The organism is Pseudomaricurvus alkylphenolicus, from assembly GCF_011683955.1.
GTDB classification, from domain to species: domain Bacteria; phylum Pseudomonadota; class Gammaproteobacteria; order Pseudomonadales; family Cellvibrionaceae; genus Pseudomaricurvus; species Pseudomaricurvus alkylphenolicus.
Genome location: NZ_JAAQPI010000028.1, coordinates 1 through 56,327 on the forward strand (window position 1 = coordinate 1; position 56,327 = coordinate 56,327).

The 56,327-nt window shown below is 51.8% G+C and carries 67 protein-coding genes and 1 tRNA gene (1 of these 68 running past the window's edge); 23 read left to right on the top strand and 45 right to left on the bottom strand.

Going from position 1 to position 56,327, the window contains the following annotated elements; translation table 11 throughout:
- Positions 1-689 precede the first annotated feature (689 nt).
- From HBA55_RS34770 to HBA55_RS34795, 6 genes are all read right to left on the bottom strand, one after another.
- Positions 690-1,157 carry a hypothetical protein gene (locus HBA55_RS34770; protein ID WP_167000350.1) on the bottom strand — a complete coding sequence of 156 codons (468 nt, stop codon included), beginning with the start codon at positions 1,155-1,157 and terminating at the stop codon, positions 690-692.
- 95 nt (positions 1,158-1,252) lie between these two features.
- On the bottom strand, positions 1,253-1,588 hold the full coding sequence (locus HBA55_RS34775) for a hypothetical protein (protein WP_167000351.1): 336 nt from the start codon (positions 1,586-1,588) through the stop codon (positions 1,253-1,255).
- A gap of 87 nt (positions 1,589-1,675) precedes the next feature.
- A complete protein-coding gene (locus tag HBA55_RS34780; RefSeq protein ID WP_167000352.1) occupies positions 1,676-2,215 on the bottom strand; it encodes a DUF2695 domain-containing protein in 540 nt (179 codons plus the stop codon).
- Positions 2,216-2,344: 129 nt separating this feature from the next.
- Positions 2,345-2,698 (bottom strand): hypothetical protein, encoded by a 354-nt coding sequence (locus HBA55_RS34785; RefSeq protein WP_167000353.1) that lies wholly within the window; start codon positions 2,696-2,698, stop codon positions 2,345-2,347.
- A gap of 57 nt (positions 2,699-2,755) precedes the next feature.
- Entirely contained in the window at positions 2,756-3,109 is a 354-nt protein-coding gene (locus HBA55_RS34790) for a hypothetical protein (RefSeq protein WP_167000354.1), read from the bottom strand.
- A gap of 216 nt (positions 3,110-3,325) precedes the next feature.
- Complete coding sequence (locus HBA55_RS34795) at positions 3,326-3,877, bottom strand: imm11 family protein (protein ID WP_167000355.1); 552 nt, start codon at positions 3,875-3,877, stop codon at positions 3,326-3,328.
- A gap of 914 nt (positions 3,878-4,791) precedes the next feature.
- On the opposite strand from HBA55_RS34795, the gene HBA55_RS34800 reads away from it, so the two are divergent.
- Positions 4,792-5,028 (top strand): helix-turn-helix transcriptional regulator, encoded by a 237-nt coding sequence (locus HBA55_RS34800; protein ID WP_167000356.1) that lies wholly within the window; start codon positions 4,792-4,794, stop codon positions 5,026-5,028.
- A 354-nt stretch (positions 5,029-5,382) separates the two neighbouring features.
- On the top strand, positions 5,383-6,951 hold the full coding sequence (locus tag HBA55_RS34805) for a replication endonuclease (protein WP_167000357.1): 1,569 nt from the start codon (positions 5,383-5,385) through the stop codon (positions 6,949-6,951).
- Between the two features lie 13 nt (positions 6,952-6,964).
- On the opposite strand, the gene HBA55_RS34810 is transcribed toward HBA55_RS34805, so the two are convergent.
- The 31 genes from HBA55_RS34810 to HBA55_RS34960 all read right to left on the bottom strand — a co-directional run bounded on the left by HBA55_RS34810 (position 6,965) and on the right by HBA55_RS34960 (position 38,808).
- Positions 6,965-9,793 (bottom strand): NACHT domain-containing protein, encoded by a 2,829-nt coding sequence (locus HBA55_RS34810; RefSeq protein ID WP_167000358.1) that lies wholly within the window; start codon positions 9,791-9,793, stop codon positions 6,965-6,967.
- A 538-nt stretch (positions 9,794-10,331) separates the two neighbouring features.
- Positions 10,332-10,484, bottom strand: coding sequence for a hypothetical protein (locus HBA55_RS34815; protein WP_167000359.1), 153 nt, complete (start codon positions 10,482-10,484; stop codon positions 10,332-10,334).
- Between the two features lie 565 nt (positions 10,485-11,049).
- The gene (locus HBA55_RS34820) at positions 11,050-11,322 is read right to left on the bottom strand and encodes a hypothetical protein (RefSeq protein WP_167000360.1); all 273 of its coding nucleotides are present in this window, start codon (positions 11,320-11,322) and stop codon (positions 11,050-11,052) included.
- Between the two features lie 622 nt (positions 11,323-11,944).
- Positions 11,945-12,598, bottom strand: coding sequence for a hypothetical protein (locus HBA55_RS34825; RefSeq protein ID WP_167000361.1), 654 nt, complete (start codon positions 12,596-12,598; stop codon positions 11,945-11,947).
- Positions 12,595-14,439 carry a hypothetical protein gene (locus tag HBA55_RS34830; RefSeq protein ID WP_167000362.1) on the bottom strand — a complete coding sequence of 615 codons (1,845 nt, stop codon included), beginning with the start codon at positions 14,437-14,439 and terminating at the stop codon, positions 12,595-12,597. Before HBA55_RS34830 ends, HBA55_RS34825 begins: the two co-directional genes overlap by 4 nt.
- Positions 14,439-15,341 (bottom strand): hypothetical protein, encoded by a 903-nt coding sequence (locus tag HBA55_RS34835; RefSeq protein WP_167000363.1) that lies wholly within the window; start codon positions 15,339-15,341, stop codon positions 14,439-14,441. Before HBA55_RS34835 ends, HBA55_RS34830 begins: the two co-directional genes overlap by 1 nt.
- Positions 15,338-21,493 carry a DUF4214 domain-containing protein gene (locus tag HBA55_RS34840; protein ID WP_167000364.1) on the bottom strand — a complete coding sequence of 2,052 codons (6,156 nt, stop codon included), beginning with the start codon at positions 21,491-21,493 and terminating at the stop codon, positions 15,338-15,340. The genes HBA55_RS34835 and HBA55_RS34840 overlap by 4 nt, the downstream gene beginning before the upstream one ends.
- 62 nt (positions 21,494-21,555) lie before the next feature.
- On the bottom strand, positions 21,556-22,476 hold the full coding sequence (locus tag HBA55_RS34845) for a phage tail tube protein (RefSeq protein ID WP_167000365.1): 921 nt from the start codon (positions 22,474-22,476) through the stop codon (positions 21,556-21,558).
- Positions 22,463-22,627: a hypothetical protein gene (locus HBA55_RS34850; protein WP_167000366.1), complete on the bottom strand. Its 165-nt coding sequence runs from the start codon at positions 22,625-22,627 to the stop codon at positions 22,463-22,465. Before HBA55_RS34850 ends, HBA55_RS34845 begins: the two co-directional genes overlap by 14 nt.
- Before the next feature lie 34 nt (positions 22,628-22,661).
- The gene (locus tag HBA55_RS34855) at positions 22,662-22,925 is read right to left on the bottom strand and encodes a DUF1799 domain-containing protein (RefSeq protein WP_167000367.1); all 264 of its coding nucleotides are present in this window, start codon (positions 22,923-22,925) and stop codon (positions 22,662-22,664) included.
- A gap of 86 nt (positions 22,926-23,011) precedes the next feature.
- Positions 23,012-23,392: a hypothetical protein gene (locus HBA55_RS34860; protein WP_167000368.1), complete on the bottom strand. Its 381-nt coding sequence runs from the start codon at positions 23,390-23,392 to the stop codon at positions 23,012-23,014.
- Positions 23,393-23,481: 89 nt separating this feature from the next.
- Positions 23,482-23,859 (bottom strand): phage tail terminator protein, encoded by a 378-nt coding sequence (locus tag HBA55_RS34865; protein WP_167000369.1) that lies wholly within the window; start codon positions 23,857-23,859, stop codon positions 23,482-23,484.
- Positions 23,856-24,470 carry a hypothetical protein gene (locus tag HBA55_RS34870; protein WP_167000370.1) on the bottom strand — a complete coding sequence of 205 codons (615 nt, stop codon included), beginning with the start codon at positions 24,468-24,470 and terminating at the stop codon, positions 23,856-23,858. Before HBA55_RS34870 ends, HBA55_RS34865 begins: the two co-directional genes overlap by 4 nt.
- Positions 24,467-24,754 (bottom strand): hypothetical protein, encoded by a 288-nt coding sequence (locus HBA55_RS34875; RefSeq protein ID WP_167000371.1) that lies wholly within the window; start codon positions 24,752-24,754, stop codon positions 24,467-24,469. Before HBA55_RS34875 ends, HBA55_RS34870 begins: the two co-directional genes overlap by 4 nt.
- The gene (locus tag HBA55_RS34880; RefSeq protein ID WP_167000372.1) at positions 24,754-25,086 is read right to left on the bottom strand and encodes a DUF2190 family protein; all 333 of its coding nucleotides are present in this window, start codon (positions 25,084-25,086) and stop codon (positions 24,754-24,756) included. Before HBA55_RS34880 ends, HBA55_RS34875 begins: the two co-directional genes overlap by 1 nt.
- A gap of 76 nt (positions 25,087-25,162) precedes the next feature.
- Positions 25,163-27,391 (bottom strand): ClpP-like prohead protease/major capsid protein fusion protein, encoded by a 2,229-nt coding sequence (locus HBA55_RS34885; RefSeq protein WP_167000373.1) that lies wholly within the window; start codon positions 27,389-27,391, stop codon positions 25,163-25,165.
- On the bottom strand, positions 27,378-28,892 hold the full coding sequence (locus HBA55_RS34890; RefSeq protein ID WP_167000374.1) for a phage portal protein: 1,515 nt from the start codon (positions 28,890-28,892) through the stop codon (positions 27,378-27,380). The genes HBA55_RS34885 and HBA55_RS34890 overlap by 14 nt, the downstream gene beginning before the upstream one ends.
- On the bottom strand, positions 28,889-29,098 hold the full coding sequence (locus tag HBA55_RS34895) for a phage head-tail joining protein (protein ID WP_167000375.1): 210 nt from the start codon (positions 29,096-29,098) through the stop codon (positions 28,889-28,891). Before HBA55_RS34895 ends, HBA55_RS34890 begins: the two co-directional genes overlap by 4 nt.
- Before the next feature lie 12 nt (positions 29,099-29,110).
- Positions 29,111-31,144 (bottom strand): phage terminase large subunit family protein, encoded by a 2,034-nt coding sequence (locus HBA55_RS34900; protein ID WP_167000376.1) that lies wholly within the window; start codon positions 31,142-31,144, stop codon positions 29,111-29,113.
- Entirely contained in the window at positions 31,059-31,592 is a 534-nt protein-coding gene (locus HBA55_RS34905) for a hypothetical protein (RefSeq protein ID WP_167000377.1), read from the bottom strand. Before HBA55_RS34905 ends, HBA55_RS34900 begins: the two co-directional genes overlap by 86 nt.
- Positions 31,593-31,686: 94 nt before the next feature.
- The gene (locus HBA55_RS34910; protein WP_167000378.1) at positions 31,687-32,055 is read right to left on the bottom strand and encodes a hypothetical protein; all 369 of its coding nucleotides are present in this window, start codon (positions 32,053-32,055) and stop codon (positions 31,687-31,689) included.
- A gap of 2 nt (positions 32,056-32,057) precedes the next feature.
- The gene (locus HBA55_RS34915; RefSeq protein WP_167000379.1) at positions 32,058-32,648 is read right to left on the bottom strand and encodes a phage tail fiber protein; all 591 of its coding nucleotides are present in this window, start codon (positions 32,646-32,648) and stop codon (positions 32,058-32,060) included.
- Positions 32,649-32,658: 10 nt separating this feature from the next.
- Entirely contained in the window at positions 32,659-33,585 is a 927-nt protein-coding gene (locus HBA55_RS34920) for a hypothetical protein (RefSeq protein ID WP_167000380.1), read from the bottom strand.
- Positions 33,585-34,970: a hypothetical protein gene (locus tag HBA55_RS34925; protein ID WP_167000381.1), complete on the bottom strand. Its 1,386-nt coding sequence runs from the start codon at positions 34,968-34,970 to the stop codon at positions 33,585-33,587. The genes HBA55_RS34920 and HBA55_RS34925 overlap by 1 nt, the downstream gene beginning before the upstream one ends.
- Positions 34,970-35,407, bottom strand: a complete 438-nt coding sequence (locus tag HBA55_RS34930; RefSeq protein ID WP_167000382.1) for a hypothetical protein — start codon at positions 35,405-35,407, stop codon at positions 34,970-34,972. The genes HBA55_RS34925 and HBA55_RS34930 overlap by 1 nt, the downstream gene beginning before the upstream one ends.
- 51 nt (positions 35,408-35,458) lie before the next feature.
- Complete coding sequence (locus HBA55_RS34935) at positions 35,459-36,085, bottom strand: lipase family protein (RefSeq protein WP_167000383.1); 627 nt, start codon at positions 36,083-36,085, stop codon at positions 35,459-35,461.
- On the bottom strand, positions 36,060-36,278 hold the full coding sequence (locus HBA55_RS34940; RefSeq protein ID WP_167000384.1) for a hypothetical protein: 219 nt from the start codon (positions 36,276-36,278) through the stop codon (positions 36,060-36,062). Before HBA55_RS34940 ends, HBA55_RS34935 begins: the two co-directional genes overlap by 26 nt.
- A 1-nt stretch (position 36,279) precedes the next feature.
- Positions 36,280-36,570, bottom strand: coding sequence for a hypothetical protein (locus HBA55_RS34945; RefSeq protein WP_167000385.1), 291 nt, complete (start codon positions 36,568-36,570; stop codon positions 36,280-36,282).
- 8 nt (positions 36,571-36,578) lie between these two features.
- A complete protein-coding gene (locus HBA55_RS34950; RefSeq protein WP_167000386.1) occupies positions 36,579-37,034 on the bottom strand; it encodes a DUF5675 family protein in 456 nt (151 codons plus the stop codon).
- 150 nt (positions 37,035-37,184) lie between these two features.
- On the bottom strand, positions 37,185-38,000 hold the full coding sequence (locus HBA55_RS34955) for a hypothetical protein (RefSeq protein WP_167000387.1): 816 nt from the start codon (positions 37,998-38,000) through the stop codon (positions 37,185-37,187).
- Positions 38,001-38,025: 25 nt separating this feature from the next.
- A complete protein-coding gene (locus HBA55_RS34960) occupies positions 38,026-38,808 on the bottom strand; it encodes a DnaT-like ssDNA-binding domain-containing protein (protein WP_167000388.1) in 783 nt (260 codons plus the stop codon).
- Positions 38,809-38,933: 125 nt separating this feature from the next.
- Here HBA55_RS34960 and HBA55_RS34965 point away from each other — a divergent pair, with 125 nt between their 5' ends.
- A complete protein-coding gene (locus HBA55_RS34965; RefSeq protein ID WP_167000389.1) occupies positions 38,934-39,161 on the top strand; it encodes a hypothetical protein in 228 nt (75 codons plus the stop codon).
- 316 nt (positions 39,162-39,477) lie between these two features.
- Here HBA55_RS34965 and HBA55_RS34970 read toward each other — a convergent pair whose 3' ends face one another.
- The gene (locus HBA55_RS34970) at positions 39,478-39,696 is read right to left on the bottom strand and encodes a hypothetical protein (RefSeq protein WP_167000390.1); all 219 of its coding nucleotides are present in this window, start codon (positions 39,694-39,696) and stop codon (positions 39,478-39,480) included.
- Positions 39,697-39,859: 163 nt separating this feature from the next.
- On the bottom strand, positions 39,860-40,141 hold the full coding sequence (locus HBA55_RS34975) for a YdaS family helix-turn-helix protein (RefSeq protein WP_167000391.1): 282 nt from the start codon (positions 40,139-40,141) through the stop codon (positions 39,860-39,862).
- 175 nt (positions 40,142-40,316) lie between these two features.
- Between HBA55_RS34975 and HBA55_RS34980 the strand changes: the two genes are divergently transcribed.
- Entirely contained in the window at positions 40,317-40,952 is a 636-nt protein-coding gene (locus tag HBA55_RS34980; protein WP_167000392.1) for a LexA family protein, read from the top strand.
- A 23-nt stretch (positions 40,953-40,975) separates the two neighbouring features.
- Here the strand turns inward: HBA55_RS34980 and HBA55_RS34985 are convergent, their stop codons facing one another.
- The gene (locus HBA55_RS34985; protein ID WP_167000393.1) at positions 40,976-41,902 is read right to left on the bottom strand and encodes a hypothetical protein; all 927 of its coding nucleotides are present in this window, start codon (positions 41,900-41,902) and stop codon (positions 40,976-40,978) included.
- 144 nt (positions 41,903-42,046) lie between these two features.
- Here HBA55_RS34985 and HBA55_RS34990 point away from each other — a divergent pair, with 144 nt between their 5' ends.
- From HBA55_RS34990 to HBA55_RS35080, 19 genes are all read left to right on the top strand, one after another.
- Positions 42,047-42,322 carry a hypothetical protein gene (locus HBA55_RS34990; RefSeq protein ID WP_167000394.1) on the top strand — a complete coding sequence of 92 codons (276 nt, stop codon included), beginning with the start codon at positions 42,047-42,049 and terminating at the stop codon, positions 42,320-42,322.
- Positions 42,323-42,332: 10 nt separating this feature from the next.
- Entirely contained in the window at positions 42,333-42,890 is a 558-nt protein-coding gene (locus HBA55_RS34995; protein WP_167000395.1) for a helix-turn-helix transcriptional regulator, read from the top strand.
- Complete coding sequence (locus HBA55_RS35000) at positions 42,887-43,456, top strand: nucleoside/nucleotide kinase family protein (protein WP_167000396.1); 570 nt, start codon at positions 42,887-42,889, stop codon at positions 43,454-43,456. Before HBA55_RS34995 ends, HBA55_RS35000 begins: the two co-directional genes overlap by 4 nt.
- A gap of 20 nt (positions 43,457-43,476) precedes the next feature.
- Positions 43,477-43,956, top strand: a complete 480-nt coding sequence (locus HBA55_RS35005) for a hypothetical protein (RefSeq protein WP_167000397.1) — start codon at positions 43,477-43,479, stop codon at positions 43,954-43,956.
- 9 nt (positions 43,957-43,965) lie between these two features.
- Positions 43,966-45,858, top strand: coding sequence for a ParB/RepB/Spo0J family partition protein (locus HBA55_RS35010; RefSeq protein ID WP_167000398.1), 1,893 nt, complete (start codon positions 43,966-43,968; stop codon positions 45,856-45,858).
- 76 nt (positions 45,859-45,934) lie between these two features.
- On the top strand, positions 45,935-46,090 hold the full coding sequence (locus HBA55_RS35015; protein ID WP_167000399.1) for a hypothetical protein: 156 nt from the start codon (positions 45,935-45,937) through the stop codon (positions 46,088-46,090).
- 34 nt (positions 46,091-46,124) lie between these two features.
- Positions 46,125-46,616: a hypothetical protein gene (locus HBA55_RS35020; RefSeq protein ID WP_167000400.1), complete on the top strand. Its 492-nt coding sequence runs from the start codon at positions 46,125-46,127 to the stop codon at positions 46,614-46,616.
- Between the two features lie 298 nt (positions 46,617-46,914).
- A complete protein-coding gene (locus tag HBA55_RS35025; protein ID WP_167000401.1) occupies positions 46,915-47,136 on the top strand; it encodes a hypothetical protein in 222 nt (73 codons plus the stop codon).
- A gap of 24 nt (positions 47,137-47,160) precedes the next feature.
- Positions 47,161-47,373, top strand: coding sequence for a hypothetical protein (locus HBA55_RS35030; RefSeq protein ID WP_167000402.1), 213 nt, complete (start codon positions 47,161-47,163; stop codon positions 47,371-47,373).
- A gap of 24 nt (positions 47,374-47,397) precedes the next feature.
- Positions 47,398-47,610 carry a hypothetical protein gene (locus HBA55_RS35035; protein ID WP_167000403.1) on the top strand — a complete coding sequence of 71 codons (213 nt, stop codon included), beginning with the start codon at positions 47,398-47,400 and terminating at the stop codon, positions 47,608-47,610.
- 22 nt (positions 47,611-47,632) lie between these two features.
- A complete protein-coding gene (locus tag HBA55_RS35040; RefSeq protein WP_167000404.1) occupies positions 47,633-48,262 on the top strand; it encodes a hypothetical protein in 630 nt (209 codons plus the stop codon).
- A 136-nt stretch (positions 48,263-48,398) separates the two neighbouring features.
- Positions 48,399-48,818, top strand: a complete 420-nt coding sequence (locus HBA55_RS35045; RefSeq protein ID WP_167000405.1) for a hypothetical protein — start codon at positions 48,399-48,401, stop codon at positions 48,816-48,818.
- Positions 48,819-48,843: 25 nt separating this feature from the next.
- The gene (locus HBA55_RS35050) at positions 48,844-49,002 is read left to right on the top strand and encodes a hypothetical protein (RefSeq protein WP_167000406.1); all 159 of its coding nucleotides are present in this window, start codon (positions 48,844-48,846) and stop codon (positions 49,000-49,002) included.
- 28 nt (positions 49,003-49,030) lie between these two features.
- On the top strand, positions 49,031-49,414 hold the full coding sequence (locus HBA55_RS35055) for an ASCH domain-containing protein (protein WP_167000407.1): 384 nt from the start codon (positions 49,031-49,033) through the stop codon (positions 49,412-49,414).
- A gap of 25 nt (positions 49,415-49,439) precedes the next feature.
- Positions 49,440-49,673, top strand: a complete 234-nt coding sequence (locus HBA55_RS35060; RefSeq protein WP_167000408.1) for a hypothetical protein — start codon at positions 49,440-49,442, stop codon at positions 49,671-49,673.
- A 76-nt stretch (positions 49,674-49,749) separates the two neighbouring features.
- A complete protein-coding gene (locus tag HBA55_RS35065) occupies positions 49,750-50,361 on the top strand; it encodes a hypothetical protein (RefSeq protein WP_167000409.1) in 612 nt (203 codons plus the stop codon).
- A complete protein-coding gene (locus HBA55_RS35070; protein ID WP_206020114.1) occupies positions 50,315-50,695 on the top strand; it encodes a thermonuclease family protein in 381 nt (126 codons plus the stop codon). The genes HBA55_RS35065 and HBA55_RS35070 overlap by 47 nt, the downstream gene beginning before the upstream one ends.
- Before the next feature lie 33 nt (positions 50,696-50,728).
- A complete protein-coding gene (locus tag HBA55_RS35075; protein WP_167000412.1) occupies positions 50,729-50,998 on the top strand; it encodes a hypothetical protein in 270 nt (89 codons plus the stop codon).
- 62 nt (positions 50,999-51,060) lie between these two features.
- Complete coding sequence (locus HBA55_RS35080; RefSeq protein ID WP_167000414.1) at positions 51,061-52,284, top strand: site-specific integrase; 1,224 nt, start codon at positions 51,061-51,063, stop codon at positions 52,282-52,284.
- Positions 52,285-52,371: 87 nt separating this feature from the next.
- On the opposite strand, the gene HBA55_RS35085 is transcribed toward HBA55_RS35080, so the two are convergent.
- The 5 genes from HBA55_RS35085 to pheS form a co-directional block, all read right to left on the bottom strand.
- Positions 52,372-52,448 (bottom strand) — tRNA-Pro (locus HBA55_RS35085).
- A gap of 179 nt (positions 52,449-52,627) precedes the next feature.
- Complete coding sequence (locus tag HBA55_RS35090; protein WP_167000416.1) at positions 52,628-52,987, bottom strand: MerR family transcriptional regulator; 360 nt, start codon at positions 52,985-52,987, stop codon at positions 52,628-52,630.
- Positions 52,968-53,270: an integration host factor subunit alpha gene (ihfA, locus tag HBA55_RS35095; protein WP_167000418.1), complete on the bottom strand. Its 303-nt coding sequence runs from the start codon at positions 53,268-53,270 to the stop codon at positions 52,968-52,970. The genes HBA55_RS35090 and ihfA overlap by 20 nt, the downstream gene beginning before the upstream one ends.
- Positions 53,271-53,294: 24 nt before the next feature.
- On the bottom strand, positions 53,295-55,694 hold the full coding sequence (pheT, locus tag HBA55_RS35100; protein WP_167000433.1) for a phenylalanine--tRNA ligase subunit beta: 2,400 nt from the start codon (positions 55,692-55,694) through the stop codon (positions 53,295-53,297).
- Between the two features lie 79 nt (positions 55,695-55,773).
- On the bottom strand, positions 55,774-56,327 hold the 3' portion of the coding sequence (pheS, locus tag HBA55_RS35105; protein ID WP_167000443.1) for a phenylalanine--tRNA ligase subunit alpha. 460 nt of this gene lie beyond the right edge of the window; the window shows 554 of its 1,014 coding nt (coding positions 461-1,014); the start codon falls outside the window, past its right edge; it ends in the stop codon at positions 55,774-55,776.

Sequence of the window (56,327 nt, forward strand, 5' to 3'; positions counted from 1 at the left end):
TGGTGGCAACAGCTTCTTAAGTACCGCTTCTTTCCTTTCTGGTGAATAGTGTTTCACTCATTCCTCATCAGCCCCCTGTTCAAGTTTTCAACAATTTAGGGGGTGACATCTATCCTGACACAGGGGGCGTGCCATAAGCAACCATCGGCTTTTGCTAAGCTTCATTCTTGAAGCACTCCGCTACCGATGACCCGAAGGAAAGTGCGATCACAGCGCCCGAACACAAGATGGAAAGTTGATACAGCAAGATACTTGGACCGGAATATATAATAAGCCCGGTTACCGAGTACATTATATACGCTAATAGCAATCCTGCGGAATAGGCATACCTCCCCCACCGTTTGAACAAAAATAACCCCAAAATTCCGGCGATATGGATTAATGCGAACACAGCGAGAACTAAGTTCTTTACTATCTGTTCCCTTTCTCCTACCGGGGAGTATGAATAATACATGGCCACTGCTTCCTCAAGACCTACGGAGGGAAATGCAGATTCCACAAGTCTGGCTACCAAAGCCAGCGCAACGCTTGTAATAAGTAAAATTCTAAATTGGGTTTTTGTCATATCAAGTCGTTAGTAAGCATTGGGCAGATTGAACATAGAATTTGAGTTGTACTTACCACAACGTGCCAAAAGCGGACTCCCGTTGAGCCTTTCGCGACGACACCAGCGCCGTTTGAATTTGCTGCTATTCAATATCCAATAATCTGCGATACCAACTATCTTCTACGAAGATTCCGCCCTCTTCAGCTATCGACAGAGTGTAATCCCCTTTTTCTAGCCCTGCTATCTGATATTCGACATCAAAGGCACAAACACAAGCTGCAAGAGAAGGCATAATTGGCTTATATATTAACGATATGTGATTGCCATCCAAGTGGTAGTCACCGAATAACCAAGTTGTTCCGCAGTTAGGAACAGCATATCCTTCCACTATCAAGGTATTGCCGTTCCAGTATTTCCTTGATATCGAATCCTTCCAAGCATCCTCTTGATCGTCACATCTCTCAAAGGAGAAACGAAGATTGTCATTTAATTCTCCGCCAAAATAAACGCCAAGTATCGTTGGGCCCGCCATAACATTAAAGACAAAGACAGCCAGCGCTGTAGCCAGGGTAAGAATGAGCCCAAGTACGATCTTATTTGTTCTTAGCATAATGTCTGTGGCTACTTAACGCCCCTTTGTGCCAGGAGCGGACTGATACAATTGACTCTCGTAGCACGTCGCACGGCTTCCAAAGTCTATGTTTATTACTTGAATCCAAGGTTTCGCTCCCGCAGCCAAACCTGCGCACCGAAGGCCTCAGGGCCATCACCTTCAGCAATTGCCCTGATTTTTGCAATACATCTCTGCTGTAGCTCTTGGTTCTCTCCGGAGATATCGACCAGGAGAAACGCCCCCCATTGGCCAGCAACTTCATGATCAAGAATGCTTTGGGCTTCATCCATACAATTGTCGGTAATGAGTTGTTTTGCAATATCTGCCATTGTCTCTGCGGCTAAATTTGCTTTTGAGACGCTCTTGGGGTCGCCGTAATTCATATCCGCGTGGATTTGTGCGCATTCAATAAATTTTTCGATGCTCATAATTCAGTTACATTTAAATACTTAACAGGCGAAAATGTGCCAAAAGCGGCCAGATTTCATGCGGCTGCAACCTTTTTTCAAAGCCACTTACGGGTAAATATTTTCTGGCTCAACATTGAGGACAATCTCACAATCACAACCGCCTCCTTTTGCCATTAGAGCCATCAAAGTCGTCGCTGTATCTGCAGAGTTATTAGAAAGCCATTCCTTCGATAAAGTGTAATCGTGGTTGCATCCCCTTTCCTGCACGGCTTCATCTAACCAATCCAAAAGATCTTCTAACTCGGTTTGATCAAGAGGCATCCATGAAAGGCGATCTTCACTTTCACCCATAAGGTCGAAGGGGTCACAACCCACGGCCAGGTCCCAGTCATCATTGATACGTTCACTTGCTAAGAAGTCGGTCAGCTTTTCAAGATCAACCGAGTTTCTCCGAGCCCATTGCGCAGAAAACTGAAAGTTGTTCTCGTGCCCGTTTTCAATTATGTTTTTCCCTACATACTCAACAAGAGAAAGAAGTTGATTTCTGTCTAAGGGAGAGAGATTAGCTCTTGTACTCTGTCGCTTTGCTATTTCCGCACGAATAGCCTCTTGCCTCAACTGCTTTTTGCTCTTATTGGTCATCATTCTATCTTCATGTATGCCTAATTGCGTGTTAAATGGACTCTGTGACCTACATGGTAATGATTACTTATGGTCCCAGTAGTGCCAAGAGCGGACAGTTTAACGCCCAGCGCACACATTGAGCGAGCCAGACTACGATTGTCGTGCATCTACGTATCCCACTACTGCATAGGTTACATTACCCGTAACCTTGTTGGTTCGTCTAATTACCTTTGCCACTTTTCCCTTTAAGATTGGTAATTGATTGCTCCATTGAACACTTATTTCAGAGCCACCTGATGTTTTGGCCAAAACCAAGATCATTCCTGAATCTCTTACCCCTGGACTTGTACCTTTTAGACAGCATATTGTTGCCTGTATTTCTTCGTCTTTAAACATGCTTACGGCACCAAGCAGAATAGAACCGTAGACAACAAAAACAACAGCAGCAGCCTTCCAGAAACCTTTTCTGGCGTTCTTGAATATTTGCTCTCTATCGGTGGTCATTTGCATTACGCTGAGTGAACGAGTAAACGGGGCTCAGTAGTGCCAAAAGCAGACTGTTCACTGCCCCCACTTCTCCAGAATCTGATCTAGCGTTTTTAACACCTTTTGGCGTTTAGTGCCTCCATTGATACCTTTTGGTAACTTGCAGTACCAAGGGTGCCAGTAGTGCTCATGCGGCGGATGAATGTCGCGAGTAGAAGGATGAACTTTCTTCTCAAAATAAGCCTTGCATTCCTTTACCTGTTCAATGCTCGCGAACTGGAAAGTAAATCCACATACCTCTGCTAAATAAACCCATTTCTCAATGAGGTTATCTCTGCTTTTTTTAACAGGAATCCCTCCTTCATTGTACGTACTCATGAAATCTGAGTGTTTTTTGGGATCAGCAATTTCTCTCCATACTCTACTCATGCAAGATTTCCCTTAACAGCTTCTCCATAGTGCCAAAAGCTGACTGATTGAGTATTTATGCTTTGGCCCATTGTTCAGTATCATCGGCAGGCGTTGTAAATTCTCGATCATCCATAATGTCAAATAACAAAATAATTTAGTGGTACTCAGAGGACTGCCAGATCCGATAAAATCTATCTCGTCGGGAATTACAGTGTAAGTCAAGGTTTATACATCCTAGTGTATATGCGGCCAAACTTTTTGAAATTGGAACCCAGTAAGCCCTGAGTTTTGAACTTCCTGATAAAATTCCTCGTTCACAAATATCGCGACACGGTGGTAACCGTATAACTTGAATATTGGTGCTCCTCCAAGCTCATTTTCCGAGAACCAGTACCTTTCTACATTCATAATTTCACCTGAAGAAAACCTTTCTATGATGGACCTATTCTCGTCTAATGCCTGAATTACACGAGTGACATTTATTATGTAATACTCATAATTGAGAACGGGCAGCAATTCAACGTCCTTTGAAAGAAAATTGGCTAGTCGTTTGACTCCTCTTTTACTTATTGTAGGGAGGCACCAAAATTCCGGAAAATCACTTAACAGCTTATGCTGATCTTCTTTATTTTCGACTATTGCCTCAACTTGGACCGGCGTCCATTTTCCTTTCAAAGAACGCGCCTCACGAATTTCTTCGAGGCATTCTGACTTATTTTCGTCTGTGAGCGTGAGCCACAGATACTTATCGGGCTCTGCCTGTAAGCGGTATATGTTACTAGACATTGGCACAGGTTTTATGCTGAAAAGCTACAGTAAGTGCATCTTTTTCATTCGACCTACCTGCGATAACTAGATAATAACTGGTACGACTACAATGTATTTGAAAACGCATTAACTAGCTCCTTGTCTCGATCAGTTTTGCATGCCTGCTTTAACACGCGAGGAAGATAATACTTGACCAAGTCTCGCTTTGATGGATTCATGGGGATGTATCGGGATACTACTTCAATGAAACAAGTAACAGACATTATTGAAGAAAAGGCTTCATACCCTTTAGCACTAGCGAAAGGAATTTTGCTAAGGTAGTGTTGCGCCAAGAGAATTTGGTCTTTCCTTTTCCATGTTCGGTGCGGAATAAGCGAAATAGCTTCTCCCCAGTTATCGCTCGATACAGGATATGTAGTTAAGAGCCATGTAGAAGCTTCGTTCGAATCCATTGCCCTTAGCTGGCGGCACAACTTTCTAAGCCTTTCGTCCATAAACCCTTCAAATTCTCAGTTCTTTCTATACATATACACTATATTCGAAGTCCTCGTGGCATGATTTACCATGTCAGACTGACGTATATACTCAGAAGGGAGATTAGGACGGACAGCTAAATCCCTTTGAGATCAATGACAACCTTAATTCCTTATAAGTCTGGAGTGTTATATCACGTCGCGGCGATCTGTTTCTACAACTCTGGGGCTTTAGGCTGCATTTTGTCTAAATTATGGGCATCCAAAAAGCTTTATATTAGAACTAGCTAACAGTCCGCATTGGGTTAACACCAGCCCCTTACACCCCCAATTCCTAACGCTAATGACATCAGTATTTAGCGCTAGCGTTAGCGCTAAGAGAAATTTTTACTGCTAACGTCGATGACCTGCGCCGGTATGAAACAGTGCTCCCACATCAATCATCAAGGGAGTACCCAAATGAATACCATCACCAATGTAGCCACACCCAGGGCCTTTACCGAAAAGGAAGCCGCCAACTATATCTGCATGAGCCGGTCATATCTTGCTCAATCCAGAATGGACGGCAACCGCGATAACCGCACCCCTGCCCCACCCTTTATCAAGATCGGGCGATCCGTCCGCTACCTGAAAGAGGATCTGGATCTCTGGCTCAACAGCTTTAGCAAGCTGGAACACCTGGGGCAAGCGGTATGAGAGCCCGGGAAAGACGCCCTTACCGGCCCAGACCTAAAGCTCTGTTTGCGGCCGAATCTCCCCGGAAATCCCCTATAGGGGATTCCGGACCATATTCCAGACGCCACTCCCTTATAAGGGAGCCGGAGATGGCTGCCGCTACCCCAATCCCTTATAAGGGATCAAACCCGGGTCTAATCCCGGGATTCCCTTATAAGGGTTTGATCGCCCCCCTTCGGCCTATAGGTCAAATCTGAGCTATAGGTCATGACAGAGACCACCAATCGGTTCCGACCCTACGATCGCCTAGAACCTATAGGTACTCGCCAGTGCTCTGACTGGCGGGAATCGATCTTTAGGCGCCACCCCTCCTTTATGCATCCTCTCGTAGATCAATACGAGAAGCGAGGTCTAGAGTCCGGTCATGTAGCCGCCAATGCGTGGCTTCGCCAGACCAGTAACCGAATGAAGCTGGGGCAGACCGGGCTTTTGCTGGACTCCCCCGAAGAAGCACTGACCCAATACGCCAAGGTAAAGGCCAGAAGAACCGAGAGAGACCTGTTCGATGCCCTAAAGCGCATGGACAGCCCAGTAGCGGTTGACCTTATCCGGAAGCTGGTGGAGCGCACCGGCATTTCCTTCCCCACATTGCCCGACGATCCCACCAAAGATGAAACCGCCGCCGCGTTGATGCGGACCTTTGATGAAAGCTGGTGGCGTCGCCAACTCAGAACGTGGCAGTGGTCGGACATGGAATCCCTGTGCCGGGAACTGGGGCTTGTGAGCAAGCGCAAGGGAATCTATATCAGTGATTTCTCTTTCAAGCGCTGCCAGGGCCAAAAGGTCAAGAACCGTCGCTTGCTGGAGGCCATGGAGGCGGAAAACGAGTGTGGGCAGGTCTATAGCCTTGCGGAATTGAGTGACGTTTCAGTCTCAAACCCGGAGAACCGTCGCAATGAATTAATGGTACGCATGAGGGGATTTGAGGAGACCGCCAAGAATTCCGATGAACAATGGTGCGGTATGTTCTATACCCTCACCTGCCCGAGTAAGTATCACGCTACACATCAGACCGGAGAGCCCAATAGCAAATTCAACGGCTCTTCCCCCAAAGAGGCCAATGCGTATCTGAATAAGGTCTGGCAACGGGTGCGGTCGGCTTGGCACCGGCGGGACTATCACTGCTTCGGCTTTCGGGTGGTTGAACCTCACCACGACGGCACACCCCACTGGCATTTGATGCTGTTCTTTCCCCAGGCAGTGGCCCAGCAAGCAACCGACATTTTCCAGCGCTACGCCTTGCAGGAGGACGGCGACGAACCCGGAGCCGACCAGTATCGGTTTAAGGCGGTATCCATCGATCCAGCCAAGGGGAGCGCCACAGGCTATATCGCCAAATACATCTCCAAGAATATTGATGGGCATGGTATCGAGGCGGATCTATATGGACAGGACGCCAGTTCCAGCGCTGCTCGAATAGCCGCCTGGGCCTCCTTATGGGGAATTCGGCAGTTTCAGCAGATCGGCGGCCCCAGTGTCACCGTATGGCGAGAGCTGCGCCGCCTGGAATCCAAGAATATATCCAAGGAACTCCTCAAGCAGATTACTGAAGCTGCGGACGCCAGTGACTGGGAGACTTATACCCGATTGATGGGCGGGGCTATCTGCCCCCGCAAAGAGCGCCCTATTCGGGCATGGCTCGTTCGGAAGGCGGAAAAGAATCAGTATGGGGAATTCGTCAAGAAGCTCAAGGGAATTGTTTTTGGCCCCCTGGAGCTGACAACTCGGCTCCATGAATGGACCGTCAGGGTCGCGCAGAGTAATTCCGGCTCGGATTCAGAGGACGCTGAAACCACTGCCAATTTAAACGCGAGTGCCGCCAGTATGGCGGCAGACTTCCGCGCACCGCCGCAGGCGTGCGCCACCTTGGAGTTCTGTCAATAACTGTACGCTCACTTTATGCATATGCTATTAGAAATTCTTTTACCTCCTGCACTTTATCTGATACCAGAGGCGACAAAACGAAATATTCAGATTTCTCGACTGTGTTTAAAGTACTTATTGGATCTAAGCTGTTGTTTGACATGAATTTAACAAACAGCCTAGTAGTTGGCGTTAGCTTATGAGTAGCCGTCCCCTCAGACATGGCCGCTTGGTATTTTTGAACTACAGTGTGGAGCACTTCACTATCTTGCAGACCGGCTTCTTTGGCCGCCAATGAATATATCACTGCCTTGAGCTTCACACCCAGTGGAGCTGAGAGAACTTTGGAAACTTTTGCGAAATCCACATCAGTGACACTTTCAATCGTTTCGCCAGACACCTCAACGTTTTCACATTTCAAGTCAACTTCCTCCCACCAGCTTGGCGGGACATTACTCGTTTCCAATAATGTCAACTCATCATCAAAGTAATACCTAACTTGATGACTCGCCAAACTTCGAATAATCACTTCTATTTTTTCAAGGCTCTTTACATGAATCGCATCCTTGGCTATTGGAACACTATAGTCTTCATATGCTTTAATCAACGCATCCTTAACTTCATGGTCATCCGTTTTTAAATATTCTTTGAGAACTTGATATGCCTCATCAGTTCCAACTTTCTTAAGGACTTCAATGCACAATAAGTGCTGAATGCGCTCTCTAGGATTATATCTAAGGTAGGGAACCAAATAGTTACCTGCAGCAGACAACGAATGGGCAGCAGGCATATTCGCAGGAGGAATGAGCTTTTCTAACCCTGCCTGAATCCTTCCGGGAACTTCACTCCCTTCAGGAAGAGCTAAAACGGACTCCAGCGTCGCAGCTGCTATGATTAAAGCAGTCGGATCATCCTCACCTTTTTGAAAAATTCCATCGACAAGCTTTTCGGCATGACTCTGACCTAAGAGCGATCCAGATAAAACCACGATTTCTCTCCAGCGATCATCTTGAGCGCGACTAATCAACTCACCAATGCCACCCTCAAGGGTAATCGCCAGCGCTGAAAAGTATTCTAAGAATGTCTTGTGCGGAAAATCGACCGTATCGGCCTGGGGAATTCTCAGAATTCCACTACGTTCAACTAGGTATCTCAACATCAACTTCGATGTTGGTCTATCTTCTAAATTGAGCCTTCCAATTGAAACGTCCAGACGCGTCAAGGCCTCTTCTAACGAACATTGTGCGAGTCCGTTCCTGAGCATCCATAATGCCAGATCAGAGACAACCGAAATTAACTGCGGCTCGTCAAGATCTATTTTCAATGGATTGATAGCTCTCTCCATTTCTCTTCGAAAGAAAAGAGAAATACACTCCCTATAAATGTCTACTTTTCGTCTAGGGAGCTTTCCGGACCTCCCTCGATTTAAAACACAGAGAAGTGCACAGAGAAGGGGAGACCTTGACAACCGAAACAGAACCCTCTGGTATACTACGACCTCCAACAAATTTTCTTTACAAGCCCGTAATGTTGCTATTTCAGAATTCGTTGTACACGACCTCTCCACGGAATTGTGCCAATGCTCGATAAATTCTTTAATCCGCTTTAGGTCTAAATCCAAAATAGATGTTTCCGTAAAAGACAGATTTTTTAGCCATCCAGGAGGGAGAGCGTACGGCCGCATCGTTACGATATATATGTTGTTCGGATAGAGGCTGATGAGTTCGTCAATCCACTTCCTGAATTGATCTCTCCTTGCAGTGCTAATCTCATCGAGCCCATCAATCATAATGACGGACTTGCCTTCTTTCAGCTTCTTTGCCACCCAATTGTCAGGCATTCCTTCTGCAAGCAGTTCAGACGCCTCGGATACCATATCAATTAATTTCGGCAAAGGCCCCGATGGGTACTTTCGAACCTTTATAAAGAATGGGAGATAGGAGTTGTAATTATTCATGTCTGCACCAAAAGACATGTTTGCCATATTGACACTCAACCACTGTAGGAGCGTAGTTTTCCCTGATCCTGCTGCACCACGAATGACAATTCTATCCGAAAGCTGCAAAGCTCTCTCGATTGTTACACCACCATCAACTTGACCCTGCTTTTGATCAAGATTCATTTCAAGTGCTACAAAAGCAACGTTTAAATCGTATCTCCGGGAAGTTTCGCTACCATTAATCCCAAAGAGTTGAATTGAACTGTTATTCCGAATGACTGAGCGGCGATAATTCGATTCAAATGTCCTATCATCATCACTACCGCGATCAGAAACAGCTCTTATTTTTTTAACTTCGTCTAGAATGGCATTACAGATTTTTTCTATATCATCAGCCTTTCTTAGATTCTCTGAAGCAATTACCTCATTGAAACCAGGAATATTTTGAGCCAAATCTATAATTATTTGTGAACTTTCTGAAACCAGCTGCACATACAACCGCTTCTCTTGCTCGCTAAAATTATCTCCAGTATTACCGAAGTCCCTGCCCCGCCTTGATATTAATTCCTTTGCCAGATTTTCGGGGTTCATTGCGGATTTCATAACCAAGCTAAAATCAGTAAACCCATACTCAATAAGGTCCGTGACGCTGTTTGCTACAACGATCTTTCTGGACTCATTAATATACTCGAAATCATTCTCGATGATTTCAAAAATAGTATCGGCAGTTGACTCAGCTATAACCTCAAATTCTCTCCTCAACTTTCTTCTGGCTAGGACATTCGACGTGACACTGGCTATTAGATCAGAAATCGATGAAGCACCACTTTCAAGAGCAGGTGCATCTCCAAGCCATGCTTTAAATACGCCTTTTGAAATTGCAGTTCCTAATCCAATAATTAGGGTACTGAGTAAACCTGGCATCCAAATCCCTCCTTGGTCTTTATATGAAAGTTTGAGCTAGATATCTGCGTCATGAGCCGAGCGGACAAGACGTTCGCTTCCCCGCAATACTCCGTCACCAACCCAAATCAACATAAGGTCTTCGTGAGGCAGCGCAGAATGAAAATATAGCGAAGAGAAACCACTCAATCACTCGTTCGCCTTATAGCTAACGATTATCAATATAGTTATTTTAAAGTAAAGTGGCTATTTCGCAGAGCCTTTAAAAATCAATGTGTGCTGTCCAAAGAGAAGGCGGCTTGTAGAACCAAATCGCTGACTGGACTTAATATGGACTTAAATCCCAAAAACAAAAAAGCCGCTCAAGATTCAAAATCTCTAAGCGGCTGATTTATAAGGAAAAATATGGTCGGAGTGGCCGGATTTGAACCGACGACCACCACACCCCCAGCAAGGCATGTGCAAATTCATAAGCTCATGATTTGAAAGGAGTATTCCGGATTTGAAAGCCGGTGTCAATTTTAGGATTTTCCCCGATCAACACCAGATTTCATCCAACCTAGAGAACCCCTACCAGCAGCCCTGATCTCCCCTGCTGCGGGTTATGCTGAACGTTCAACGGCGGAGCCAATACCCCAATCAGAGATCGCTCGTAGTAGTCCCTATCTGCCTGGCTACTCATGCCAACCGCGTGCACATGTGTAGCACCCATTCGCCGAGCCTCTTCCCACCTTGGATGATCAGCAAAGCGATCGCGGAAGTTCTGGGTTTGTCCCACATACAGCGAAAACCAAGGCGCCTGGCTGCCCGGCCTACAGAACATATAAAGACCCCCAAGCGGCTTCCAATCGCCACTCGGATTGTAGATGTCGAACGTTAAACTACCATCAGCCGAATACGGCCATTTGTATTGTCCTAACATGCTTCAGACCCCCATCGGTCAAAAATCACACAGACATTCTACGCCGCCACCTCTCACTGTACAACCATACACCACTGTATTTTTGTATAGCCTTTATGAGATAAGGATTTTTGTGACATTTCCCGCCCCCTGAGTCATAATCGCCTCGCCTTGAGTAGCGTGACAACTGCACCAGGTCGGCCTGCAGATGGCCGCGATCGCGGAGCCGTGATGGCTCACGGAAAAAAGCCGCCCAGCTCGATGCCGGGCGGCCACGTGGAATACAAAACCGAAAGGGAATACCGTGGGGACGCTCCGCTCTGCGGCGTCTTGTCAACCGCCCCGGCACCAACTTTGGTGCCGCACTTCCCTATACCTATATAGGAAGATCGTTTTCACAATCCTCCAGCAGGGCACTGTACGCCTCTGTCAGATTGTCGGACCCTACCCTACCAGTCAGCACGCTGACAGCCCCCTCTAGCCAACCAGCTCGATACGAGACCCCTGAACCGTACCTGAGGGCACCTCTCCCCCTGGCACTCAAACGCCGCATTTCTCCGGTCAGCTGATGCTTAACCACCAAGTAGACACCGTTGTCACGCAGCACCAACTCAAAGGCCAGCACATTCCATTGCTCTGCTATATCCATACCTCATTCCCTCTGTATAGTCTTAAGAGGCAGTACCCCTTGAGACTTGATCCTTACAACCCCACTTTAGTGACACCCTAATTTTCTTGACATTAATAATTAGGCCGGGGATATAAACAGATTTTGACGCCAAAGAAAAGGAGTAACCCATTGAAATATATGCAAATTTTCTGTATTAGAAATATCTGAAAGGTAATATTTCGAATATAGAAACATCACCAGGGGACGAGACGAGCAGGACGCACCCAAGAACGCGGAGAAGCGACCTCACCAGCGACTGAAAGAAGCTCGCCAGGCGCGCTCGTGCACTCTCATTGAACTGAGCCAGAAGCTCAAAAGGGAATGGCTGGCCGGCAGACTACAGCTCAAACAAGCACCACTGCCGGCAGCATTATCGAAGATGGAGAATGGACACCAGGAAATACCATCCAGCCTGATGGCCTGCTGGGCCCCACTGGTGGGATTATCGTATAACGAGGTGTTTGGCTCACCGGAAGATAAAATTCCCTCCAGGCTCTCCAGAGCCTACAGAGACCTGCCACCAAGCTTTCGGGACGCCATTCTTCAGCACGTGGAGAAACTCCACCAGGTATGGAAAAACCTTAAAGACTGAGACGAGGAATCAAGAAGCAGCAGGCCACCCGGCATTAACGTCAACGCCGTCAACCTCCTCTAGCGTGACCGCATTATCGAGAGCGACAAGCAACACTTTCTCATTCTTCTCAATCTGAGCGGCCACCGCCAGCCAAGCACCGGCCGTATTGAGCACAGACTGACCCACGCCTGCCAGATCGCTGGCCGTGATCCCCACCTCTGCAGCCAACAAGGGATAATCTGCCGCAGAGGGCGCCGCATCGGAAGCAAGTCGTTTGGCCTCCTCATGCTTGGCCGTGTAAACCATCGCCTTGCCATATCCCGGCGTGATGTATTTGAGACGCTCTTGCTCAGCCCTTTGAACTATCGTCTGCCGGATAGACAGGCGGCGATTGACAAGTTTTGCCGCATTAGCCTCTGCCTGACTCTGCTGTTCTTGCATCTGGTGAGCCAACTCCACGTCCAGCAGCTCCTGGTCGACGACAGTCCAGCCACTGTCATAAGCCAGTGCCCTACCCGCCCACTGAGCCGGCGCCGGGCCAACGGCTATCTCATAATCGTCTGAGCTAATGTCACTGGCGCTAACGCCAGGCCCCCTCAGCAACTCACCAAGCTCGACGACGTCATTATCCTCAAAGAGGTAGACCGCCACCTTGGTCTGCTTGTTGCGAACTATCTTCATGCCGCGTTGGCCTCCGTAATCAGCAGATGGGTCGCCGAGAACGCCTTACCCACCTTTTCGCCGGTATTGGTCTGCGTCAGGTCACCATTGTCATCCACGTAGTAAGTCGCACCGACAACAAGACCGGTTTGATCAGGCGAAAATTCTCCAATGGTAGCCACCAGACACTCCTCGGTATCATTGGCCGCCTCCAAGGCAATGCCAAACCAGGTCGACTTATTCGAAGCCCCGGTCGAGTAGCGAACCGTCTCTCCGCCAGAGTTAGACGATATCCCAGTATTGACAATCATGTCTCCGGTGGAAGGATCATACGACACCGCGCGCGCTGAGATCGACGCACTGCGGAACGTATCGCTATTGTCATTATTGATGGTCGTGCCGGCAGAGAGACTCAGCAGCACCGCCGTCCCATAACCGGAATTGTTCTGATCACGATAAACCACCAGAAACTTATCCGCGATCGGATCATAGTCAATTGCCGCCGAATTGCCCCCACCAGAGTCAACCACAATGGCAGCCCCCGCATTCACAGAGGTACCATTGATTGTCATGGCGATGGCTTTCAAATCTGACGAGGTATTTTCTTTGTAAGTAATGACGTGCACATTATCGACGGTCGAGAAGGCACTGGAGAAAAACTGATTAATGCCATTAGCAAAGGTGTACTCTGAACCATAACTGGCGGAGGTACCGGAAATGGTGCCTACCATTGATCGCCCCTCATCGGTCTCAGCTTCATCCCGGTAAGCAACCAGAAACTTGCCAACAAAGGAATTGAAACTGAGGCAGATATCTTTCGTCGAACCAGTGCCGTTAAAGGTCTGAAGCGCCCCAAAACTCACACTGGTACCGGATATAGTCGCCACCTTGGAATCACCGGTCGTGGCATTCTCGTTCCAAGCCACCAGATGTGCCTTATTCACCGAATCGTATTCGCAGGCGATATCGCTCGCAACCCCAGTGGTAAACGTGGTTGCCGAACCAAAGGAAATAGAATCGTCACCCGTGTCGACCGTGCCCACAATGCCTTTGCCATTATCGGTGTCACTGGTATCACGATACACCACCAAAACCTTACCAAGCTCTTCATCATAGGAGATGTCACTGGCATTATCCGTCGTCAGCCCGGACAAGATTAGGACCGGAGTGCCATAGACCGGCGTACCCCCACTGTTATTCAACACCACCGCATAGAGCCCGGTACTGACCAAGACCTGCTGATACAGGATCACCGTTCGATCATTACCAGAGTCGTAAACCTGACGAACCGACTGAATACGCGACCCAGCATCCTGAGGAAACGAAACCGGAGTCCCCGCGCCAATGGCCTTTGGTGCAATCTGGCTCACGGTACCGTCATCGTTCAAAGCAACCACCTTTCCAAGCGTGATCGAACCGCTGGCCGTACGAGCAGGCTTGGCCGAAACAAAACTGGTAATCGGAAACGCCACCGTCAAACTGACGGTCCAGGCCGCAAACGTTCCACTCCCCTCTGCCTTGCTTACTGTGACATCCAGCGCACCAGTGCCAGAGTTATAGTCGTCAACGGTTGCGATCATACGGTTGGTCGGCGTGGTCGTAAACGCGATCACCACCTCCATGCCCGGAACAAGTTGCTTTCCCGTCTCAACCGTCAATGACTTCGAACCGGTACCGACCGTGAGAGAGCTCGTGCTGGCCGCCGTCATGCCAGGCGCAGCCGCAGCGACATTCATGTCATCAATCGCTTGATTAACTTCTGGAATAAACTGAATCAACTCAGCTACCAATACGTCCATCTCAACCGGAAAGTTGTCAGGATCGGATCGGTGTGGGTTTGCCGTAAAGGGAGTGATAGCCACTATACAAGACTCCTAACTTTTAGATCGCAATGCGAATAGACTTTGTTTTGATGCAATAACCTGAAGTCATAGTAATAACCGTAAGTAAGAAAACCTCCACCACCATCATCCCGGCCACTGTAGATCATAGGGGTCGAGCGATAAGATTCAAGAACATGCAACGCAGAATGAAAATGCTTTGAAGGTAAAGAAATGGGATAGCCGATCTTTCGACTAAAACCTCTTTTATTGACTGTTGCGTTCCCAAAATCGTCGTACGCTATCTTCGAGTAATCCGCAATCCCAACATCAGCACCCAGCTTCAGATCACCCAGAGACTCTTTAGCACCCAGGGCCAACTCGCCGACAGCCACAGGACCAGAAACAGAGGAAATGGTGATAGTGATTGATGCCGCAGAATACCGAGGAAGATTGAACAGAGCCGCATCTTTAATCAGTTTTGGCTTCGTCGAGACATAAGTGGACCAATCCACGACCCCAGAATTATCGATCAACTGAACAGTTTCATCGAAAACCGGACCATCAACAGGATCCACCACTTGCGCCCTAAAAGAAGCCGCGGAAAGATTAATCAATGCCAAGGAATCCACCGGCACCCCCGGCACGATAGTAACCGAAATCTCCCCCTCATGAGTGGTTTGATCGGCCAACTTACCATCGAACATCTTGTGTAAATTGGTAGCCGATACATCCAGCCACTTGTCCGAATGGTTATCCCGATCATCGGGATCATTGCCCAGATTACCGGGAATCAATGATTCATAAATTCGATGTGTCGCTGGACTTATAGCCCTCTCTCCTTGAGCGTACCCCGGATCATTGTCACTGACCCAAGCTGGATAATCATCCTCGGGTACGTTGGACGTTACACTGGTGATCGCAATGGGCTTAAAGATATTCATGCAGCAGCCTCCGGCGGCGTTCCCTCGTCATCCCACTTTTCGACGATCTGCAACAGACTCACCAAATGACGTATCAACGACAGCATCAGCTCTTCATTCTCCACTCCGCCACTCCTTAGAACTTCCTTGATTGCCTTCAGCTCATTTTCAATCCGACCCAGGTCATGCTGTGCAGGCACAGCGCCTTGCGGCAATACCTGAGGAGACGGCGCGTGAAAGGTCGCCACTGGGAGAGGCGCCTGCGCGCCAAACTGAGGTACAGCAATATTTTGCACTTCGAGCGCCTGCGCCATAGTATTCGCCAGCCAAGCGTTGGTTCTCTGGACCGCCTGGAGACTACTGGCGGACTCCAAAGTTGATGCCTCAATAGCTCGACTGAGTTCAGGCAACTGCGCAAGTGCCTCGAGGTCACCCCGGCGAGCCTGAGCCGCCAACTCACTGAACCTGGAATTCAACGCACCAGCACTGATCGCGCCATCGGCAGACTGCCCCCTCAGCCGAAGAATTTCATCAATCACCCCACGACTTGCGACAGCCGCCTCCTCAGCCGCCTCTTTCTGAGCCTTCATGGCCTCAACGTGATCAAATAGAGCGCGATTGGTCTCATAGTATCGACTACGTTCAAGCGCATGCACTTTGTCGTTGCGCCCCTGTAGGGTCCACAGCTCAACTTGCAGACTCTCCCGCTGCTCAGCAATCGACTTCAACCGATCCGCCGCTTGCTCTTCTGCCAGAGCGGCATCGTTAGCCGCCTGCTGAAGATCTTCCAGCGCATAGACCTGCTCGAGAATAGAACGATTCGACTCATGGTATTGAGCAAGCTCGCGCTCCCTCAGCTGCTCTGCGTCTCCCTGCAACTGAAGCAGCCTGGTCTCCAACCCATAGCGCTCACTGGCTATTCTGGCGAGTTCCTGCTGTGCATCACCAGCCTGATCAACGACGACATCGATGCCGGTCGCGAAACGCTCCTCAATGGCCGTCAATCCCCGATCAAAGATACCCTGAATACTGCCCAACACACTGTCGACACCACCAGCGAAGGCAGCACCACCGGCCAGGAGTTCGTCAACCACCGCCAACTGCTCGTCATACCATTGCTGGAGCTCGTACCTGGCCAACTCCTCTGGCGCCAAGCCCTCGCGGAAATTACGATCGGCCAGACTGGAAGCAAAGCTGTCGGCGTCGGCCTGCAATAGGCGCAACGCCGCAGCCGCCTCATCCACCACTTCCACCACAGCCACCGCAAAGCGATCCTCAATGGCATTCAGACCACGATCAAAAATCCCCTGGATATTACCCAGAACACTGTCAACGCCATTGGCAAACTGAGCACCCGCGCCGACAAACTCACTCAACATATTCAGCTGCCCGTCGTACCACTCCTGCAGCTCATGCCTGGCCAATGCCTCTGGTGACAGACCTTCGCGCAAATTGCGATCCGCTAAGCCAGCGGCAAAACTGTCAGCGTCGATCTGAATCAGTCGCAATGCCTCAGCCGCTTGATCCACAACTTCAACAACCGTCACCGCAAATCGATCCTCAATGGCCGACAGACCGCGATCAAAGATGTCCTGTAGATTCCCCAACACACTGTCAACACCACCAGCGAAATCCGCACCCGCGTCGACAAAACTGTTAATCATCGACAGCTGATTGTCATACCAGCTCTGCAGCTCGTATTCAGCCAGCGCCTGAGGTGACAGCCCTTCACGGAAGTTACGATCGGCAAGACCCGCTGCAAAATTGTCGGCATCCGCCTGGATCAGCTTCAACGCCTCAGTGGTCGCATCCACCACCTCCACTACGGCCTCAGCAAACCGCTCCTCGATCGACGATAGACCACGATCGAAAATATCATCAATGTTCGTGAGCACCGAATCGGCACCACCTGCGAACTCAGCGCCCGCTTCCAGGAAGTCATTGACCAGCGCCAATTGGCCGTCGTACCACTCCTGCAGTTCAAATTCAGCCAGAGCTCGAGGCGACAACCCTTCGCGGAAATTTCGATCGGCCAGACCTGCGGCAAAGCCATCCGCATCCGCCTGGATCAGTTTCAACGCCTCAGCGGTCGTATCCACCACCTCGACTACAGCCTCAGTAAACCGCTCCTCGATTGACGACAGACCACGATCGAAAATATCATCGATGTTCGCGAGCACCGACTCGGCACCACCCGCGAACTCAGCGCCTGCCTCCAGGAAGTCATTGACCAGCGCCAATTGGCCGTCGTACCACTCCTGCAGTTCAAATTCAGCCAGAGCTCGAGGCGACAACCCTTCGCGGAAATTGCGATCAGCCAGCCTCGCGGCGAAGCTATCCGCATCCGCCTGGATTAGCTTCAACGCCTCTGCGGTCGTATCCACCACCTCCACTACGGCCTCAGCAAACCGCTCCTCAATCGAAGCCAGGCCACGATCGAATATTTCATCAATATTCGTCAGCACCGACTCAGTACCACCCGCGAACTCGGCGCCTGCCTCCAGGAAGTCATTAACCAACGCCAATTGACCGTCGTACCACTGCTGCAGCTCATACTCAGCCAGCGCTTGAGGCGACAACCCTTCACGGAAATTGCGATCAGCGAGACCCGTGGCAAAACCATCTGCATCTGCCTGGATCTGCCTCAACGCCTCCGCGGCTGTATCCACGACTTCCACCACCGCCACCGCAAAGCGATCCTCAATATCCGCCATCCCACGATCAAATATATCCTGGATATTGCCCAGCACAGAATCGGAACCGCCAGCGAATTGATAGCCGGCATCGATGTAACCGTTGAGGGTATCGATCTGCACCGCATACCAGTCGTTAAGCTGCTTCTCAGCGCGCTCACGCTCAGTCATAGATTCAATGACATTCTGACCCGCCAACGCCTCAGCAAACTCCGCAGCCCCCTCAGTGAGGCTGTTGTAGATTGCTTCCTGAGAGTTCGCGAACGATTCAGCAACCTGTTCGAAGGTCATGGCACCCGTCTGGATCTCATTGACCCAGTACTCCAAGCCTTCGGTTTCTGGCGCTCTGCCCAAAACATCCGCGTACAAATCGCGCACATGATTGGACACCGCCTCATTGGAATTTTCGATCGCATGAGCAACCTGATCGATGGTGAGCCCGGATTTAACGACCTGATCAACCCAATACTCCAACCCCTCTGTTTCCGGCTCACGCCCCAGAACATCGTTATACAGTCGCGTTAGCGTTTCGCGTGTTGAGTCCAGGCCACCGTAAAACTGATCCATCGCCGGAACCAGTGTCATGAGATTGGCAAACTGCTCTCTCGCTGCCTCACTGGTGAGATCCAGCCCCTCAACCAGATCCTTAAAGCCCTGACGCGTTGTCGGCAGCGCCAAGTCCATCTCCGAAAAAGAAGATGCAATGTTACTGTTGAAATTCTTAAACCTTTCTTCCGCTGTGGTGAACGTCTGCAGATAGACTCCAGCCGCCTGCCCAAGCCCCTCTATACCACCATACATGTCACTGAGAGCCTTAGCAGAATCAACACCCAACTGATTGAAACCGAACGCCCCAACGGAAAGATCTTCCAGCACCGAGTTAACGGAAACCAGATTACCGGCGAGTTCCAAAAGCGTTGCTATATTCGCCCGGCCGTCTTCATCCACGCCACGATAGCTCGAAGCAAGATCATTGAGGAGCTGTGAGAATTCAGTGGTCGGACCGGTCATCAGCTGCAGCGACTTGATCAGAACATCGATGTTGCTGCTGACATCAGCGACATCCATCCCCGCGGTGATCTGGTCCATCACCTGGTTAACCTGCCCGCCAACAGCATCACCCCAGGCAAACCAGAAGGCCCCAGCTGCTGCCTCCATTTGTGACTCACTGACGCCATTGTAGAAAGCCGACCCGAAGAAAGAGCCGCCCTCACCCTCATGTCCAGCGTCCCAGGTCTTACCGCGAAGAGTGACGTCCGTTAAATCCACCGCCTGCCCAAGATTCTCTGCCAGCTGCACTAAGTGCGAATCGATCGCCTTAAAGGCTTCAGTCATAGAGGCAGCCGCCTCATTGCCCTCACGACCCACCCTGGACGTAATCTCAGTCAGCAACAACCCGGATTCAAGTTGTGTGGAATTTTTGGCATACCGAGAGCTGGTTGCATCCAAGCCTGTTGCAACACCAAGACGATAGCGCTCATTGCCATCGCCACCACCTGCCACGTCAACCAGCGCACCGATCAACGCTCCAATAGCCGCCCCCCATGGGCCCCCAATTGAGGTGCCAGCCGCAACATAACCACCGATGACACCACCGCTGACTGCCCCCCAATTGCTTTCGGCCTGCTTGTCGAAAATGGCCTCACCGACCGCATCACCCACCTCAGCACCGATGTAAGCCGCCGCCGCCGTAATTGCTGCACTGGTGACCGCATTACCAACACTGTTCACTGTCGTAGTTGCACTCTCAGAGATCAATCCCTGGTTGGCCATCTGGTAGGATGCCGGAGCCGCATTACCAATATAGGCACCGCCATTGATATAGCTGGACATCGCATAGCCAGCAGCGCCATCAATGGCACCTGCAACGCCGCCCGCGCCAAATCCGGAGGCTAATGAGCCAAACAAGCCCCCCCCCGAACTCACCGCACCCCATAAGTTGCTTACCGAGCTAAGAAGCCCGCCACCACTCGAACCGCCACCAGCAATAGTGCCTAGATTGGGGCCACCACTGGAAGACAGTCCCAGGTTAACCAAAATAGGCTTGGTCAAGGACTGATGAGCCAGCTCAGCCAACAACCGCTTGAAACCATCAAGCAACCTGTTCGAGAAATCAGAGAAGGAGTCAAAAGCCCCTTCCCACGCACCGGCAAAACTGTCATCGATACGCTTAGTCGCCTCCTCCCAAGCCGTCGCGAAGGGATCCGCTTCGTCCTTCAGTTTTTTGACCTTTTTCGCCGATTCCAGCGACGCAGTGGTTACAGCCTCAATGACTTGAGTTTTGGTTTCACCCACCTTTACCGCAGCCGCCTGAGCAGCATCCCTGGCCTCTGCCACATATTTTTCTATGGAACGACTTGGAATTTCCTCCAACGCCATCGCCTGAAGATTGTCTGTGGACTCGCGAAAATCCTCCTGCATTTTGATAGTGAATTCTCGCAAGGTAGAGCTTTCGTAATCAATATCGATTCCAGGAATCCAACTCAGTGCAGTCGAAAATCCCTGCGCTATTTTGTCCGCCATTGAGATTGCATATGTCGCATACCCAAAAGCCGCAACCTTCAACCCTTCCCAGATAAGGTTCAGACCATGCAACCCATCTGCAAACAAACCCACAGCCTTAAGTGCAAAATCAAATGCCTCAGTAGCAACCTCCCCAAAGCCTCCCGCGTTTTTGCCAGCAGCCGTAAAGTCCTCAACCACTTTCGTCATAACAGGGGCAACGGCTATCGTCAGCTGTTTTCCGAAAGAACTGAGCAACCCACTACCACGAGACCAGGCGTCGTTGGCCTGTTCGATTTTCGCCGCATCAACCCGGGACAAGGTAATACCCAGCGAGTCAGCTTCAGCTGCCATCTCTCGCAACCCAGAACTTCCGAGATCCAGGGTATTGATGAGAGCCGTACCTTTTCGACCGAAGATGTCATACGACAGCGACGCCTTGAGAGACTTGCTTTCAACCTTGCTCAGCGCCTCAGCAACAGTTTCAAACTGCTTATCCGGACTCATTCTGGCCAGGGCTTCAGCACTTAACCCCAACTGCTCGATCGCCTCTTTGGCCGTTCCAGTACCTCGAGCCGCTTTACCAACATTGACCGTCAACTTCTCGAGGCTTTTATCGAGCTCGGCATTTGACAGCCCAGTCAAATTAGATGCATAGCGAAGGCCACCCAACGCTTCAGTAGTCACACCGAGAGCATCCGACGTCTTGGCGAGCGTATCGATTTGCTCAAGATTTTTTTTGACCAAGGCCGCACCCGCCGCAAGCGCAGCGCCCGAAGCAGCAGCCCCCCACTTACCCAGCTGATTAACACCATCACGCAGCGCTTTGCCGTGATCTTTGGCGTATTGGATAGCCGAATTCGTGGTTTTGTTCAGGGCACTGAGTTCTTTGTCGGTGAGCTTGGCAGCTTTGATCGCACCCTTGGCATCACCTGTGATGATATAGCCCGTTACAATCTCTTTTTTTTGATTCGCCATCTCGACTCAAACTCAGCAGAAGAAAGGAAATAGAAAGGCCGCCCGATCGGACGGCCCCAGAGTTACTTGACGGTCAGTTTAAACTCGTCATCACCCGCATTGGGCACAAACAGCGTATTGGTTTGCAGCACCGAAATGCCATCACTATCAGCCTTGGACGGCTGAGAGAGCTGAACTTTAGGCGCATCAATCTGAACGATATTGCCCGCGGTAACCCCATGAACAATCTGGATAGGCACCAACGTGGCCGCCTCACAGATCGCATAGAAGTCCTTGGTGCCAATCGCCGGCTCCTCAAAATTCAGCGTTCCAGCCGGCGCACGATCGGTGATCTTGACCGCCTCACTGTTCACCACATTGCGGTAAACCACATTATTGGCAATGTCGGCAGAGAAAGCCTCAGCACTGGCAGCGTAGCTGTCGACCGTGTAAGTGGGCGTATTGTCCGCTGTAACAGCAATCGGCTGAATGAATTCGCTGTGATCCGGAGTCACCATTGCCAACGCAGCCACAGGCGTATGCAGCCCCATAAAGCTGTAACGCATTACCGGCAACTGATCCTTATTGAGCGCAAAGGACACAGAGCCCCGAGAACCCAGGACTTTAAAATACTGACCATCGTGGTAGTAGTACATCGCAATGGATTCGAAGGCATCGCTGATCAGATTGTATTGAACATCCACACCCACACTGATGACCTCGTTGAAGCCACAGCCACGAAGCAAGACGCCATAACCTGGCACATCGCCAGCGGTACCCGCGCCTGCCAATTCCACCTCGAACGTCACACCTGTGTAAAAACTGGTAGGAATTTCTTGGTCGTTACCAAGGGTGGCACGATCCAAACCACGCGTCACACGATTACCCTGAAGCGGCTGGATCTCTAGATTTTTGGTTAATATCGCATTCGAACCATCAGGGGTCGGATCTGTCCCGTAGGTCGACTCGATTTTGGCTAGCACCACTTTTTTACGAAACAGCATCACTAATATCCTCTATTGCCTCTGTCTCAATTTCGGGCTCTTCATCGAAACCCACTGACTCGGAGTCAGACGGCAACTCGATTGAGTCACCGTCGTTCACCGGTATCTTTTCACCGTCACGAACAACGTAGCGGCCGCCGCGATTGGCCATAGCGATTCTCCTGGATTAGTTGCCGCGATCGCGGCTAGTGATTAACTTTGCTGAATCCGGTCAGAGCGCCAGACTCAATGGAACGAATGTCACGAAGGATATCGAGCCATTGGGAGCGATCCTCCACCATGAGCTCCATCACCGCCCTGACCGCTGTGTAGTCAAGACCGGTCCGAAACACCCCATTCATGGTGGTCACGACATTCCACTGAGTCGCGCACTGGAGAAACACCCGCAAAGCCTGCTCGCTGCACTTCCACACCTCGAATACATCCGGCTCTTTTTCAAACTCTGGCATCTCGATACTTAGGTGCTCAAAATCCTCTTCATAACTGTCTGCGCCGTGAGAGCGGCTATAACACGCCCAAAACTCTCCGGCTTCCTCTAGTTTTTTGCCTTCAGCACCTCTTTGCCAAAGAATACTTCCAGCATTTTGTCTACCAGAGCCTTTCGGACGTAGTAACGCGCCATAAGCTTTTGAAACATATCGTCACTGAATGGAATTTTATTCTTGTCTTTGTCCATCATGCCCTCGATATCAAGGATATTCTCGGACAGGATTTGCTCCTCTGTACGATTTCCCTCTCGAAAATCTTTAAGTACTTCCTCGGCGTCTTCGAGCTCCAAAACCCGATAAGTCACCAACAAGTCTGCCTTGGTCTCTTTATCGAGATCCCCTGGCACCTTAAACGAGACCTTTTTCTTGATTTGATCAACTTCAGTAAATACAAACATTGTCATGCCCATGTCGTTCGCCCATGCCATTGAATAAAAACCCTATGCGCACATGGGCGATACGCACAAGGAAACCCGCCAACCAGGGAACCTGGTAGCGTGTTTTTTGAAATCTTGAATTAAATGTGTGTGGCCGTCAGATAGGTTTCACGCCACCAAACGTAGGACGCTTTCAGCTCTTGAGGCTTACCCTTAACAAGCTCAATGGGATTGTGATACGTCGTTGGCTGCCACCCCAGTAACAGTTGACGCACCTCAGACTTCCGCACTTCTATATCGGAAATATCACAGACAATGAACAGCTCTATTTGCTGCTGGAGCTGTTGACGTACCGCACTGTCGTGGACGCTTGCCGCGGCTGACTCTTCACCCGGCCACACCAGAATCGCCGGCGTCTCTTCCTTAAGATCCTCAATGGGATCCATATCCAGAGCGAACTCCACCGACTTAAACGCCGACGCCTGCGCCTTTAAGCGAGCAATCACCACCTCAATCATTTATCGAATTCTCCAAGCCTGGCTCGCAGCGCTTTATCAAACTGCACAGGGAGCTCCTCCTCAACCAATTTGTTGAACCGATCCAGCACATCCACGTTACGGACCATCTGAGAAATTGAGGGCGCGGATTGCTTAACAATTTGTTGCTTTTTTCGATTACTCTTCATCCGCTTTTGCGGATTGCGCTTGAAGATCTGCAGCTCGCTTTTTTGCTCACCATCTTGCTGAAACTTCGCAGCCCCCCAGAAACCATCCTCAACCAGGTGCTGCTTTTTATAGAGCTTGACTCTAGCCTGCACGCGACGACCTCTAGACGTACGCCAGACCTTTCCCACGCCCGGCTTCGTCGCATAGTGTCGCAAGGACCGACGAAAGCCGCTGTAACTCAGAACGTGCCTCATGATGCCATCACTGGAAACATGAACCGAGACTTTAACCGCAGCTTTCACGTCTGCAGTCTTGATGCTGTACCAATCCCGGACTGACCTACTGATGGAGGTTTTGACCTTATTACGAGTACGCGTTAAGGCGGTGTTCATCGACCTTCGGACCGTCTCCTCGCCGAACGCCTGTCGCAACCGCGGCAGATCCGCTACCTGGTACTTGATCACACCATTCTCCGAGTCACCGTATACTGATCCGACGCAACGACCTCAGCAGTGGTGTAGCGCTTTCCGGACTCCAATCGAATCTCGGTACCGCGGGCAATCATTTTCTTGTCCGCCGATTGGACCTGGATGGTGGAGATATACACCGGCAACCCAGTCTCCGACTCCTGATACTCCACACCGTGCTCCACCACCGCCTGGAACTCTTCCAGACCGACATAGACGGGACCCGCCAAAACCTTGAATCCACACTTATCTGCTATCCCGACTAGTCGGTCAAAGTTCATTAGATGCTTACCCCATTGAGGCGCACCTCAGCAGTGGCCAGGCCCGTAGCATCGGCCTTCATGAATACACCGATTTTTGTGTTACCTGTATCAGTAGTAGTTACCCGCTTATTCGTATCATCCCAATAGGCATCGGCAAACTGAGCCGGCGTATCGGCCTGATTTTTTGGCAACTCATAAACGCCCTCAGTCTCCATTTCGCCTTCGGCGCCGTTAGCAACAGCGCCCACAGAAACACCAAACAGACTGCCCACCAAAACACCTGCACCAGAAGCAACGGTCGCAGCCGCGGTGAACGTCACAACCTTTCCCGGCTGAATGTAATTTTTCATAGATCACCTCTATCAGTTATCAACGGGCCCGCTTAAGCAGACCCTGCGAAATCACGATTTATCGATTGAGCAACCCTTAGGCGCCGGTGCTACGATACAGACCACGGTAGTCGATGACGCCCGCACCAAAGTCCAGGCGGACCTTCATTTCTACCCCATCCACATCGAACCCTTGACGAGTCTCCAGGTAGGCACCTTCCTGACCCTCGAGATAGGCGTATTCAATGGTGTCGATGCGATTAGAACTGGCCGCACCGTACCACTTCACCTCACTGTCACCATCCAAACGCGCCTCAACCAGCAGCTCCATGGTGCCAGCGAAGGGGTTTACGCTGGACGGCTGATCAGGCGTGATCGAGGCCAGGAACTTCTGAGCCGTGGTTTCCAGAGCCGCGGGCACCATCAGGAAGGCAGGCGCGAGATTGATTGGCGTTTTATCATCCAGCTTCTTCTGAGTACGCATTTTCTTGCGCATGGTGTTCAGACCCGCCTCAGCGATCACCCCGGTACCGGTGTTCTTGTGGTCATTGTGGAACAGCGCCTTGCCATCGCCCATGGTGACGTCACTGAGAATCAGATCCCAGACTACTTCGCTCTCGGTTTCAGCCACCTGCGCCCCTTGCATCATAGGGATGCGAGACAGAGCATCAAGGTCGTCGTTAATCAAAGTCTGGCGAGTGATCGCCAGAATCTCACCGTAGGTTGCAAGCCCGTAGCTCTCCTTCCCATCGGTCAACTTACCGCGGCGGAATTCGCCTTTTTCATTGACCTTGTTGAGCGAAGCGCCCGCCGAATCCAACTGCGCTCGATTGATGGCCTTGAAGTCCGACGCCGTCACACGGCGACAGAAACGAGTGAACGTTCGAGGCGCTGCCTCATAACCCGCTCGCAGCGTCTTGTTAGCCACATCCGCCAGAATGGCGGCAAAGTCGCTGGAGCTGTGCATCGCCTTAGCAGCAATAGCACTCTTACTCATGCCCGCAGTATCGATACCATTGAGATTCAAATGCGCGGTAGCGAGCTCAATGAGCGTCATATGCGCAAACATCTTGCTGTTGTCATCGATCTTGTAGGCCACCGGATCAAAGCGGTGCAGCAGCGCCTGCGCCATAGCGACATTGGCCGCCTCGGTACCGATCGAAGTCACCCGCACACCCGGCGCCGGCATTTGCGACTGACTGCGCTGCGCCACCACATCCAGGGCACGATCGCGAGCTGTTGACAGGGAAATGCCATCATTGATGTAGGCCGTCACAACAGCGGTTTCGAGTCCGTATTTAGCCCCCATCTCAGTAATATCAGCGATACGCTTGCGCTCTTGCGCTACAGCTTGTGACGCAGCGGCCACTGAATCAGCAACAGCCGTAGTGGTGGTAGTTACAGCGGGAACCGGCTGGGAAGCAGGCTCACTTGGCTTCAGAGCAGCCTCCAGCTCACCCAGCTGCTCATCACTGGCCTCGACCTCACCAGTAATCAGCGCTTTGGCATTATCGATACCTTTCAGCTTGGCCAAAGCGTCATCGACACTCGAAAACGCAGCGGCAAGAAGCTGTAGGATGCTGGCAGCCATAGCAGTATTGCCGCCACTCTTTGCGACCACTTTAAATTTCATGGATGTTTTCCTCGTAGGTTTCGCAGCGGCTGCTGCAGTTGATGCCAATCCATTCCAAAGGTCGGATGGCGGATTATGAAAACTTGCTGGTTGATAGGACGCCGCGATCGCCACGTCCTCGACAATTTCGTCACACAGGCCCATTTCCAGGCACTGCTGAGGCGTTAGCCAGTGATCCTTCCCATCACTGATCAACGCGGTGATTTGCTCGGCCGTCTGGTTACCTTTCTGCGCGTAGCAATCAACATAACTGCCCTCAAGAATGTCGATCTGATCGGCCATCTCTCGGAGCTCATCGGCATTGCCACTCGCTGCCAGGCTCGGCTTGTGCATCATCCAGAGGGCATTCGACGGCATACGAACAACGTCGCCGGCACAGGCAACGGCCGACCCCATACTGGCCGCGATACCATCGATATAAACCACGACTCGCTTTTCAGAACGCTTCAATGCGTTGTAGATGGCCAAACCTTCCATCAGGTTGCCACCTGGTGAGTGGATCCGGACCACCAGATCCCCGTCGGTGACCGCGACCTCTGCCTGGCGAACGACAGTTTCGGCATCAAGGTCATCCCACCAATCCCCAATAACGCCATAGATAAGGAGCTCGCCTTTGCCGTTTATGGCGCAACGTGTACCAGTGACCACTCCGGAGGCCATCGCGACCACCCGAGATAAGTTATTCAGCTTCATCAGGTTCATCCTCTGGTTTTTCTGTTATTTCCGGCTCTTCCGTCTCCGCCGGAGTAGAACCGTCACTTTGTCGCTGGCCACTTTGGTTGGTTTGAGCTGGATTGGAGTCCAGCACCAGACCAAGATCCTCCAGGAGCTTAAAGTCTTCCGCGCACTCTCGAAGTACAGCCTCAGGGTCCGAATAACCCAGCGAACGCAATATTCCGGTAATACTCCCGAACCCACCGCGACACTGCTTGATCAAAGCCGGGATATCGTCACGCAGATTTAGAATTTCGGTACGCGGTGGCACCCAATCAAAGGTCGTGCCGCTGATATCGAATCCAGCCATATCGGCAGCCTCGATAAACCAACGCTCCACATTCCGACAGAATTGAGGCACGAGCATGGTTTTTCGCCAGCGCCGAGCATTGCCGTACACTTCCAAGCGACCAATCTTTGTACTGGCAAAGTTGGCTCCCTTAATATTGCCGGTGACAATCTGATGATTCAGACCGTAGCCCCGAGCAACCATGTGCTCTTCACCCTCAATAAACTCACCCTGCCCACTGACAGAGGGCGGGTTGGCATAGGAGACTGTCTCATCCTGCGCCAGCCGTGCGATCATCGCCGGCTCAATGGTGGTAGGCAGCGGATCCCCTTTGAGCTTCCCACTTTCGCCCTGCGTGATAAACGCCGCCAGACACGCCGCAATCTTCTGCTGCCTCAGGCGCGCATCCTGAAAGTCATCCAGGTTGGCCACCCGCGTCATGGCGGAAGTGCCCCGCGGAATTCCCCTCACCTGGCCCGGTCGACGCACTTCATAGACATGCGCTAGATCTTCTGCACGTACCAACGCCGACTGACCGGGAGAAACCCCACGATCACCTGGATGAGACCGATGGATGTAGTAGCCATAGCGGGAGTCGTCAGCATTGAAGACAACCCCTTGCACCACACGTCGACCTTCGATCACCCCGTCTCTCAAGTGGTCAAGATAATCGCCCTCCAACAACCGAACCTGTAGAGGCACCCGAACGCCCGGTATTCGTTTGATCTTTTTCATCGCGAGCACTTCGCCGCTCTCGACTTCACTCCGCATCGTCAGCGCCTGCAAACCAAACAGGTCCAATCGACCGTCAGCGTCCGCCAGAACGCTTTGCGACCATTCAAGCATCAACTCATTGGCCAACTTCTCTTTGGCCTTACTCTTGTTTTTGGCCGATGGCGTAATACCCTCGGCAACCACCAGAGAAACCGCACTGTCAATCACAGAAGCAACATAAGGATTGTTCCTGGCCAACTCACGATGTCGGTAACGAAGCGCCGTGAGCGCAACGCGATTCTCGGCATTCTGAGAGGTGTCACTGCCGCGGATCCATTCATTGCCACGCCCCTTGCCGGCACCGTCGTAGCCTGCCTCGGTCGTCAACACATCCGTCAACGCCTTCGCACGAACCCGAGCCAGCCCGCGCTCCGGCGATAGCCCCATCACAATGCGATCGAGAATATTAAGCTTCACTGGTAGTCTCGCTTGTAGCTGGTTTTCAGAACCCTGTCTTCACCGGTTGAACCGGCTCCGTTCACGGCGTCCTCAATCATCGACCGGACTTGCATCATTTCAGCTAGGGAACGAAATGTAGTGGAGCGCCCATTGATGGTGACCTGCAGAACGCCCGTGGCGATCGCCGCACTGATGTCCCTGAGGTCTTGTTGTGTATACGACATATAACCCGTGCCTTAGATTCGGTAATTGGATTCGCGCCGCGGCGCCTCTTCCAGCTCAGATTCGACCACTTCCAGAGGACGCGCCTCGCTGAATAGATCGGATTGCTTGATGTTCAACTCAATCTCATCCCACTGCTTATCGGACTTCGTATGGACATTGACTGCACGAGCGGCGTGCTCGGCGTAGACCTCGCAGTCCCAGAATTCGCAAGGACATCCCGGTTTCTGCTTCCATGTTTTTCGACCACTTTTGTCAGGGATTTTGGATTCGGCCAACAACTGATCAAAGTAGTCGTCACGCATCTGATCACTGTTGAAATAGTGAAAACGCCCGACGCCTTTCGCGTTCAGCGCCATCTGATCAGAGACGTAGTCCTTAGCCTTGTTAGTCCCAATGATGTAGAGTTTGAGGCCCTTTTTGTCAGCCTTGGTCCGCTTCTTGGGATCTTTATGTGTGAGGGTCTTTGACGGCGTTACAAAAACTGGCGGATCGGTTTTTGAACTCGATCCCTTACCCGCCATGATCTCAACCGTCGGATACTTCTTTTCTCGAGTGGACACCCACTCATACACGGCATCGGTTGCATGACCGCCGGAGTCGATGGTAATGGCAGAGGCAAAAATACTTCCTCCGCTTTCATGCTCAAAAGGAGAGAACACCAACTTATCCAGAGCAGTCCAAACAGCATCTTGGTCATTAATCGTGGTCTTCTCGGCATAGAGTTCGTCAGCATACATTAACCAGCTTCGACGTTTGCGACCGTGCGCACGGATAACCACCGCCAAACGATCGTCTTGAACATCGATACCAATGGTGATGATGAGCCCCTGATCCGGACACATGAGCTCGTCGTGTTGAGATTCTGGATCCGCCTTCGCTTCTTTGCGCAGAGTATCGGCATCAGAACGCGTGTCTTCGTACTCGTAGGCCCTTCCGAGCTTTGAGTTAATGAATACAATTTTCTTGGTGTTATCACCCAGGTCGGCGTAATGCTCCGCCTCCAGGTAATCCCTAACCATGTCTGCCATGCCTACACCAGGCAAACAACTATACAGCTCATTCAGACCCGTGAAACCGGCCACACCAGGTGAGTTGGAAGTAGGCACCCAGCCACATAAAGGGTCCCCCGCTTCCATCGCGTCATAGACCGTATTGCGGATGTTTTCCTTACGTTGAAAATCGTCCCATTCAGTACCACAACCAGGACACGCGTAGACTGTGAGCTCTGGTCGATGGAACCCGTAGATCGGATGCTTTTCACTTTCCGGATTGTCTGGCGCTTGCCAGCCCCATAGCTGCTCAAACATGAGCGGATGGGCTTCACCGCACTCGTGGCATTTGACCGGCAGCACCCTTTTGTCAGAGCGCTCTATGTGTTCAGCAACCCGGCTAAAACCCTTAACCGACGGCGTGCCTCCCAGGATTTTCTTTGGTCGGCGCGCTCGTTTCGTCCGTTCGAACAGCAGCTTGATCGAATCACCCTGGTTGCCGACGTTTTCATTGGCATCGTCCGGCTCTTCCACAAATACGAAATCCGCCGTAGTGGACTTCATGTTACCGGCGGCATTCGAGCCAAAGAATTCCATCCATCCACCTTCCCACTGTTTGGAAAGAATGGAATTACCCGACCGGCGACTGGTCGTGAAGTCAACCAGCTTTTGAACCTCAGGGGTGGCCTTCCCCATCGGCTCCAGTTTTTTTTGACTGAACTTTCGCGCCTGGCTGTCGCTGGCGAACATACCCAGGATCACACAACCAGGACCACAAACGCGGTTAAAAATGTAGGCAATCAGCGCTGTAGTCCACAGCACCTGAGCCGCTTTCATGCAATAGACTTCTGGTATCTCCGGATCATCAAACGCAGCAAAGATGCCGTATAGATGCGGACCGTAGTCCAGGTCAAACTTGGTCTGAAACGCCCCAACCTCACGGGGCAAACGAAGACTTTCTTGTGACCAATCAGCCGTAGACTCCGGCGATTTCGGCACCAATGTCTCCGACGCCTGAACTAAAATCCTCCCCAAATTGGCGCGCAGCTTCAGCAATGCTCTTTGCGGAATCGCCGATAGGGCCAAAGATAAGTTCATCATCAATCTTGATCGAAAGCTCAGACTCCAGGCGCTCCTGGATCTTGATACCCGCGTTCGTCAACTCCGTTGAAACATCTGAAAAGACTCGATTGATCGCACCACCCACGTCGATCGACAACACAAGATTGTCGAGCTCTTTGTTGTTGGCGATCGCCAGTTGAAGCGTTTTTTGTTCGGACTCTCTCAGCCGCTGCTCAGCAAGAGATTTGTCATTGTCGTTGGCGCGACCGGCGGCCTCGGTTCGCATGTGCTCACAGTAAATCAGCAACCACTCACGGTAGGTGCCTCCCATCTGGAGCCCAACCTTGGAGGCGTTTTTCTGGATAGCCTGACGGCTAACACCAACGAGCTCAGCCAATCCGGCCTGAGTAGCCTCATCGTCAAGCGAGACAACCGAAGCCATGACAACCCCCCATAGGAATAAACTTTTGATGGAAATTTGCGAGCCTGCCACCCGTATGTCACGGATCGCCAGGGAGGACCCAGACCCACCCCCCTTAGGCGTCGGGGTCTATGAACCAGAGCTCAAGCACCCTCTCGGGATCGCGGGGCACGATGGTCTCGACGCCGGCACCATTGATCAACACCTGCCCCTTGGGATGGCCAGGATCAAATACACGCAGGGTTGCGTAGAGTTTCTGGCCGTGAGCGATGTTGAGCTCGTTGAGATTGAAGATAATCTCGCCTTCCTCCCCGCCCTGCCATTTAATTAGGCTGGATTCACTATCAGCATCGGCAACGACGCCCATGCCCGAGATCGAGAGCGTCATGCGATCGACAAGCGAGAAGTCAAACGGGCTGCCGTCAGCTTTGAACACTCTGATCGAGTTGGGGTCATTGGTCCCCTTGTAGACGGTCTCGATCACAATTAACTCTCACCAAAGGTCAACGCACCAGCCCCAAAGGACGGGGCCGCATCGCCATTGTTAACGTTCTTGGCGTTCGTCAATACACCGATATGATAGATATTACCGGCCGCCGCCGCTGAAACCGTAAACAACCCAACCACAAGACCCCAGTCGCCCGTCGGAGCGGCGAAATCAATGCTGGCCGCGTTGTCGATATCACCCGGCGTCGGGTTATCCCAATTAGCGTCCAGAGGATCACGCTGCACCCGCGCGTAGGAACCGCCCGAAACCTCCGGTATGGTCGATCCGGTATCAGCCTTCAGGAGCAGGGACATTTCAGTCCAGACCGCAGCATTGTCGCTGGTCGTCCCACCTTTGGTCGTACCCCAGGTCGGCTCACTGGCATCTGAGGTTCCAGCCGTAGTACAGATGTAGATGTGGCCATTGTCCACCGAAGGGACAATGACGTCATTTAGGGCATACGCAGTATTGGCCTGCCAGCGCCCCTTGTTCGCGACGATCAGACCCACGTGGATCGCGGTCGGCTTGGCAAACGTACCGGTTCGGTAGATATGCTTAACAATCTCATCTTCCAACCAATTAGATTTCATGCCCTATTCCTCAATGAATGGTAAATGTGGGAGTCTTCGAAGTCAGCTCATACTTGGGCGTTGTAGACTCAATCGTGATAATGCCGTCCAGATCCGGGAACGCTTCACCCAAGATCAATACCCCGGACACCTGCGCCTCACCATCAACACTCGCCACCAGGTTGATCTGCGTCGTCAATTCAGCAATGGCCGACGACTCGCCACGAACCACGGCAGCCAGTAGGTTGGCATCCACCTGCAGATCACCAACAACGGTAGAGACCCCTTCAACATTAGCCGCCAGCAGAATACTGGCCGTCAGATCACCACCAGCGGATGCCTGCCCAGCTACTGTGGCCGCCATCTCAATGGACGTCATTAGGTCTGCGGTTACCGCCGACGACCCACTAATAGCCGCTGCAAACAGGCCCGCTGACGAGAGCTCACCATTGGCGGTAGAGCTACCAGACAAAGAGGCAGCCAGCTGTATCAACGCTTGCAGATCTGCTTGAACCTCACTGGACCCCGCTACAGAGGCCCCCAGCTTGACTCCTGTGGTTAAGCTGCCCGTCGCCGATGAATCGCCCACCATGGCAGCCGCTAGTTGAATCAACGCTTGTAAGCTTGCCTGAGTCGTCGACTGCCCCGTAGAGGACGCATTCAGATTGATACCCGTCGCTAGGTCGGCACTGGCCGATGCCTCACCGACCACAATCGCGCTGAGCAGAATGTCTACCGAGGTGAGGGCTGCGCTTACATCGGCCCCACCAGCAACATCAGCCGCCAGTTGAATAGCCACTGACAAATCCGCAGAGACTAGCGATTCACCCAACACTGTCGACTCCAGTGCTATTTCCTCACCCCCTGCAGATGGGGACGCAAAAATTGCCCCACCGGCAATACGCTTTTGACCATCGGGGACACCAACGATCCCGCCATTGACAATGCGCTTTGCCATCAGGCTGCCAAAGCCCCAATGTCAGTACAAAGGTAAATCACTGCATTCGGCTTAGCTGCGAACGCACGAAGCTTGGGCACACTGTTAGCACCACCGTTCCCGATGACGCTAGTATCAATATCAATGTAATACAGGTTGTAGCCCGTCAATGGGCTTGCGCCATCTTTCCAGGTCGATCCCGTGTCCGAACTTAACGTCACACCAACTGTGGCAAGTCTATCTGGATTGCGAGTATCCGCGTGATTCCATAAATTCTTGTTGGTACCGTCAGGGAACATTACTCGCAACCAAAAATCCAAATCCGTTAGAGAGTCCGTACTCACCAGATAAACTCGCAACTTGTTACTTGATGCGTTGCTGAGATCAACGGCCCAGTCAGGCAAATCGAAAAAGAAAGGCGTCGCTAAGCTAGCCATTCCATTCGTTACACAGTGAAGCGAGACCTTTTCTCCACCAGGGAAAGCCATCGATTCATCGCGATGAATGCCCGCATCGTCTTGATCGTCAACGTATCCGCCATAACCTTGAACATGAAACTGATACTCGGCGGCCGCACTGTCGGACGAGCAGTTATAAGCTTCAAAGCGGTGAGTGTAGTTGGTGAATTCTTCTTCAACGAAGGCCGTTAAACCTGATGCGACCTTACAGCCCCGCATCCTGACACTGATATTGTCATCAGATCCGATCGTACCGCCAATATCCTCAAGGATGTAATTTGTAACGTTCGTAAAATCAACGCCATCCAATCTTGACGTGAAGCCCCTTGTGCCCATATCACCAAATACTGCAGCAGGCTTAACGGCAGCATCTACACTACCGCCTACGACATCAATGACACTTCCGCCGCCAATTCCGATCAAATGAGCAGCCGTATTGTTGACCTTAAACGTTGGGTTAATGGCCAAATGGTACCCGCCGTCAGCGGAAATATTCAGGCATCGGTCAAAACTTCCATCAGCTTCGAAGGTGCAATCTTCGCTCATGCTAAACGTATTCGTGGAAGCTATTACAATATCGTTGGCGGCCTTCGACCACAGGCCGCACATGTAAAAAATGCCGTCGTAGGTCAAGAAACTTCCGCCGCCGGTATGTTGGAAATTTTTAGAGCTCGCCTTAACTGGAGTGTCGCAGTTTGCGTCATCCACACAAATCAGCTGTCCCCCGTCCCCGGATTGAGGACCGGTCAACGTCAGACCGGACGCGGATTCATCATGATCCTCGGAAACGCACATAATATCCCCAGAACCATAGCCATCCGCTTGAGCATCGGCGTAAGAGGCATAGACGTTGGCCGCGCCAAGTGAGGCGAAGCTGCCGGTCTGTTTGGTAAGCGCACCGCCGGTAGTGCGCCCGCCGATGACACTGCTGACGTAAAAATACCCCATCAGAGATCACCTTGCTTGAGAGCCCTGGCGGCTTCGATTTCAGTATCAGATCTGCTATCGAGGTATGCCCAGCGATCGAGTAGCCGTTGCGCTTCCTCTTCGGTGGAGCCAAAGGCAACGGCGTATTGCGCGGCGGTGTAGCCAAGACTAAGAACCGCGGGCGCCACCTCTTTGAGAATGTCGTACGCCGTTACCGGATCGGTTTCATTGAAGCCTTTTTGCAACCAGGCGTATTGAACCTGGAACAGAGTTGCGGTCTGGTAGGCAGTCGACACCCCCTGCGCCACCGCCTCGCTCGCATCCTGTTCCGCCACCCGAGCTTCTAGCCTCGCGCCAGCGGCTGACACATGATCAGCCAATTCTGATTCGGTCGCTGCGTTAACGTTTCTATCAAATACGCGGCCGTCATCCAGGGTAAAGCGCTGGCGGGTCCTCACCTGTCCTGTCCTCTGCAATCTGCGCTCTAACTCTTCAACTTGCATATACACCTACCCTAGACCCGAGAGCGAACCAATGTACAACGACAAATCATGGTCACTCCAGGTCCGCCCCCAGAGCCAATTCAAACTACGACGCCTACCAATCGGCGTCCGATCCAAATGCCGGCGATTCGTCCAAAACTGCAGCGTCGGGACTATGTCATTACCGAACTCGTACTCAGTCACCGATATATGACCAAAATACTCAAAGCCCTTACTGATGCACCGCGGCGTACCGAACGTCACGAGCTCAGCCACAACAAAGCCACTGCGGTCGAGCAATCGAGCCGCCGGAATCGCCAGACCGCCGCCCAATGAATGACCCGTTACATAAACCGGCAGTTTTCGATCAAGCCCCTCTAGCAATGGCTTTTCGATCAGACGAACGCCCCGCAAGAAACCGGCATGCCCACGAAGACCATGGTAACCCACCGGCCACACCCGCAGATCGCGAAGAACGTCCCAGAAGCCACCACGCGACCACAATCCGGAAAACTCGGTACCGCGAAACGCCACCACCTGGTAGCGCTCAAACTTTTGTATCAGCACCTCAACCTCATGGACCATAAACGTGGCCCGCTTGTAGCTCAGCTCGCTACTGAGCGCGAGATCAAGGTGCGTCGGCTTCTGGTTCATTGTGCTCGCCTCCAGCGTCAGCAGGCTGATCCTCAGACCCCTTGGCTGCATCCGCCACGGTCTTGGCCGTTTCGATTGCACCCGTGGTAACTCGAGCACACTCCACAGGAGAGCCCACGCAGGCACTCAGCAAATTGGACGTCACCGCACACGCGGTTAACGACAAGAAAAACAACATGAACACGATTTTCATATCACACCCCCTTGAAATGCCATACCAGAAGCCCGCTGGCAACGGTACAGCCAATGCCGATAATCACTCGAAACCCATATTCGTTGGTACCGGTTTTCACCCGCTCCGACGAGTTTTCAATTTCGACCGCACGGACCCGATCCTCTACCCTTTCGATTCGCCCGAACGCCCTGGTTACTTCGTCCTGTAGATTGTTTTGACGCTCCTCCAGTCGAATCACCTGATCCAGCTTTCCCTCAATGCGCTCGAGTCGATCATCAAGCCTTTTAATCTCAGCCTCAGCACCGCTCATACCAATCCCTATGCCTTATCACGAATGGTTAAGAAGACTTTCTGACCAGCCCTTATCGCCTCAACAACGATCGGATAAAGCCGTTTGTACGCAGCAACAGACTGTAGAACAGCACCACCACCCAGGCACGTTTCAGCACCCAAGCCGACAAGCAAACAACCGCTTGTGTCATCATCGGTATTGCCCACATGGATATAAACGTTTGAAAAATTTGGGACGTCCTGTAGCCACATCATGCCGGCATGAAAATCGAATCGCTTGGCATAACGTTGATTCATCGGGGAATCAACCGTCCGCAATTTGACTTCGTATTCTCCCTCAGGAATACGCGTTTCACCTGGCACCTTTTCAGATCTGAATTCGTCCTCGCAGGTAAAGCAAAAAAACGTCGACGCGATGAAGAGCTCCCCCAACGTTGAATCGGAGCCATGCAGAAAACGCTGAACGCAAAGATCTAGACGCATAAAAAAACCGCTGCAAGTTGCCCAGCAGCGGCCCAGGTACAGGATGACCAAAGAATCACAAGAGAGAAAACACAACCAGCCAGAAACAAAACAGCCCGCTACATTGCTGTGCGGGCTGCGGAGTCACTTATCTCTAGCTTGCCGAATAGCCTACTTTTGCCGGGGCAGTTTGGTCAACCCCTTTTTTTGATTTTTTTCATCAACCACCTGGATAACCCCACCACGCGCCAGGTAAGCATTAACATCCTCAGCCGTCACCTCCTCATCGATCGTAACATTCCCGCCAACGTGATTCACTCGAGGCGCTGACTGATCAGCGCTTTTGAAATCCTCACGTCGACGCTTGGCAAACCCCTTAGCGCTGGCAATCTTCTTTGATCGATCTTCATCGGAATCTTCAACGAGTTCTTCGTTGAGCAGCAATTCCAGAAACTCTTCCAATGGCCGGTCGTGAGCCTCCCCCAGCAAGAGCACTGCTCGAACCATACTCTCCCAGGTTTCTTGATAGCTGCGCTTAAAGGAGCTTTCAGCAACGCCCAGCACCTGTGACAACGTCGACACCGAGTAATTGCTTCGGCCGCGATTGTGGACCCGATACCTCACCTCATAGGGTACACAGACCCTGAGCGCCGAAAGCCCATCACGCACCGAGAGCCTTCTACCCTTCAGCAGCTCCTCAGTCTCTGCCCAGCTGTAATTGGCCAATCGAAAACAGAGCACATCGCCACCGTTGATATCCCCGCCAAACACCCACCGATAATATTCCGCCGCCCCTTCTGGCAAACGGTTATCGATATAGCCGATCACCTTCGAAGCAAGCGCCATGTTCAACTGGCAAGACAGTTGGCCGCTGGGCTTCCAGCCGCCACCAAAGTCATCACCAGATTTTTCCCTGACAACACCCGCCATCAATTGATAACAACGCTCCAACGAGCCGTACAGGTCCCGCCTCGATAATCGCAGCATAGTTCCCCCAAGGTTTTGTTTTCCGTCACACTCGCAGCCGGGCTGCCATTCGAAATTCCGGATCACGCCGATTCAGCAATTGATATCGCACATGCTCGACAAAGCGCACACTCCAGCTACTGCAGCCACCACCTCGCTCCAACCAGTAAATTCTGAAATCTTCTGATCGCTGACGCAGAAAGCTTTCGTCGAAACCGTACTCCATGCACAGATAATCCAGAGCACCCTGATCAACCTTCCACTCGCGACTCATCGGAGAATATTCTGGGCCGCTGAAAAACTTATCCACAGCCCCATCTAGATATATTTTATTATCACCTGTAGTAGTAATACCGGATATACCGGTATTACTGCGCTCCTCGGTGAAAACCGTTCGGCGCTCCTCACCCGGCAGCCCCCGGAATCTATGGTTATTCGTTCGGGGCTCCTGTTCGGGGCTCCTTCGGTGCTCCTCCTGAGGACGGACCAATCCCGTTGACGCCAAAGGCAGTCGAAAAATCATGGAGTCATTGCGCCGCTTCTTGCGCAACCGCTCTACGAGACCCGCCCGCTCCAACAAAGTCAACAACCACCGCACGCTATCAGGACTTGCCACATAGGGTACTCTTTGGCTCCCTGCAGAGACCTCCTCATGCATTAACCAGACAAGCCAGTCCATTTTTACCCGACTCTCCCGAGTCGCCCCCACCAAGCCCGTGGAATAGTCCATTCGCTTTCTCAAACCACGTAAATAGAGCTTTTCCGCGTGAGCGTTGTTCAACTCATCTAACGCCTGCTCTTCCAGCTCATTCCACTTCCAGGAATTCAAATTTGTTACCTCCTGTTTAGGTTAGCTGGCAGCCCAGCACCCTCACCACTGGGCAGGTGACGCCTTCCTGTTGTAAGCTCATCAGCTCCCACACCAACGAACCAACAAGAAAGGATTCAATCCATATGAAATTGAAAGTAACGATTAACACTGACACCATTGTTGACGCCCCTTGGCCAGCCGAAAAGCCAGTCCCCGTACCGGGCGATAGCATAATCATGAGACACAACGGGCATATGATCGCCTGCACCGTTACCGATCGCTGCTTTAGCGTCGGGACAGACCCCTTTGAGCCAGGCACACCAATGATGCACATCATGATTACGGGAAAATCGGCGCAGGATAGCGATTAAGCCCCACCACTCTTAGCCTTCCCGTAGCATCAATCTGCACAGCAGTAGGGGTGCAATACCTCTTATCATTGATTAGGTAGGTATTGCCATGCCGAAGACTGGATATTGGGAGACGGAGTACCACCTCCTCTCCCTCCAACGAGGCACTGACAAAAGCCTCCCCCTCTCGAAAGCTATCAGACCCACCACCTTGCTTCGGCTTCTCCTCTACCTGACCGCCCAAGACACCCATAATTTCCCCCATTGAAATTTGCTCTTTCGCCTGTTAAAAACACCCACCAATCAAGTTACGCGGCACTCAAACTCCTAAAACAAGTTAACCAGGCCCTCCTGAAACTAACCCAATAGCGGCAAGATCCCGCTTTACCGAAACCTCATCGAGCGCTTCTGTAATATCGGCAACTGAGCTGCCATTAACATACGCTTCAATGGCAGCAGCCCCCTCTAACACCACCTCGATTTCAACCCCCCGCTCGGCACATTGAGCCGCAGCCTCTACACACCTCAGGCGAACCATCTCTTTATCGATACTCACCAACAGACTCCTGTATGAATTCCCAGCCCCTTTGAGCAGAGGCAACCCCTCACAACCTTGGTCATACTATGGACACTTCTAACGAAACAGATAACTCCACATATGAAGATCGGAAAAAGCACACCATTCGAAGACCTGCAAAAGCTTGAGCTAATTTATTCAATCATGCAGCCGTCTGAGAAGAACCATATACGTCCGACCTCAGACTATGACGAGACACCCCTACTGCAAGCTCGATTGGAATCACATACTCAGCAGGAGGAACGGGCCCCTTCACTACCTGCAGCCAAGCCCAAATATTTGCCTGCTTAATAGGACGAGGAGCCGATTCGGAAAAATAGAAGCCTTGAGCCTCAAGCTCACAAATCGATTGATTGATCTTTTTGGTCAACGCCGTTTGTCCGCCAGCCCTATCAATGGCCGTGAGTAACGCATCTTTCGACATACTTGCCTCCGCTAGGAACACTAGGCTACAAAATATTTTGCAGGGCAGTCAACAAAAATTCTTGGCAACAAAATAACAAAGTTTTTTGTAGAATTAGGTAAATTCAGTGAAATATTGAGAAATGGCAAAAGAAACTTACAGCGACCGCCTAAGAAGAGCCCTACAGGAGAGAGGCTTGGCACAGTCAGAGCTTGCAAGAAGGATCGACGTCAAACCCCAAGCCATTCAGTATCTGTGCTCCCCTAAGGCCCAAGGCTCAAGCCACAACGCTCGCATCTCTAACGTCTTGCAAATAAACCCGCAGTGGCTTGAGACCGGCGAGGGAAGTATGCACTTTTCTGACAACTCGAACCCAGACGCCCCAGATTCTCCATCAAGACCTGCGATCATCCCCGTACCAGTCTTCAGCTGGGATCAGGCCGACAAAGTTAACGAATCCAAACCCTCCGCTGAAACCTGGGTAGACCCGGAATACGCAACATATGAATCATTTGGACTGAAGATGCGCGGCGACAGCATGGCCGACAGCACCCTCCTTACAATCCCAAATGGAGCAATTATTGTTGTTGACCCTAGAGAATCAGCAATCGAGAATGCAGTCACCTCACCTGACGCAGATGAAGGCACAAGAGTAGTAGTTAAATTAGGGGAAGACGTAGTATGCCGAACCATAAAGCGGGAGGCAGGAAAACTCTACCTAACCCCACGCAAGCAAACCTACGATAGCATCACATTCGATCCGCAAAAGCACCGAATTTTGGGTGTTGTCACCATTGCCGTGCTTTCAACGATCAGTCGCAACATCAAATAGAACCAGATTGTGTCTGGCGTCGCTTAATTCTCCTCAATGTAGATCATCTGAGGGTTCATTTCGATGACCTTGTCCGCAACAATCTGTGGATCTCCAGATCGCCAGCCGTCCATCTCATCGACATCATGAGCGACGGACTCTTCGTCTAATGCCTTCAATGCTGCTTTGAATACTGGGAGAGACACCTTTTTAACACCGTAGCAGTCTTGAGCTTCATCACGATCAGACAGACTATCCCAGATATCGACAAAAGCATCCCACTCCTCCAACTTGGACTCACTCAGTCGCCTAGCCTCCACTGCAGCAAACTCCTCAGCCTGACCAAACCTCAATCCCTTTGGAACCCCCTTCCCCACAAACCGATAGAATTCCTTTTGCATCTGAGTGGCTGGAGCATCTAACCGCTTTCGCTCTCTAGACTCACACTCCCCCTCCCATTTCGACAAATTCTCAGGCTCCTTGAACAGCAGGCGCATAGCCATCCTTCGCTCGGTCTCACTATGAACATCATTTGGCCAGTCAAAAAACCTAAGAACCTCCAAAGACTCATGACCTGGCACTTCACCGAGACCTATCAGATCTGAAGCCTGGCCTTTCGTCATACCCTTACGAAGCCGAATTGACATATCTGACAGCCGAGACAACTGAGATTCAGAAGGCTCATCAAAATACCAATCATCTACAGCCTCATATCCAGCCTTCCTCCACTTTTCCAACTTCTTCCAATGCCCCTTCAATCCCACCTTAATTGCGGCCTGGCGTAGCTCTTGATCTCCAATCCACCAGAATTCCCCCTCACGGACAAGGAAAAGCAACATTGATAAAAAACCAGAGAAAGCCACGAATGCATAATCCCCATCACCCACTGAAGATATCGCGGCAATACCAAACAAAAGCGAAAGAGAAATACAGACGAATTTCCGTAAATAGGCGTACGCAACGGCGAACATAGCAACCACTCCCTTAGTCAGACCCCCACTAAAGATACCCCCTTACCCAGCATATTCAACAGAAGCAAAACTATTTGTTGACACCTACAAATATTCTTGTATATATTTATCTACAAATAAACTTGTAGATAGGACCAGACACCGATGGACAACCACCAACTCTTCTACGCCATGATCAATAAAGTCCCTCGGATTGCCAGGCTATGGGATCAGGACACCAACGACCTGAAACTTGAGGACTTTGAGCGCCAGCTGGGGGTCATGAGTAGCGGCGAGGTACAGCTGGCCAAGTTCTTTGCTGCGGTATGGTTCAACGACAACACACGCTATGGCTTTGACGTCGTTGACGCAGTAAGCACGCTGAACCCCCACAGCCGCAAGATCGTTATCGACTGGCTAATCAAACCCTTCTACCCCTGAGGTTTGAATTGTGGCCACTCAGCTCAGAATGACCCGTGCCGGCGACACAGGCTACCAACTTGGCAGCCTCATCGCCGACGGCCTACCGAAACGCCAGGCCGAAGCCCTGCTCTACACCGGCAACGGGTTCACGGACCAGCAAGCTTCGGAGCTCATGAACTGCGCGCCAGCCACCGTTAAGCACTTGCGCAAAGAGGTCCACTTCAAATGTGGGTCCCACACTGGCCCCAGCCTAATCGTTAAATGCTTTGAAAACGGATTCCTTCGACTGGCCTGCATCACACTGGCCTGGCTAATCGGCCTTGGCGCTATCACCACCCACTCAATGCCGGCAACCGCCAGTAACACCGAACAGCAAGAAGAGGAAGACGACAAGATGCGATTCCGGAACCGATCGCGCCGCAACCCGAACACAGGCCGACGCCTTAACAACCGCGCGCGAGCTCGCACCCGGCAGAGCTTCACCATTTTTCGAATCCACCCCCCAGAGCTTGCCTGGGAGAACACCACAGGGACCCTGCTGTTAGAAGGGCAACCGCTTCACACCGCCACGGAGCACTCAGCATGAAAAAGCAAAGGATCTTGATTGGCTTGCACGGCCTATCGCACACCCCTACTCGGGCCACCGCCGAAACACTGGCAAAGTCGCTTGATTTGGCCGCGGTACGCATTTCCAAGGTTGTACAGATGGCCTGCGCGGGCGCGCTCAACATGAATTTCTACGATTTCGAGGCACACTCACCCGACCACCGATTCCCGGAAATCGCCATGACCAAGTGTGAGTTTATGTGCTTCATGAAAAAAATGTTGAACTCACTCAATCCCAACCACGCGCTCAACATGATTTTCCGAGAGTTCCGAAACCCGAACTCTATGCACAAGCACCTGTTCAGCGGTGAAATTTTTATGGAGATCACCACCGAATCGGAAGCTGAGTGGATACGCCAACAGGGTGGCACCATCATTCACCTGCACCAAGAGTCCACAGAAGATCGACACCCCCTGAGCTGCGAAACCGCACTCAAACCAAAGGAAGATGTTGACTTCGTCATCACCAACAACAGCACGCAAGACGAGCTCCTGTCCAAGCTCAGAGACATGGGGCTGGAGCTTCGCCACCGACCTGCCGCGTAAATGGCACCAGGAGGATCACCATGAAAAAGAGACAACTGAACTTACCCGCAGGACACCACGACGCAGACAGCGCCAGTGAACTACTGGGCATTTCAAAGGTGAAACTCCTGCAACACCTACGCGAAGCCGGCTTCCTGGACACCGACAAAAAAAACGGCCTGCACGGCAACCACAATCTGCCACGCCAGCAGATCAAGGACATGCAGTGGGCATACGTCAAAACGCTCACCTACGGCTCCGGAGCCAACAAACAGATCAACCGGGAATACCGCATCGCAATATTCACCGAGAAGGGCTTCAAAGAGGTCAAGAAGATCATCGCCGATCCCGAAGGCTACGAAATGCCAAACTTTGCCAAGCCCAAACTGACACCACCTCCCAGCGACTGCACCGGACAATCACGCAGGATGGCCCGTGCAAAACTCGACTCAGCCTCACGCAAAGCCCTACTGGACCAAATGGCCGACTGGGGACTGAGCACCGATCAACCCGCACACTGAGAAACCACCATGACCAGCGAAACCACTCAACAAATTGCGATCAAACAGCTTTGCCCTTCGCAACTTAACCAGCGCAAGAGCCAGGCCACCAAAGCCGAAGACGATCAGCTGAAAGCCTCCATTAAGGCACACGGCATCAAGCAGAATCTGATCGTTTTCCCTGGCAAGAAAAAGGGCACCTTTGAGGTTGTCGCCGGCGGCCGTCGCTACGACACCCTCGCCAAACTGGTGAAAGAGAAGCACTTCAAAAGCACCGACACAGTACCCTGCCAGGTCGCCGCCTCCGAATCTGAGGCCATCGAGCTGTCGATTGTTGAAAACACCCACCGGGCAGCCATGCACCCGGCCGACGAATTCGAAGCCTACCAGGCACTGCAACGCACTGGCGCCACCATCAAGGCAATCGCCGAACGATTTGGCGTCACTCAAAAGCACGTACGCCAGCGCCTGAAATTGGCCGGAGCTGCACCCGAGATCATCCAAGCTTATCGGGATAAAAAACTAGACCTGGACGCCGTGAAAGCGTTCACCGTAGAAGAAAGTCACGAGAAGCAGGTCGAAGTCCTGGAGTACTTTACCAATGACAACTTTGCCCCCGACGCCCACCACATCCGCCAACGCCTAACACTGGAGAGCATCCGAAGCAATGACGGCATTGCTAGATTTATCGATATGCGCCGGTACAAAAAACTTGGCGGCACCGTCAGCTCCGACCTGTTTGGCGACGTCAGCTATTTAAATCAACCCGAGCTTGTGCACCAACTGGCGATCGAAAAGCTTGAGCAACTGGCTGAGGAGATCGCCGACGGCTGGCTCTGGCACGAAACGCACATCAAGCTTCCGGAGCACAACTACGTAGCCAACATGGCCCCGATCACCGGCACGCCAAAACCCGAACTGACTGCCGAGCGCCAAAAGCTGGACGAAGAATTCCTGGAACTTGAGGAGCGCTGGGAAGATCTCAGCGACCAAGAACAGCAGCACATGGAGGAGCTCGAAGCCAAGGTATACCAGCTGGATGAGCAAATCGAACGAGAGCTTATGTTCAAACCCGAAGAGATGGCACTGGCTGGCTTTATCGTTACGCTGAGCCGGAATGGCGAACCTGAATTCCACATGGGCCGCGTTCGCACCCCAGAGCGTCAAGCACTGAAAGCACTCCAGACCGGTACCGACAACGGCGAAGAGAGCACCGACAACACCGAATTCAGCCCCCCTACCGAGACCGCGACCGAAGAGCTCAACGAGTATTCCAAGGCCCTGGTTAGCGATCTCGGAGAAACACGCCGCACGATCGCACAGGCGCACCTAGCTCGCCACCCGGTACTGGCCGCCGACCTACTGCACTACACCCTCTGCTACAACGTACTAGGCCCGCAGTGGTGGAGCCAACCCATCAGCCTGTCGACCACACAAACCTTTAATGCTGACCAGCACCCCACCGTTGCGGAGAGTGACGCCGTGGAGCACCTACAGAACGTTGCCGGCACCATGATGGAGTGGATCCACATCGATGGCGACGCAGAGCGATTTCGCGCCTTTCAAGCCATGGACGCGGATGTCAAAGCCGATATGGTCGCCTACTGCACCGCCACCCTGCTCAACGTCTCCCTGGTTAACAAAAGCGGCAGCGACATCACCGAAGAGGTGATCAGTCAAATGGAAATCGACTGGCACCAAACCTGGAGCCCAACCAAGAAGAATTTCCTCGAGCGCGTTGGCAAACCCATCCTGATCGATTTGGGCAAACAGTTCCTGCCCGCCGAATGGGAAGCGGAGGCCGAAAAACGTAAGAAGGGCGACCTGGCTGAGGAGCTAGAGAACGTATTCAACGGCAACGATGATCGCCTGAGCGAGGAACAGGCCCAAGCCGCTGCGCAGTGGATGCCGCCAGGATTTTAGAGCGCACCACGGGCATTGAGCATCATCCCTCAATGCCCACCAGTCAACCAGAACACCCAACAGCAGGAGCTACAACATGAGTGCAAAAAGAGGAGCACCCTTCGTCATCAATCGCCCTTACGGCCAGCACGACAGCAATAAAAAGTCTGCCGTTACCAAGGGCATTGACCCCAAGAAACGCCACCAGGTGGAAGAGCACCAGCGTCGTATACGCGATAAATGGTTTGACTAAAATCCAATCGCATCACCCAACGGGAGCACTCAACTTGAAGAAGTCGTTATTGGAAAACCTGGAGAAGCAAAAAATCAAAGATCTCTATGATGCCTTGCTTGCCACCTGCCTAGAGGAAAATACTCAACCGCATACAGGCATCATGCACTTACTTAATTTTGGGATCATTTCTGAGGAGACGGCCAACACTCTTCGCACCGTGTTTTCCGAAGCAAAGGATGCGCACCGCTGGCTTGCAGGACAGATCACCATTTTAGTCGACGAACTGGAAGACTCCTCACCGTTTGTTGTCTGCCACAGATCAAACAAAGGTGCCCACTCGATACTGGAAGCCGGGAAAATTAGCAATCCGGAAGAGCTGAGAGCAATGCAGGAGAGATATAAGGGATGCAAGGTCCAGATCGATTGCGCCTTTATGGGCACAGACATGCAGTACGCCGCCCAACACTACCACTGGAAACTTGTTAAATTCCGGAAAGATGATTTCCCATTCATCGAGGCGATGACTCAACTAGGTTCAATCTGAACCAAAGCACGAAGAGGAAGAATTGTACGAGGTTTCCTTTATGGATCAGGCAACACAAACACAGATTTGCGATGACTGTAGAAGGCCATTTAGTCCTACCGGGTCACTCTGGAGCAATCTTTGCGTTGAGTGCTTGACGCCCAAAAAGCCATCGGAGCACCACACTCGCTGCCATGACTGCGGGCATTTTGTAAGCAAGGATCTTTGGGTTCGTAAGGGCCACCCGACCTATGAGCACGCCTTGTGTCGGGATTGCCTCAGCAACTATGACGACCCTTACGCGAATTATTGAGTCGAAATGTACGAGGTTCACGCTATGGAGATACCGGAGACAGTAGAGGAACTGGACCAGCTTTACGCAGACATAGAGCGGCGTGATCTGGCTAGATTTCCTTACGAGGTTTATCACCCCGAAGGTGGTGGACCGCCACCGAAATTCCGCTCTTGGGCTGACGCGTTGGCGGCGCAAAAAGAATGGAACAGAGAGGTTTCCGGGCATATCGCCCGTAAGCGTAAGTAACGATCATATACCTGGAGAACATAAATGAAAGGCAAGAAGTTCTTTTACTGGCTAGGAATCCTGCACTCAAGGGTTGGCCCTCAGATTGACACCCGCCGCTTGGCTTCGTGGGCGGAAACTGCTTACACATGCGGGCTGATTGACGGGAAGGTGTGCGCGTTCAATTCTCGCCATAAAGGATCAGCCAAGCCCGACCACATTCCCGCTCGGCAGCGTAAAAAACTGGCTATGGCGTAATCCTGTACCGGGAGTGAATTATAGATGGACCCTGTTGCGGTATTTCTGATGGTCGGTTTCATGGCGTTTGTTGCTGTCGCCTTGTGGATTTGGTCAATCATTTTGGGCGGGAGGCTGGAGGATGCAAACCTAGAAATTAGCCACCTGAAAAAACAGAATAATGAGCTTTGGGAAGTCTACGATCACGACTGCTGGTGCAAGGGTTTAGAGTTTCGCCCCGAAGCTGAAACTAAATAATGTACAACTAAAGGAAAACAACATGAACAAGTGCAATGAAGAAAGATTTCTGAAGGATGTAGAAAATCACACAATGGACGTTCTTCAGGATGATGAGAATATGCGCCACCTAATCTTCACTGAAAACGGGTCGTCATTTTATCGTTTTGACCTGATCACCTGGCCGGGCTATCTGTGCATCACTGGTGACTGCGGCACTTATGTTTTTCGGCGCCTGTTAGACATGTTCGATTTCTTCCGTAGCAAAGACGGTGAGCTGAACATTAACCCTGGATACTGGGGTGAAAAGCTTGAGTCAATCGACACCCATGGTGGCTTTGAAAAGTATGAGAGCGATGTTTTTGATCGCACCATCAAAGAGGACTTTGACGAATGGGAGTTCGAAGAGGACACAGACAAAGGGCTGTCAGCAGAGGAAGTAAAGGCAGCCGTTTGGAAGCAGATCAAGTCGGAAGTTCTCTACTGGTCTGAAGATGGCGAGCATCCAGCCAGGCAGGCAGCTTCTTCATTCAAATCTGACTATGGGCATGAGTTCGTCGACTTTTGGGAGCGCGACTTGACCGAATACACCTTCCGCTTCATTTGGTGCCTCCGTGCGATTGTCTGGGGTATTCAGAAGTACGACACCAGAAAATTGGATAAGGCCCCCTAGTTCGCGGTCCTGTACCAGTGGCGTAGTTATAAAGGCGTCCTCCCAATTGGAGACAAGGGTCCGTCCCTCTCACCGATCTGGCCAGGGCGTCTCTATAACTACGTCTAACAAGCGGAAAATGAGTGGTAAAAGGAATATGGAATATCAATCAAATGCACTGTGGCCAAGAGGCGTATGCAGCAGTCCTTACGGCGACAACATCAGCACCGACAAGCATCAATCTGAAGCAGCGGCGGATGCGGTATGCAATGCGCTAAAGCAGGAAGGTTTTGGCGGCCAGCGCCAAGATTTCCCGCTGATGACTTGGGTTTCACCAGTTGAGCAGCCGCCGATGCCGCCAAAGAATGAGGCCGTTTATGAGGCTGTTGGCGAGTCAATTCGAAACGCGACATACAATGGCATCGAGTTCGAGGGCTGGACATACCGAGAGATAGCCGATGACATGGTTTCGTTGTGCCAGCCTCTGGAGGACTGGGACCCTCAAATTGTAGAGATGGAGATTCGCCGCTGGTTTGCGACGGATAAATCGCAAGGCTATAAGCCAGTGTTTTGCTGATCTGTACGACTTTGGAGCAATAGAAATGACTCAAGAAGAAGCGAAGCGGGAGTTAGAGCTGCTCCGAGAAATGGCTATCGAAGCCACCAAAGATTTGGGCGGCATTGAGGATCAGGACCACTCCGCTTTCCAAGAGGTGGCAACCCCGAAGCTGATAATCGAGATTGCGGACGCTCTGTTGTAGAGCGGTCTTGTACGACTTTGGAGAAACAATGAAAGCACTATCGATCAGGCAGCCCTGGGCATGGTTAATACTCCATGCTGGCAAGGACATTGAGAATCGCACCTGGCACACGAACTACACCGGGCCTCTGCTGATTCATGCCTCCAAAGGTTGCACCCAGCGCGAGTACTTCGAGGCGGCTGCGTTTGCCAAACTGGCACTGGATGACAGTCTGAGACCTCTCACACTGCCTCCACTGAAAGAGCTGCCACGGGGCGCGATAGTCGGTCAGGTAGAAATGGTAGATTGCAGCCGGGTGACCGGCTCACCCTGGCACATGAAGGACCAGTGGGGATTCGAACTTGAGAACCCGGTACCGATGGAGCCGATCCCGTACAAGGGCCAGCTGGGATTCTTTGAAGTGATCCTATAAAGCGGAAATGAGTGGTAAAAGAAATATGAAATACCTTCTCAAGAAAAACGGATATTGGTACCGCCCCAAGTTTTGTGGATATACCAGCAACCTACATGAGGCCGGAATTTACAGCGAAGATGAGATTGCTGACTACCGGACAGAAAGGAATTGTGAAACCAGGATTGTACCCTGCTCTGAGGTGGTTGCGGATCTGGAGCTGACTATCGCTCAGTGCACCGAGAGGCTGGAGCAATTTAAGGCCGCTATCGAGCGGTAATGTACAAATCACTCTATAGATTAGAGTCCTATATGGACAAAAATATTAACACTTCAGTGAAACACCAGGAGAAAACATGAACACAATCCAACTCATTCAGCCAGATGAAGACACCAAGAATGCGAATAATGAAATTCGACGACACTTAACCTTTTGCCGCTGGGAAGACGCGAAAAGCCTATCCCACCAACAGTTATCGAAGCTACACAAGAAAATTTCCTGTGGAGGAAAACCGACCAAAGCAATTAAATCCGCGATCGGACACTTCACCTACTACGTCTGTATATGCCACTATTTTCGGTCTTACCATAACACTCGACTCATTAGCTTTAACGCATACATGCCCCTTTGGGCCGACAGCCTAAGCCAAACATCTCTGAGCCAATCCATACCATTTTTCACTGAAAGCTACGGAGAATATTTTGGTAACTCATATGGAAACTATATTTTAAAGGCAGGCACAACGGATTGCTGGGAAAAGTTTCCGGAAGAAAAAAGAGAGCCACTGTATACCCGCGCCATGAGCATGGAAAATACAGCATTTAAGCTCAAAGAGTTACTTCACCAATCTGATACTCCATTTGACTCACACCCAATCCTGGAAGCTGCAGAGGAGCTCCTCAGAGCGAAAAGAAAAATCGATGAACTTGAAGCAGAACTCGAGCCCCATCAAACAAAGCAAGGCTGACAATGTCATGTATACGTACTCAGCAACTGTAACCGGTGTATATGACGGTGATACGGTTACCGTTGATATTGATTTGGGACTGGGAGTTTGGCTTAGAGGTCAGAAAATTCGACTCTTCGGAATTAACGCTCCAGAGGTTAGAGGCAAATCAAGATCGGCCGGAATCGATGCCCGCGACTGGCTAAGGTCGGAAATACTGGGGCAGTCAGTCGTTTTGAATACCATTAAAGATAAGACCGGAAAATACGGGCGATGGTTAGCTGTAGTCAGGAAGAACGGCGTCAGCATCAATGACAAGCTCGTGTCCACCGGCCACGCAACTCCCTACAACTGATTGAACCTTGAACCCAGACAGTTAATTTAGAAGATGCTTAAGCTGATCACTGCCCAACAATGGATTCGCGAAGTCTTCCCCGAGGGAGGGGTTGGCCCTCGCACCGTCGAAAAGTGGATCCGAACCAAGGTGATCCACGGCAGAATCATTGGAGGCAAACTGTTTGTGGATCCAGACAGAACTGCTGTGCTACTCGAGTCAAACACCGAAATTGAGGCAGATGACGCCACCGATCCCGAGCCTCCAGAACCCACACCCCAGGACGACTTTCAGGCGCTGCTAGACAAAGCCAGGGCCGCCTAAGTTGACTAAAAAACACTCAGTCATCTATGATCAACAGGATGGACTAAAATCGAGATACCAACATGGGCACCAAGAAAAGGGTTTTTGAAGGCCAGGAACTGCCTGAAAACCTCTACCAGCATCAACGCAAAATCGCTAACCGCTGGCGATACAAAAAGGCCAACGGCACTTTTTTCCACTTTGAAGCGCCTACAGACCAAGCGATCGCACTGGCCACACAGCTCAACCTGGAGCGGTCAAACCCTGAATTACCCACCCCCCAAGCCAGGGCGCAAAAGGCAGCCCGCACGAGCTTTGAACGCCACGTTGAGGACTTCATTGGAGAGCGAGAATCAAGGGATCCGTATCTTGCACGGAAAGCCAGCTGGCGAGACAGGAAGGGATATCTCAGGCGATTATCAAAGGATTTTGCGCACACGAGCGTCACCCAGGTCACACTGCTCGACATGCAGAAATACTGGGACAAATTCACAGGAAACGCCCAGCGAGCCAGACGTGCCGAATTCAAGCGATTTTTTAACCATCTGATTACGCGAGAGCTGTGCCCTAAACTAAAGGCTAACCCCTTTTCTACCGACGACAGCAAGCCCCAGGTAGCCATGCGGGCTCGCGCCGGCAAAAGGCGCCTGAGGCTTTCCATTGAGCAGTTCTGGAGCATCTACCATCATGCCGGCAACAAAGGTTGGCATTTCCTACAGACGGCCATGGGCATATCTCTGGTCACCACCATGCGCCGCGGGGATATCTGCGACCTGCGCTTCGATGAACACGTAGCCAGCAACTATCTCCGGAAGCAGATCAACAAAAGCCATGCTCAGCTGAGCCAGGCGGAGTTTCGAGCCGACCCTAGCAACCTGAGCTGGAACCTGGATGAGCAACCGATCCTGCGCAAACTGATCAATGACGCTCGAGAGACAAGCCTAAAGCACGCACGGTGCCCCTACATCATTCACTTCAGACCAAAAAGAAAGATCAAGGGCGATAGCCGGAAACACGCCAACCAGGTACTACCCGATTACCTCACCCGAGCTTTTGCTGAAACGCGAGACGAATGCGGCGACTTCAATAGTGTTTCTCCTAGCGCCCGACCCAGCTTCCACGAAATCAGAGCCCTTGGCAGTCATCTATTCAATAAAGCTTTTGGAGAGGAGCGCCGAAAGGACGTTCAGCTACTGATGGCACACACAGACGAGAAGATCACCAGGCATTACCAGCAGGGTCACGAGACCCACTGGACAGAGGTCGAACTGTCACTACCAACTGAGATCCTGAAGGGGCAATTTTGAGTTTTGTCCACCTGCGCCAAAAGCTTTGTCCACTTTTGTCCAGGCAAAAAAATAGCGACACTAAGTCGCTGATTCTTAAGGAAAATATGGTCGGAGTGGCCGGATTTGAACCGACGACCACCACACCCCCAGTATGGTGCGCTACCAGGCTGCGCTACACTCCGAGAAGAGTTGGGATTTGCTTGAAACAAATCGCCGTTTCGGACTTCTTCTTGGTGAAGAACAAGCTAAGTCATTGATTTGACTCGCTTTAGCCCTTGGGGTGAGAGGGCTGCATCATACCCGAATTCTATTTGATTGCAAGCACTTTATCGGCAGCAGGCCTGTGCTCACGGTGACAGCTTCAAGGACCGTTGAGTACGTCGAGAACCTCTTCCAGCTCGTTGATCATCTGATTAACCAGCTGGCCAAACTGACTGGCGTCCGCTTGGGCACTGTCTCCACTCATTTGCTGGCGGGCACCACCAATAGTGAAGCCCTGATCGTAGAGCAAGGAGCGAATCTGGCGAATGGTGAGAACGTCCTGACGCTGGTAGTAGCGGCGATTTCCGCGGCGCTTAACCGGTGTCAGCTGGGGGAATTCCTGCTCCCAGTAACGCAGAACATGGGGTTTGACCGCGCACAGCTCGCTGACCTCACCAATGGTGAAGTAGCGCTTGCCCGGGATAACCGGCAGCTCGTCGTTATTGGTTGGTTCCAGCATAGTTCTCTACTCGAGCCTTGAGTTTTTGCCCCGGGCGGAATGTCACCACCCGGCGGGCAGAGATGGGGATCTCTTCGCCCGTTTTCGGGTTGCGGCCCGGCCGCTGGGTCTTGTCGCGCAGATCAAAGTTGCCGAAACCCGACAACTTCACGTGCTCGTTGGTCTCCAGGGAGGTGCGGATCTCTTCGAAGAAAAGCTCCACCAGCTCCTTGGCCTCACGCTTGTTGAAGCCAAGCTCCTCATAGAGCATTTCCGCCAGATCCGCCTTGGTCAGTGCCGACATAGCCTACGCCTCTGTCTGCCCCTCTTACCTCAGGGAAGCGTTAAACGTCTCCTCCAGGGATTTGATCACGGCATCCATGGAGGCATTAATTTCGTCCTCAGTAAGAGTGCGTGAAGCATGCTGAAAGGTCAAGCCCAGGGCGACACTTTTTCTATGTGGATCAATACCTTTGCCCACATACACGTCAAACACCTTTAACTCTGTAAGCTGCTCTCCGGCGGCCGCAGAGATGGTGTTTTGGAGGCTGTCGACGTTGATATTCTGGTCCACAATAACCGCAATATCCCTACGAACCTCAGGGAATTTAGACAGCGGCTGGAAGCTCGGCAACTGCGCCTCGGCGACAGAGGCCTGGGTGATTTCAAACAGATAAACCGACTGATTCAAACCCAGCTCCTGCTGCAGTTTGGGGTGCAAAGCTCCCACAAAACCCACCTGCTCGCCATTGCGTACTACGGCGGCACACTGCCCCGGATGCAATGCGGGGTGACGGGCCACCTCAAAGCTGAAGCTGGCTTCATCGGCCATCAGAGCCAGTACCGATTCCAGATCACCCTTCATGTCGTAAAAATCGACGTTTTCCGCCTTCGCCGTCCAGGCCTCCTCCAGACGAGAGCCGTAGATCAGGCCGGCAATCACTGGTTGCTGATCCAGGTTGGAAACGCCTTCGCCTTTGGGGATAAAACGCTGACCGGTCTCGAACAGACGGACCCGATGCTGCTGGCGGTTGAGATTGTACTGCAGAGCAGATACCAGACCCGGCCAGAGGCTGGTACGCATCACCGCCATATCGGCACTGATGGGATTCTGCAGGGGCACCGGCGTGATCTCAGGATCAAACATCTGCTGCAATTTGGGCTCAACAAAGCTGTAGGCAATCGCCTCCTCATAGCCACGGGCAACCAGCTGGCTACGAACAGCACTCAGACCCACGCGGGTTTCGTTCTGGGGCAGAATACTCAGATCAGCGGTCAGGCTGGTGGTGGGCAAACGGTTATAGCCATAAACCCGGGCCAGCTCCTCCAGCAGGTCTTCTTCGATAGCGATATCAAAGCGGTAGCTGGGCACGCGGAAACGCCAGCCGGTATCGGCCTTGACGGACAGTTCCAGGCCAAGACGGGTAAGGATATCGATAACATCCTCATCGCTCATTTCAAAACCAAGGCCGGACTTGATGCGCTCGCGGCGCAAAGTCACTTCACGATCCTGGGGAATTTGGTCGTTTTCGGTGACCATAACGGGACCAGGCTGACCGCCGACGGCATCCAACAGCAGCTGAGTGGCTCGCTCGATTGCCTGCTCCTGCAGCTTATAATCAACACCACGCTCAAAGCGGTGGGAAGAATCCGTGTGCAAACCATAACTACGGGCGCGGCCGGCAATGGCGATCGGATGGAAGAATGCACTCTCCAACAGAATGTCTTTGGTTTCGCCGGTCACAGCGGTGTCGTTGCCGCCCATAATCCCTGCCATAGCGATGGCACGCTCATCGTCGGCAATCACCATGGTATCGCTGTTGAGCTCAACTTCCTGACCGTCCAACAGGGTCAGTTTCTCGCCCTGATCCGCCATACGGGCCTGAACGCCACCACGCAGGGTATTCAAGTCGAAAGCGTGCATGGGCTGGCCCTGCTCCAGCAGGACGTAGTTGGTCACATCCACAATCGCATCAATGGAACGCAGACCGGCACGGCGCAAGCGCTCTTGCATCCACAAGGGACTTGGTCTGGAAACATCAACGCCACGAATGATGCGACCGACGTAGCGGGAACAGGCCTCGCCGGCATTGAGAGACACTTTAATGGTGTCTTCGATCTGGGCCTCAACGGCCTTTATGACTGGCTCAATAACCTCTTTTCGATTAAGAACCCCTACGTCGCGGGCAATGCCTTTCATCGAAAGGCAGTCGCTGCGGTTGGGCGTGAGATCAACCTCGATGCACTGGTCGTTCAAGTCGAGATACTCGCGCAGATCCGCGCCTACCGGTGCATCCTCGGCAAGCTCCCACAGACCGGAATCATCGTCGCCCAACTGCAACTCAGTTTGCGCGCAGAGCATGCCGAAGGATTCGACACCGCGGAGCTTGGCTTTTTTAATCTTGAATGGCTTGCCGTCTTCACCGGGCGGCAACGCAGCGCCAACGGTCGCAAACGGAATTTTGATGCCGGGGCGGGCATTGGGCGCTCCACAAACCACCTGGCAGACTTCGTCGCCATTACCGGCAACCTTACAGACCCGCAGCTTGTCGGCGTCCGGATGCTGTTCAGCTTCCAGAATTTCGCCGACCACCACACCGGAGAACTCGCCGGCAACCGGCTCAACGGCATCCACCTCGAGACCCGCCATGGTGATTTGCTCAACCAAACCCTCAGTCGTGAGGTTGGGGTTAACCCATTCGCGTAACCATTTTTCGCTAAGTTTCATAGTCTTTTCTAACGTTGTTTGTTTCCCAAGTCGGGTTACGGCGCTTTGCGCCTAACCCGACCTACGCCTTTTAGATTCCTCAGAACTGTTTGAGGAACTTCAGATCGTTTTCGAAGAACATGCGCAGATCATTAACCCCGTAACGCAGCATCGCCAAACGTTCGACACCCATACCGAAGGCGAAACCGGTGTAAACCTCGGGATCTACGCCGCTGGCACGGAAGACATTCGGGTGCACCATACCGCAGCCCATCACCTCCAACCAACCGGTGTGGCTGCACACGCGGCATCCGTCACCGCCACAGTTGGTGCACTGGATGTCGACTTCTGCCGAAGGCTCAGTGAACGGGAAGTAAGAGGGGCGGAAACGCACCGGTACGTCAGCCTCAAAGAAGGCCTTCAGAAACTGGTCAACGGTGCCCTTCAGATCGGCAAAGCTGATGTTCTTGTCCACCACCAGACCTTCCACCTGGTGGAACATGGGCGTGTGGGTCAGATCGGAATCACAGCGGTACACACGGCCAGGGCAGATAATTCGGATAGGTGGTTCTTTATTTTCCATAGTTCGCACTTGCACCGGAGAGGTGTGCGTGCGAAGTACGTGTGTGGCGTCCACATAAAACGTATCGTGCA

Bases quoted from the DNA above. Each gene is read 5' to 3' on its own strand.
- HBA55_RS34770 (WP_167000350.1), bottom strand. From the start codon at position 1,157: ATGCTAAGAACAAATAAGATCGTACTTGGGCTCATTCTTACCCTGGCT.
- HBA55_RS34775 (WP_167000351.1), bottom strand. From the start codon at position 1,588: ATGAGCATCGAAAAATTTATTGAATGCGCACAAATCCACGCGGATATG.
- HBA55_RS34780 (WP_167000352.1), bottom strand. From the start codon at position 2,215: ATGATGACCAATAAGAGCAAAAAGCAGTTGAGGCAAGAGGCTATTCGT.
- HBA55_RS34785 (WP_167000353.1), bottom strand. From the start codon at position 2,698: ATGACCACCGATAGAGAGCAAATATTCAAGAACGCCAGAAAAGGTTTC.
- HBA55_RS34790 (WP_167000354.1), bottom strand. From the start codon at position 3,109: ATGAGTAGAGTATGGAGAGAAATTGCTGATCCCAAAAAACACTCAGAT.
- HBA55_RS34795 (WP_167000355.1), bottom strand. From the start codon at position 3,877: ATGTCTAGTAACATATACCGCTTACAGGCAGAGCCCGATAAGTATCTG.
- HBA55_RS34800 (WP_167000356.1), top strand. From the start codon at position 4,792: ATGAATACCATCACCAATGTAGCCACACCCAGGGCCTTTACCGAAAAG.
- HBA55_RS34805 (WP_167000357.1), top strand. From the start codon at position 5,383: ATGCATCCTCTCGTAGATCAATACGAGAAGCGAGGTCTAGAGTCCGGT.
- HBA55_RS34810 (WP_167000358.1), bottom strand. From the start codon at position 9,793: ATGCCAGGTTTACTCAGTACCCTAATTATTGGATTAGGAACTGCAATT.
- HBA55_RS34815 (WP_167000359.1), bottom strand. From the start codon at position 10,484: ATGGGTGCTACACATGTGCACGCGGTTGGCATGAGTAGCCAGGCAGAT.
- HBA55_RS34820 (WP_167000360.1), bottom strand. From the start codon at position 11,322: ATGGATATAGCAGAGCAATGGAATGTGCTGGCCTTTGAGTTGGTGCTG.
- HBA55_RS34825 (WP_167000361.1), bottom strand. From the start codon at position 12,598: ATGAAGATAGTTCGCAACAAGCAGACCAAGGTGGCGGTCTACCTCTTT.
- HBA55_RS34835 (WP_167000363.1), bottom strand. From the start codon at position 15,341: ATGAATATCTTTAAGCCCATTGCGATCACCAGTGTAACGTCCAACGTA.
- HBA55_RS34840 (WP_167000364.1), bottom strand. From the start codon at position 21,493: ATGGCGAATCAAAAAAAAGAGATTGTAACGGGCTATATCATCACAGGT.
- HBA55_RS34845 (WP_167000365.1), bottom strand. From the start codon at position 22,476: ATGCTGTTTCGTAAAAAAGTGGTGCTAGCCAAAATCGAGTCGACCTAC.
- HBA55_RS34850 (WP_167000366.1), bottom strand. From the start codon at position 22,627: ATGGCCAATCGCGGCGGCCGCTACGTTGTTCGTGACGGTGAAAAGATA.
- HBA55_RS34855 (WP_167000367.1), bottom strand. From the start codon at position 22,925: ATGCCAGAGTTTGAAAAAGAGCCGGATGTATTCGAGGTGTGGAAGTGC.
- HBA55_RS34860 (WP_167000368.1), bottom strand. From the start codon at position 23,392: ATGGCATGGGCGAACGACATGGGCATGACAATGTTTGTATTTACTGAA.
- HBA55_RS34865 (WP_167000369.1), bottom strand. From the start codon at position 23,859: ATGATTGAGGTGGTGATTGCTCGCTTAAAGGCGCAGGCGTCGGCGTTT.
- HBA55_RS34875 (WP_167000371.1), bottom strand. From the start codon at position 24,754: ATGAACTTTGACCGACTAGTCGGGATAGCAGATAAGTGTGGATTCAAG.
- HBA55_RS34880 (WP_167000372.1), bottom strand. From the start codon at position 25,086: ATGAAAAATTACATTCAGCCGGGAAAGGTTGTGACGTTCACCGCGGCT.
- HBA55_RS34885 (WP_167000373.1), bottom strand. From the start codon at position 27,391: ATGAAGCTGAATAACTTATCTCGGGTGGTCGCGATGGCCTCCGGAGTG.
- HBA55_RS34895 (WP_167000375.1), bottom strand. From the start codon at position 29,098: ATGTCGTATACACAACAAGACCTCAGGGACATCAGTGCGGCGATCGCC.
- HBA55_RS34905 (WP_167000377.1), bottom strand. From the start codon at position 31,592: ATGGCTTCGGTTGTCTCGCTTGACGATGAGGCTACTCAGGCCGGATTG.
- HBA55_RS34915 (WP_167000379.1), bottom strand. From the start codon at position 32,648: ATGAAATCTAATTGGTTGGAAGATGAGATTGTTAAGCATATCTACCGA.
- HBA55_RS34920 (WP_167000380.1), bottom strand. From the start codon at position 33,585: ATGGCAAAGCGCATTGTCAATGGCGGGATCGTTGGTGTCCCCGATGGT.
- HBA55_RS34925 (WP_167000381.1), bottom strand. From the start codon at position 34,970: ATGGGGTATTTTTACGTCAGCAGTGTCATCGGCGGGCGCACTACCGGC.
- HBA55_RS34935 (WP_167000383.1), bottom strand. From the start codon at position 36,085: ATGAACCAGAAGCCGACGCACCTTGATCTCGCGCTCAGTAGCGAGCTG.
- HBA55_RS34940 (WP_167000384.1), bottom strand. From the start codon at position 36,278: ATGAAAATCGTGTTCATGTTGTTTTTCTTGTCGTTAACCGCGTGTGCG.
- HBA55_RS34945 (WP_167000385.1), bottom strand. From the start codon at position 36,570: ATGAGCGGTGCTGAGGCTGAGATTAAAAGGCTTGATGATCGACTCGAG.
- HBA55_RS34950 (WP_167000386.1), bottom strand. From the start codon at position 37,034: ATGCGTCTAGATCTTTGCGTTCAGCGTTTTCTGCATGGCTCCGATTCA.
- HBA55_RS34955 (WP_167000387.1), bottom strand. From the start codon at position 38,000: ATGCTGCGATTATCGAGGCGGGACCTGTACGGCTCGTTGGAGCGTTGT.
- HBA55_RS34965 (WP_167000389.1), top strand. From the start codon at position 38,934: ATGAAATTGAAAGTAACGATTAACACTGACACCATTGTTGACGCCCCT.
- HBA55_RS34975 (WP_167000391.1), bottom strand. From the start codon at position 40,141: ATGTCGAAAGATGCGTTACTCACGGCCATTGATAGGGCTGGCGGACAA.
- HBA55_RS34985 (WP_167000393.1), bottom strand. From the start codon at position 41,902: ATGTTCGCCGTTGCGTACGCCTATTTACGGAAATTCGTCTGTATTTCT.
- HBA55_RS34990 (WP_167000394.1), top strand. From the start codon at position 42,047: ATGGACAACCACCAACTCTTCTACGCCATGATCAATAAAGTCCCTCGG.
- HBA55_RS35000 (WP_167000396.1), top strand. From the start codon at position 42,887: ATGAAAAAGCAAAGGATCTTGATTGGCTTGCACGGCCTATCGCACACC.
- HBA55_RS35005 (WP_167000397.1), top strand. From the start codon at position 43,477: ATGAAAAAGAGACAACTGAACTTACCCGCAGGACACCACGACGCAGAC.
- HBA55_RS35010 (WP_167000398.1), top strand. From the start codon at position 43,966: ATGACCAGCGAAACCACTCAACAAATTGCGATCAAACAGCTTTGCCCT.
- HBA55_RS35015 (WP_167000399.1), top strand. From the start codon at position 45,935: ATGAGTGCAAAAAGAGGAGCACCCTTCGTCATCAATCGCCCTTACGGC.
- HBA55_RS35025 (WP_167000401.1), top strand. From the start codon at position 46,915: ATGTACGAGGTTCACGCTATGGAGATACCGGAGACAGTAGAGGAACTG.
- HBA55_RS35030 (WP_167000402.1), top strand. From the start codon at position 47,161: ATGAAAGGCAAGAAGTTCTTTTACTGGCTAGGAATCCTGCACTCAAGG.
- HBA55_RS35035 (WP_167000403.1), top strand. From the start codon at position 47,398: ATGGACCCTGTTGCGGTATTTCTGATGGTCGGTTTCATGGCGTTTGTT.
- HBA55_RS35040 (WP_167000404.1), top strand. From the start codon at position 47,633: ATGAACAAGTGCAATGAAGAAAGATTTCTGAAGGATGTAGAAAATCAC.
- HBA55_RS35045 (WP_167000405.1), top strand. From the start codon at position 48,399: ATGGAATATCAATCAAATGCACTGTGGCCAAGAGGCGTATGCAGCAGT.
- HBA55_RS35050 (WP_167000406.1), top strand. From the start codon at position 48,844: ATGACTCAAGAAGAAGCGAAGCGGGAGTTAGAGCTGCTCCGAGAAATG.
- HBA55_RS35055 (WP_167000407.1), top strand. From the start codon at position 49,031: ATGAAAGCACTATCGATCAGGCAGCCCTGGGCATGGTTAATACTCCAT.
- HBA55_RS35060 (WP_167000408.1), top strand. From the start codon at position 49,440: ATGAAATACCTTCTCAAGAAAAACGGATATTGGTACCGCCCCAAGTTT.
- HBA55_RS35065 (WP_167000409.1), top strand. From the start codon at position 49,750: ATGAACACAATCCAACTCATTCAGCCAGATGAAGACACCAAGAATGCG.
- HBA55_RS35070 (WP_206020114.1), top strand. From the start codon at position 50,315: ATGAACTTGAAGCAGAACTCGAGCCCCATCAAACAAAGCAAGGCTGAC.
- HBA55_RS35075 (WP_167000412.1), top strand. From the start codon at position 50,729: ATGCTTAAGCTGATCACTGCCCAACAATGGATTCGCGAAGTCTTCCCC.
- HBA55_RS35080 (WP_167000414.1), top strand. From the start codon at position 51,061: ATGGGCACCAAGAAAAGGGTTTTTGAAGGCCAGGAACTGCCTGAAAAC.
- HBA55_RS35090 (WP_167000416.1), bottom strand. From the start codon at position 52,987: ATGCTGGAACCAACCAATAACGACGAGCTGCCGGTTATCCCGGGCAAG.
- ihfA (WP_167000418.1), bottom strand. From the start codon at position 53,270: ATGTCGGCACTGACCAAGGCGGATCTGGCGGAAATGCTCTATGAGGAG.
- pheT (WP_167000433.1), bottom strand. From the start codon at position 55,694: ATGAAACTTAGCGAAAAATGGTTACGCGAATGGGTTAACCCCAACCTC.